Annotated in this window: 42 protein-coding genes and 3 pseudogenes (1 of these 45 running past the window's edge); 27 read left to right on the top strand and 18 right to left on the bottom strand. The window is 73.0% G+C overall.

The features are described from left to right. The 6 genes and pseudogenes from ACFVYI_RS06065 to ACFVYI_RS06040 form a co-directional block, all read right to left on the bottom strand. On the bottom strand, positions 1-816 hold the 5' portion of the coding sequence (locus ACFVYI_RS06065; RefSeq protein WP_387881932.1) for a methyltransferase domain-containing protein. It extends 318 nt beyond the left edge of the window; only the first 816 of its 1,134 coding nucleotides appear in the window; it begins with the start codon at positions 814-816; its stop codon lies beyond the left edge, outside the window. Between the two features lie 135 nt (positions 817-951). Continuing rightward, positions 952-1,494, bottom strand: coding sequence for an MvdC/MvdD family ATP grasp protein (locus ACFVYI_RS06060; protein ID WP_387881931.1), 543 nt, complete (start codon positions 1,492-1,494; stop codon positions 952-954). 85 nt (positions 1,495-1,579) lie between these two features. Beyond that, positions 1,580-1,867: pseudogene (tgmA, locus tag ACFVYI_RS06055) on the bottom strand (putative ATP-grasp-modified RiPP); the annotation flags it as partial. 67 nt (positions 1,868-1,934) lie between these two features. Beyond that, positions 1,935-2,195 carry a hypothetical protein gene (locus tag ACFVYI_RS06050; protein ID WP_387881930.1) on the bottom strand — a complete coding sequence of 87 codons (261 nt, stop codon included), beginning with the start codon at positions 2,193-2,195 and terminating at the stop codon, positions 1,935-1,937. Positions 2,196-2,300: 105 nt separating this feature from the next. Next, complete coding sequence (locus ACFVYI_RS06045) at positions 2,301-2,633, bottom strand: hypothetical protein (RefSeq protein WP_387881929.1); 333 nt, start codon at positions 2,631-2,633, stop codon at positions 2,301-2,303. Beyond that, the gene (locus tag ACFVYI_RS06040; RefSeq protein ID WP_387881928.1) at positions 2,630-2,869 is read right to left on the bottom strand and encodes a hypothetical protein; all 240 of its coding nucleotides are present in this window, start codon (positions 2,867-2,869) and stop codon (positions 2,630-2,632) included. Before ACFVYI_RS06040 ends, ACFVYI_RS06045 begins: the two co-directional genes overlap by 4 nt. A gap of 189 nt (positions 2,870-3,058) precedes the next feature. Between ACFVYI_RS06040 and ACFVYI_RS06035 the strand changes: the two are divergent. The 6 genes and pseudogenes from ACFVYI_RS06035 to ACFVYI_RS06010 form a co-directional block, all read left to right on the top strand. Continuing rightward, positions 3,059-3,139, top strand: a pseudogene (locus tag ACFVYI_RS06035) (hypothetical protein); the annotation flags it as partial. Then, positions 3,140-3,586, top strand: coding sequence for a hypothetical protein (locus tag ACFVYI_RS06030; RefSeq protein ID WP_387882037.1), 447 nt, complete (start codon positions 3,140-3,142; stop codon positions 3,584-3,586). A gap of 43 nt (positions 3,587-3,629) precedes the next feature. Continuing rightward, on the top strand, positions 3,630-4,283 hold the full coding sequence (locus ACFVYI_RS06025) for a hypothetical protein (RefSeq protein ID WP_387881927.1): 654 nt from the start codon (positions 3,630-3,632) through the stop codon (positions 4,281-4,283). A gap of 679 nt (positions 4,284-4,962) precedes the next feature. Next, positions 4,963-5,487, top strand: coding sequence for an AAA family ATPase (locus ACFVYI_RS06020; RefSeq protein ID WP_376165021.1), 525 nt, complete (start codon positions 4,963-4,965; stop codon positions 5,485-5,487). A gap of 154 nt (positions 5,488-5,641) precedes the next feature. Then, positions 5,642-6,169: a hypothetical protein gene (locus ACFVYI_RS06015; protein ID WP_387881926.1), complete on the top strand. Its 528-nt coding sequence runs from the start codon at positions 5,642-5,644 to the stop codon at positions 6,167-6,169. 479 nt (positions 6,170-6,648) lie between these two features. Then, on the top strand, positions 6,649-7,170 hold the full coding sequence (locus ACFVYI_RS06010; RefSeq protein WP_387881925.1) for a hypothetical protein: 522 nt from the start codon (positions 6,649-6,651) through the stop codon (positions 7,168-7,170). Between the two features lie 4 nt (positions 7,171-7,174). Here ACFVYI_RS06010 and ACFVYI_RS06005 read toward each other — a convergent pair whose 3' ends face one another. The 4 genes and pseudogenes from ACFVYI_RS06005 to ACFVYI_RS05990 form a co-directional block, all read right to left on the bottom strand. After that, entirely contained in the window at positions 7,175-8,407 is a 1,233-nt protein-coding gene (locus ACFVYI_RS06005; protein WP_387881924.1) for an IS110 family transposase, read from the bottom strand. A gap of 860 nt (positions 8,408-9,267) precedes the next feature. After that, a pseudogene (locus ACFVYI_RS06000) lies at positions 9,268-10,420 on the bottom strand (CobW family GTP-binding protein). A 17-nt stretch (positions 10,421-10,437) separates the two neighbouring features. After that, positions 10,438-10,743 carry a 30S ribosomal protein S14 gene (gene rpsN, locus ACFVYI_RS05995; RefSeq protein ID WP_387881923.1) on the bottom strand — a complete coding sequence of 102 codons (306 nt, stop codon included), beginning with the start codon at positions 10,741-10,743 and terminating at the stop codon, positions 10,438-10,440. Positions 10,744-11,012: 269 nt separating this feature from the next. Beyond that, the gene (locus tag ACFVYI_RS05990; protein WP_387881922.1) at positions 11,013-11,924 is read right to left on the bottom strand and encodes a LysR family transcriptional regulator; all 912 of its coding nucleotides are present in this window, start codon (positions 11,922-11,924) and stop codon (positions 11,013-11,015) included. An 83-nt stretch (positions 11,925-12,007) separates the two neighbouring features. Between ACFVYI_RS05990 and ACFVYI_RS05985 the strand changes: the two genes are divergently transcribed. After that, a complete protein-coding gene (locus ACFVYI_RS05985; protein WP_387881921.1) occupies positions 12,008-12,925 on the top strand; it encodes a DMT family transporter in 918 nt (305 codons plus the stop codon). Positions 12,926-13,201: 276 nt separating this feature from the next. Beyond that, entirely contained in the window at positions 13,202-13,780 is a 579-nt protein-coding gene (locus ACFVYI_RS05980; protein ID WP_387881920.1) for a hypothetical protein, read from the top strand. 296 nt (positions 13,781-14,076) lie between these two features. Here the strand turns inward: ACFVYI_RS05980 and ACFVYI_RS05975 are convergent, their stop codons facing one another. Next, on the bottom strand, positions 14,077-14,721 hold the full coding sequence (locus tag ACFVYI_RS05975) for a GntR family transcriptional regulator (RefSeq protein ID WP_387881919.1): 645 nt from the start codon (positions 14,719-14,721) through the stop codon (positions 14,077-14,079). A gap of 106 nt (positions 14,722-14,827) precedes the next feature. Here ACFVYI_RS05975 and ACFVYI_RS05970 point away from each other — a divergent pair, with 106 nt between their 5' ends. From ACFVYI_RS05970 to ACFVYI_RS05930, 9 genes are read left to right on the top strand one after another with little or no spacing between them, the layout of a single operon-like run. Next, positions 14,828-16,807, top strand: coding sequence for a beta-galactosidase (locus ACFVYI_RS05970; RefSeq protein ID WP_387881918.1), 1,980 nt, complete (start codon positions 14,828-14,830; stop codon positions 16,805-16,807). Between the two features lie 9 nt (positions 16,808-16,816). Further along, positions 16,817-18,154 (top strand): aminomethyl-transferring glycine dehydrogenase subunit GcvPA, encoded by a 1,338-nt coding sequence (gene gcvPA / locus ACFVYI_RS05965; protein ID WP_387881917.1) that lies wholly within the window; start codon positions 16,817-16,819, stop codon positions 18,152-18,154. Further along, a complete protein-coding gene (gene gcvPB / locus ACFVYI_RS05960) occupies positions 18,151-19,707 on the top strand; it encodes an aminomethyl-transferring glycine dehydrogenase subunit GcvPB (protein ID WP_387881916.1) in 1,557 nt (518 codons plus the stop codon). Before gcvPA ends, gcvPB begins: the two co-directional genes overlap by 4 nt. After that, positions 19,704-20,816 carry an ATP-NAD kinase family protein gene (locus ACFVYI_RS05955; protein ID WP_387881915.1) on the top strand — a complete coding sequence of 371 codons (1,113 nt, stop codon included), beginning with the start codon at positions 19,704-19,706 and terminating at the stop codon, positions 20,814-20,816. The genes gcvPB and ACFVYI_RS05955 overlap by 4 nt, the downstream gene beginning before the upstream one ends. Continuing rightward, complete coding sequence (locus ACFVYI_RS05950) at positions 20,813-21,562, top strand: SDR family NAD(P)-dependent oxidoreductase (protein ID WP_387881914.1); 750 nt, start codon at positions 20,813-20,815, stop codon at positions 21,560-21,562. The genes ACFVYI_RS05955 and ACFVYI_RS05950 overlap by 4 nt, the downstream gene beginning before the upstream one ends. Before the next feature lie 49 nt (positions 21,563-21,611). Then, complete coding sequence (locus ACFVYI_RS05945; RefSeq protein ID WP_387881913.1) at positions 21,612-22,916, top strand: ABC transporter substrate-binding protein; 1,305 nt, start codon at positions 21,612-21,614, stop codon at positions 22,914-22,916. Continuing rightward, complete coding sequence (locus ACFVYI_RS05940) at positions 22,913-23,857, top strand: carbohydrate ABC transporter permease (protein ID WP_387881912.1); 945 nt, start codon at positions 22,913-22,915, stop codon at positions 23,855-23,857. Before ACFVYI_RS05945 ends, ACFVYI_RS05940 begins: the two co-directional genes overlap by 4 nt. Positions 23,858-23,864: 7 nt before the next feature. Further along, positions 23,865-24,689, top strand: coding sequence for a carbohydrate ABC transporter permease (locus tag ACFVYI_RS05935; RefSeq protein ID WP_387881911.1), 825 nt, complete (start codon positions 23,865-23,867; stop codon positions 24,687-24,689). Further along, a complete protein-coding gene (locus ACFVYI_RS05930; protein WP_387881910.1) occupies positions 24,689-26,299 on the top strand; it encodes an amylo-alpha-1,6-glucosidase in 1,611 nt (536 codons plus the stop codon). The genes ACFVYI_RS05935 and ACFVYI_RS05930 overlap by 1 nt, the downstream gene beginning before the upstream one ends. A gap of 78 nt (positions 26,300-26,377) precedes the next feature. Here the strand turns inward: ACFVYI_RS05930 and ACFVYI_RS05925 are convergent, their stop codons facing one another. Further along, positions 26,378-28,264, bottom strand: coding sequence for a CocE/NonD family hydrolase (locus tag ACFVYI_RS05925; protein ID WP_387881909.1), 1,887 nt, complete (start codon positions 28,262-28,264; stop codon positions 26,378-26,380). A 308-nt stretch (positions 28,265-28,572) separates the two neighbouring features. On the opposite strand from ACFVYI_RS05925, the gene ACFVYI_RS05920 reads away from it, so the two are divergent. After that, on the top strand, positions 28,573-28,812 hold the full coding sequence (locus ACFVYI_RS05920) for a hypothetical protein (RefSeq protein WP_387881908.1): 240 nt from the start codon (positions 28,573-28,575) through the stop codon (positions 28,810-28,812). A gap of 132 nt (positions 28,813-28,944) precedes the next feature. Here ACFVYI_RS05920 and ACFVYI_RS05915 read toward each other — a convergent pair whose 3' ends face one another. From ACFVYI_RS05915 to ACFVYI_RS05900, 4 genes are all read right to left on the bottom strand, one after another. Continuing rightward, positions 28,945-29,631, bottom strand: coding sequence for a LuxR C-terminal-related transcriptional regulator (locus tag ACFVYI_RS05915; protein WP_387882036.1), 687 nt, complete (start codon positions 29,629-29,631; stop codon positions 28,945-28,947). 380 nt (positions 29,632-30,011) lie between these two features. Further along, entirely contained in the window at positions 30,012-32,828 is a 2,817-nt protein-coding gene (locus ACFVYI_RS05910; protein WP_387881907.1) for an ATP-binding protein, read from the bottom strand. A gap of 4 nt (positions 32,829-32,832) precedes the next feature. After that, positions 32,833-35,694: an AAA family ATPase gene (locus ACFVYI_RS05905; protein ID WP_387881906.1), complete on the bottom strand. Its 2,862-nt coding sequence runs from the start codon at positions 35,692-35,694 to the stop codon at positions 32,833-32,835. Positions 35,695-35,758: 64 nt separating this feature from the next. Further along, on the bottom strand, positions 35,759-38,548 hold the full coding sequence (locus tag ACFVYI_RS05900; protein ID WP_387881905.1) for an AAA family ATPase: 2,790 nt from the start codon (positions 38,546-38,548) through the stop codon (positions 35,759-35,761). 339 nt (positions 38,549-38,887) lie between these two features. Between ACFVYI_RS05900 and ACFVYI_RS05895 the strand changes: the two genes are divergently transcribed. From ACFVYI_RS05895 to ACFVYI_RS05855, 9 genes are all read left to right on the top strand, one after another. Then, positions 38,888-40,309 carry a glycosyltransferase gene (locus ACFVYI_RS05895; RefSeq protein ID WP_387881904.1) on the top strand — a complete coding sequence of 474 codons (1,422 nt, stop codon included), beginning with the start codon at positions 38,888-38,890 and terminating at the stop codon, positions 40,307-40,309. 24 nt (positions 40,310-40,333) lie between these two features. Next, positions 40,334-41,395: a DegT/DnrJ/EryC1/StrS family aminotransferase gene (locus tag ACFVYI_RS05890; protein ID WP_387881903.1), complete on the top strand. Its 1,062-nt coding sequence runs from the start codon at positions 40,334-40,336 to the stop codon at positions 41,393-41,395. Further along, positions 41,392-42,570 carry a cytochrome P450 gene (locus ACFVYI_RS05885; protein WP_387881902.1) on the top strand — a complete coding sequence of 393 codons (1,179 nt, stop codon included), beginning with the start codon at positions 41,392-41,394 and terminating at the stop codon, positions 42,568-42,570. Before ACFVYI_RS05890 ends, ACFVYI_RS05885 begins: the two co-directional genes overlap by 4 nt. Before the next feature lie 24 nt (positions 42,571-42,594). Continuing rightward, positions 42,595-42,789: a ferredoxin gene (locus tag ACFVYI_RS05880; protein ID WP_387881901.1), complete on the top strand. Its 195-nt coding sequence runs from the start codon at positions 42,595-42,597 to the stop codon at positions 42,787-42,789. 32 nt (positions 42,790-42,821) lie between these two features. Then, a complete protein-coding gene (locus ACFVYI_RS05875; protein ID WP_387881900.1) occupies positions 42,822-43,577 on the top strand; it encodes a thioesterase II family protein in 756 nt (251 codons plus the stop codon). 61 nt (positions 43,578-43,638) lie between these two features. After that, complete coding sequence (pabB, locus tag ACFVYI_RS05870) at positions 43,639-45,786, top strand: aminodeoxychorismate synthase component I (protein ID WP_387881899.1); 2,148 nt, start codon at positions 43,639-43,641, stop codon at positions 45,784-45,786. A 70-nt stretch (positions 45,787-45,856) separates the two neighbouring features. Next, positions 45,857-51,133 (top strand): beta-ketoacyl synthase N-terminal-like domain-containing protein, encoded by a 5,277-nt coding sequence (locus ACFVYI_RS05865; RefSeq protein WP_387881898.1) that lies wholly within the window; start codon positions 45,857-45,859, stop codon positions 51,131-51,133. A 168-nt stretch (positions 51,134-51,301) separates the two neighbouring features. Beyond that, a complete protein-coding gene (locus ACFVYI_RS05860; RefSeq protein WP_387881897.1) occupies positions 51,302-52,300 on the top strand; it encodes an ATP-binding cassette domain-containing protein in 999 nt (332 codons plus the stop codon). Then, positions 52,297-53,136 carry an ABC transporter permease gene (locus ACFVYI_RS05855; RefSeq protein WP_387881896.1) on the top strand — a complete coding sequence of 280 codons (840 nt, stop codon included), beginning with the start codon at positions 52,297-52,299 and terminating at the stop codon, positions 53,134-53,136. Before ACFVYI_RS05860 ends, ACFVYI_RS05855 begins: the two co-directional genes overlap by 4 nt. An 87-nt stretch (positions 53,137-53,223) precedes the next feature. Here ACFVYI_RS05855 and ACFVYI_RS05850 read toward each other — a convergent pair whose 3' ends face one another. Both ACFVYI_RS05850 and ACFVYI_RS05845 read right to left on the bottom strand, forming a co-directional pair. Next, positions 53,224-53,871 (bottom strand): MOSC domain-containing protein, encoded by a 648-nt coding sequence (locus ACFVYI_RS05850; RefSeq protein WP_387881895.1) that lies wholly within the window; start codon positions 53,869-53,871, stop codon positions 53,224-53,226. Between the two features lie 77 nt (positions 53,872-53,948). Then, positions 53,949-57,671, bottom strand: a 3,723-nt coding sequence (locus ACFVYI_RS05845) for an SDR family NAD(P)-dependent oxidoreductase (protein WP_387881894.1), incomplete at its 5' end; no start/stop codon positions are given.

Raw genomic sequence — 57,671 nt, 5'->3', positions numbered from 1 at the left:
GACGTTGATCGCGGGGAACGGTGATTCGGTGATCTCGTCGCCGTCCTGTTCTCGCACCTTGGTGAACAGGTCGTCCAGCAGGCTCGGATAGTCGTCGCCTGTCCGGGTGGTCATGAGCGCAGCGCGCTCCCACTCCACCCGGCCCAGCGCCGAGCCGTCCGGCTGCTTGTCGGCGGTGACGATCAGTCCGGTATCCGCGATGGTGGTCACCAGCCGTCCGCCAGGCCGCAGAGCAGCGAGCCACGATGCGGGGATGTGCCGCACCGACACCATGGACACGATCCTGTCGAACTCGCCGGGAAGGTCCGCGGTGGCGTCGCCAGCGATCACCTGCGGGCGCAGCCCGATCGATTCGAGACGAGCACGAGCCGCGTCACACAGGTAGCCGTCCACGTCGATGCTGGTGACGTTCTGGTCGCCGAACCGGTGGGCCGCGTGTGCGGCGGAGTACCCGGACCCGGTGGCCACGTCCAGCACCCGTGCGCCAGTGGTCAGTTGCCCGTGCCGCAGCATCTGCACGACGAGCGACGGGTGAGTGGACGATGATGTCGGCCGCCCGGTCGTCGTCGCTCCGGCCTTGACGTGATCGGCGTGCAGCGACCCGACGCGGGTCACCAGCGTCTGATCGGCGTAAGCGTTGGCGAACCACTGCTCAGGGTTGGACGGCCCCTCGGCCACGGTCCAGCCGGCGGGGCCGGAGGTGAACCAGTTCGGGACGAACAGGTGCCGGGGCACCATGGCCACATGTCGGTGCCAGCCCGAGGCGGGGTGCGCGACGGTGCGCGCGAGTTCGGTGGCCGGCTGCTGCCAGTCCATCACGGCTCCACTCCTTCAAGGTCGTCGGCCAGGGCTTGAGTGATCGGAAGTCCCGTCGCGCCCTGTATCCAGTCCCACTGTCCGCAAGGGTTCACCTCCAGGAAAACCCACTCCCCGGCAGGGGTGACCACGAAGTCAGCGGCACCGTAGCGCAGTCCCAGCGTCTTCATCATGCGGTGCGCGCTGTCGGCCACAGGGCCGGGCACTTCGGTGACCGTGTAGGTGAGCGAGCCGTATGGTGATCAGTGTTGGCGGAATGGACAGGCCGGCGTTTCGAGCGGCTGCGAGCTGGACGGGCTTGTACTCGGCGCGCGCCATAGCCGTGGGGTGGTTGACCCACCGACAGGTGAGGGCCGAGAGAACGCCACCGAGTCCGGCCCGGGCCTGGGCAGAGGCAAATCGCTGCTCAGGCCCGGACATGCCGTCGGGCAGTTGGAACGCCCCAGGGGCGCGGAAGTACACCGCGCCGACCTGGGACAGCTCCACCGCTCGCCACTCGGTGATGAGTTCGCCCGCCCATCCTTGCGCCTGGTCGATCCGGGCCGCCATGCCGAGCGTCTGCGGGAAGTCGGCGGTGTCCATGCGGAACACCTCTGCTCCCCGTCTGGTCAGCTCGGCTACGACTCGGTCGGTCGGCCAGTCGTCGCCAGCGGCAACGACCAGGATGGGCGCGCGCATCAGTCCTTCGGCCCCTCGTCCAGCGCGGCGGGTTGGTGATCGACCCGTCCGGGATCGTCGGGGTGTGGGTGTTGGCCATGCAGGTCAACAGGCCACCGTCGTTGGAGACGTTCACCTGCTGCTCGGGGTCGTAGAACGACTGCGGGATGGTGACGGCCCCGGTGGAGTCGGGGACCCGCGCGAACCGCAGGGCCCACGGCCGCGTGCTGGCGTCGCTCGGCTGCTCGGCGCTGTGCGGGAGCCGGCCGCCGGACGCCGTGAGCGGGAACGCCTCACGGGGATGTACGACTGTTGTCAACTGTCTCTCCGTTCTCAATCGTTGAGCACCAGTTGTGCTCCGCCCCAGTCGTCCGGGCCGTCCATTTCCCGTCACCGGGGCGGAGGTTGTGCAGCCCGGCGCAGCGCAGGCAGCACCGGGAGTTCGGGGGGCGGACAGGCTGTCAGGCCGCCCGGTTGATGCCGGTCTGGTGCGCGTCCGTACGGGCGAAGCGCGCCCGGACGGCCGCCGCGTCAACGCCGTGGTAGCGCATCACGCCGTCGTGCACCTCCCGCATCCGGTCAAGCGTGGCGTCCAGCTCGGCCGTGGTCGCGCCGGTCTGCCCGGTCACCTGGTTGTCGAGCAAGCGCCCGAGGGTGCGCAGCGCGTCGAATGCCTGGTCCAGGTCGAGCGGCTTCCGGATGGGGGCGGGCGTGCCGGTCATTTGCGGTGTTCCTTCCGGTTCGTAGGAGGCGAGTTGGTACGCCCCCGGCAGCGTGCTTCGGGCCCGGCGACGCAGGGGCGATCAGCAGGCTGGGACTGTCTTGCGCTAGGAACGGAGCCGGGTGGTCCAGGTCGACCGGGGCCGGGCGTGACGAGCGCGGTGGGCGGGCTCGGTCCTCTGGCTGTCTCGTTTGGCCATCGCGGCAACTGCCTTGCCGTGCAGGGTCGATATGCAGTCGGCGCAGGCGAGCAGCCCGGCCGTGACTCCGCCGGCTGCGGTCACCGGGCCGAGCCAGAGCACGCGAACCGAGGTGCGCCCGCAGTAGAGCCAGCAGTCCCCGGCCGCCCACGGGTTCCCGTCGTCGGCCTCGGGCGGCTCTGGCAACCGTCCCGCGCCGATCGCGGCCAGCGCGGGCAGCACCTCGGCGGCGAGGGTCACGGCGGGTCTCCGGGACGAACGGGGCGGACCGTGACCCGCAACCGGGACTGCCGGGCAGCACGTCTTCGGCGCCACCAGGTTTCCCAGTCCCCGCCGTAGACGATGCCGAGCATGGCGACCGCCAAGGCGAGGAACCACCAGACCCAGCGGCGGGCGGTCTGCGGGTCGAGCCGGGCGAGGGCGAGCACCAGAGCGGCAGGGCCGAGTGCGACCGCCACGGCCAGGGCACCAGTCACGATCCTTGGGCGATTCACTACCGTCCCTCCGATCAACTCAGCGCCGGACTGTGTGATTCACCAGTACAGGGCTGCCGTTCACGCCAGGACAGAGCAGCGGTGACGCATCTGTGTGGCATCCATGTCTCAGAGTCTCCGCATCGTGTGCCCTGACCTGCTAGAACGGGTAGTCAGAGACCGGGAGGCGGCATGGCAGAGCGGCGCAGGGCCCTTGTCGAAAGGCGAAAGGCCCTTGGATTCACTCAGGAGTCCTTGGCCCGGGATCTTGGTGTGGATCGCTCGACCGTGGCGCGATGGGAGAGCGGGAACGTAGACCCCCAGGGCTGGCAGCGCCCAACCCTGGCCAAGGTCTTGCGAGTCACACTAATTGAGCTTGACCATCTCCTGCACGCCAAAGCGACCCCGACGCCCTCACGAGACGAAAATTTCCCCGTCATTACGCTGGAATATGATGACGAGATCGAAGCTTTGGAGCTTGCACGCAGGGTCTCCGCCAGTGATGTAGGCAAGGAAACGCTTGAACGGCTTGAGCTGACTTTTCACGATCTGGCAACCAAATATCCGACCGTGGCCCCCCGGGAACTCTTGGGGCAGGTGCGGAAATATGCACTTTATGTAGCCAGGCTCATGGCTGCAAAAAAAGACTCTCGCCGAACATCGACAGCTGCTCGTGATAGGTGGCTGGTTCTCTCTCCTCGGCGCAACGCTGCACATTGACCTTAATCAGCAAGACGCAGCAACGGCGAGGCTGCGAACGGCGATGACTTTGGCGCAGCATGCCGATAATTCAGAAATTCAGGCTTGGTGTTTTGAAACTGACGCCTGGCGGGTTCTCACTGACGGCGACTACTCCAGGGCGGTGGAGCTCAGCGCGACCTCGCATCAGTTGGCTCCTACCGGAAGCTCGGTCGAAATCCAGTCCCTGGCACAGCAGGGGCGAGCGTTTGCACGCCTGGGATATTCCACCGAGACCTACGCCGCAATAGATCGAGTGCAAGAACTTTCCGCTGCGATGGGCACTCCGAATCGGCCAGAACATCATTTCCAATACGATCCAGCCAAGTCACTTGCGTACGCGGCGACCACGCTTGCATGGCTCGGCGATCCGGCAGCCGAAGCATACGCGCGAGAAGTAATTTCGCGACTCTCGCCCTCGGAGGACGTGAGCAAATGGCCTCGCCGGGTGGCATCAGCCAATATCGACCTGGCACTCTCGTTGGTGGCCACCAATCGATTGGACGAAGCATGTGATTCGGCGCAGCGCGCCATGCTATCTGGTCGAGTCGCGCCGTCTAACCATTGGCGCGCCCTCGAAGTCGTCAAAGCAGTAGAGGTGCGAAAGATTTCCGATGCGCGGGACCTCAGGGAAGTCTATGAGGGAATGCGCCTGCAGATAGCGCCGTCGAGCGACTGACGACGCGAAGAAAGGCCCCGCCCTGTCCCGCTGAAGGGAACAGGGCGGGGCCTTTGTGATTTGGAACGATTGACCGGGAGTTGCCTTCCCTGATCACCTGTAGCGCGGCGGCTTGCGCCTGGTCGGATCGGCCATGATCCCCCCTCTTGATCTGCAACTCTCCGCGCAAACGGGTCCAGTTGCGGCGAGAGTCTTTCCTCCCTTCCGCGCCTTATGGCACCGGGAGGGAGTCACCCCCCTGAGGTGTCACCGCAGACACCTCACGGCGCCAAGCCGTCAAGCCGGTGGCTGGGTGGAGCGTGGGGCGGTCGAACAGAGCTGATCCTCGTACGCCAGAATCGCGGCATGGCGATGGCACGGCACTGGTACTCCTCGGCTCCCGTTGTGGACGGCCTCCCGCTGCTGGACGGGCCCGGATTTTGGGCCGCGCACCTGGTCGACCTGTGCGAGGGCGAGTCGGCCCTTATCTGGGGCTCCTAGGCAGTTTGAGCATGTCAGCGTGCATCTGGAGTTGTCAGGGATGTAAGGCACGTAGTCGAGGCTCCGATGCGACGTGTCCTGTGCCGCCTACGTTCTCCACGCACTGTCACCGTGGCCTTCACCCGCCTGTGGCTCGCCCATGATCGGCGGGCGGATAAAGCGGTGGTCGTCTGATTGGCTTCCCTGCCACGATCTGGGTGTGACTACGTTGTTCCTGATGGTCGGCCTGCCAGGGGCCGGAAAGACCACGCGGGCTCGGCAGCTCGCCGCGGAGTACGGCGCGCTGCGTCTGACGCCCGACGACTGGATGATTCCCCTGTTCGGCGAGGCGGAGGCAGACGGGAAGCGCGACGTGCTGGAGGGGCGCATGCTCTGGCTCGCCTTGGAGGCGGTCAAACTGGGCACCAACGTCGTCGTGGACTACGGCTGCTGGTCGCGGGACGAACGGTCTGCCATCCGCTGGCTGGTGGAGGCCGAGGAGGCGTGCTTCCGCATGGTCTACCTGCCGGTGGACGATGAGACCCAGCGCGCGCGTATTGCCCATCGCTGGGCGACTGCCCCCGAGGAGACGTTGCCGATGTCCGAGGCCGACATCCTGCACGGGCGGGCGCATTTCGAGGAGCCCGACGCGGCGGAGCTGGAGGGCCGCGGGACCGCTGGCCCGCCGCCCGGCTGGGTGGGCTGGCGGGAGTGGGCCGCCGCCAGGTGGCCGTCGTTCGCGTGACTGCTGCGACCCACGACAGCGCAGCCGTAGCGAGCGTGCCCTCACCAGGCCGAAATGTTCCCCACTGGACGAGAATTGACGTTCATTCCGTTGGCTTCGTCCAGCGCGGGGCTGCCGATGGGCGCCCCGCTCATCCATCGTGAGGAGACCTGGCTTGACCGTCTCATGGGATCTGCTGATATCCACCGCAGGTGGTGTCACCGCAACGGTCGTGGGCGTCATCGCCGGCGGTGTCATCGGACGCCGCGGCCAGCACCAGCAATGGCTGCAGGGGACGCAGACCGCCGCCTACGAGAAGTTCCTGCAGGCGTTCGGGGCCGTGGAGGCGGAGCTGCGCGAGGCATTCCTCGACGAGCGCAGGCCCGCCGTCGACTGGGTGCCGTTCGTGGCCGCCCAGCACTCGGTCAGCCTCGTTGCCGACCCGGCGACCAGTGCAGCAGCCGAGCGGGTCTGCGAGATCCTGGAGGACTTCACCATCCTCTTCCATGGGCGTCAGCCGACCGACATCGAAGAACTGCGGCCGATTCATACCGCGCTGGGTGAGGCTCACCTGAGCTTCGTCAATGCGGCCCGCTGTTCCCTTGCCCCGTCCCAACGGCGCCTGGACCGATCACTGGGCGGCCCCTCACCCTGGCGGGGCGTCGAGTCCTTCTACACCCGACCTGACAGAAGCCTCGACTGAGCCTTGGCAGGGTGTCCGACTGGGAGGACGTTCTGGGCCGCTCTGCCCGATTGTCGGCGGACTGGCGGAATCGTTGAGGGGGTGACGGTCAGGTCGAGCCGCGCGGAGCAGTAGCCGTCGAGCGCGGTGGCTCGCTCGTCGCATCGGTGACGACGCTGTGAAATCCAGCGTCACTCCAGGTCCTTGAGCATCAGCGTGCACGTCGCCGTCGCGGCCGGCACCGCAGTGCCGTCCGGCAACTCCCGCTCCGGCAACGGCGCACCCACTTCCTGACCAGGGCGCCGAGCATGCCCGCCGCTGACGTGCCGTACGTGCCTGACGAACCCCTGGATATCTGTAAGGCACGGACTGATCAGGGCCACTTGCCGTACTTGTCTTACGGCCCCTGAGCACCCCAGATAACGCCGGAGGCCTTCGGCGCGGACGCTGGTGATGCCGGCGCCACGCTGGAACGCCTGCACGACAGGTCGGCCTGGCCGATGTTCACGGTCCCGCAGGGAGGCGGGTTCTCGATCGTCGTGCACTACAACAGCGGCGAGGAGTGCACCAGCACGGACTACTTCCTGGTCCACCCGGGCAGCTCTGATGCGGTCCTGGTCGGCACGGATCAGGACCGCATTGGTCCGGGCCTGTGCTGGCCGGAGCTCGCCGCGATCCTCCCCGCCCCGGAGGGAGCGGTCGGGGTGACCGATCCGCATGCCCGTCTGCTGTTGCTCCTGCCGGTGCTGGGCGACTCCGCAGCTCCTGCCGAGGCCGTGGACGCCGTCGTTGATGCGCTGATCGCCCACGGCGCCCCCGAGGGGAGCGAGCCGCTTGCTCGGCGCCTGCTCGGAGGCCACCCGATGTGGGGTGCCCAGCCGTGGTGGTTCGACCCCGACGAGCGGAGCTGGATCTGCGACGGCGAACACAGCCCGCGGCAGACCCCACTCGGCGATCACCTGTCCCAGCGCGGGCGCGCCGCACTGGAGGCCTGCCTCAGCGTGACGGAACCGGACTCCTGAGCCGCTAGGCGGCAACCGCGATCGGTGGGGCCGGGAAGGCTGTCTGTTCGTCGAAGAGGCGGCGGGTCTTGAGGCAGTGGTAGAGCTGGCCGAGCATGCGGTTGAACAGGTTGCGCTGGCCGGCGGCGTGCCAGTCGCCGTGGTCGTCGCGGCGGCGGCGGTAGTGGGCTTTCGCGCCGGGTGAGGCGGTGATGGCGGAGAAGGCCCAGAGGTAGCCGGCGTGGTTGAGCCGGTCGTTCTTCACCCAGCGGCGGGTGATGCTGGACTTCTTGCCAGAGGCCCGGGTGACTGGGGACGCACCGGCGTGGGCCTTGAGACCGCGGGCGTCGGCGAACCGTTCGCGGTCGTCGCCGATCTCGGCCAGGACCCGGGCACCGAGCTGCGTGCCGAGTCCGGGAAAGCTGCAGATGATCTCGGCGTCCGGGTGCTGCGGGAACACCTCCTCGACGGCCTGGGCGAGGTCGTCGGCGGCGGTGCAGGCAGCCGCGAGCTGGCCCAGGAGAGCGAGCGTCTGCTGGCCGAGCGCGTCCTCGACCAGCGGGGGCTGGTGGGCCCGGTCGGCGCGAAAGACCTCGCGCAGTCGCTCGACCTCGGCCTCGATGCCGCGCTTGCGGCCGGCCCTCTTGAGGGCGGCGGCGAGCTGCGTGCGGGTCAGCCGCGCGGCCTTTGCCGGGGTGGGGGCTGTCTTGAGGATCTCGCGGGCTTCGGGGCGGCACAGGCCGTTCTTCCACGGCTCGAAGGCGGCCAACGCCGCCGGGTAGTACTCGCGTAGCAGTGAGCGGAGCTGGTTGGCCATCTGCTGTTTGTTCCAGACGGCGTCCTGCTGGGCGCGGGCGAGGACGGCGACGGCGCGGGCCAGGTCGCTGTCGTCGGGAAGAGGCCGGTGGGCGTGCATGTCGGTGCGCAGGATGTTGGCCAGGACCAGGGCGTCGCCGGGGTCGGACTTCTTGCGGGAGACGGCGTGGCGGTCGCGGTAGCGGGCGGCGGCCATCGGGTTGATCGCGAAGACCTTCCGAGTGCCGGTCCGCAGGACCGCGACCAGCAGGCCACGGGAGGTCTCGATCGCGATAGGGATCGGGGCATCCTCGGTGTCCCCGTACTCGGCGAGCAGGTCCAGCAGCAGCTTGTAGCCGGCCGCATCGTCGGTGATGTGCCGCTTGGCCAGCAGCTGGCCGGTGTCGTCGACCAGGGCGACGTCGTGCGTCCGCTCGGCCCAGTCGATGCCACAGTAGATCAAGTTGTTCCCTCCCAGGGCGCGATGTTTGCGCTGGTCACGAGCGCATGCGGGCCACGCAGCGACCTAATTCCAGGACTCGGCCATCCAGCCGGTCCGCCACCTCACTAGCCGTTCGTGGCACCAGCGCACCCCACGGGCCTCGGTCTCCTGCGGGAGCTCGGGCGACTCGGGCAAAACGAGAGGTCACCATGCGGTGGGCTCCACCACCAACACCAACGAGTGATCAAGAGTGTGGTGTTGACGGTGGTGACGGCCGCGAAGGCGCCGGACGCCGCCGCTCTGTTCAAAGGCATCGACGCCTGGCATCAACAAGGCTTTCCTCCGGCGCCCACGCGGCCGCCACCACCACGAATGCCGGGGCCGCGCGCCGATCTATCCGAAGGCCTCAGCGACCCGGGTGGCGCGAGGCGTCACGACCTCGGCATTCGAACGGACCGGGATCGAACATGGGGGGCGTGGTCTGCGGGCATGCGAATTCCTCGTGGTCAGTGGCCCAATTGCGCAGTTCCGACTGTTCGAATTCGCAGCAAGAAACACCCCGCCATTCGGCGTACTCCATGGCGCGCGGGTTTGCAAATCGGGGGGTAGTTCGCTCCAATGGAGTAGCGGAATTCGCGGCAACCGCACACCCCTCGTAGTCATCTGGACTGGAGTAGCCATGCCCACACGGACCCCCAGACCCGCCGTCGAACTTCGGGTCGGCGGGCTACACCTGACGATTCAGCGCATACCGCGATGGGTGTTGGCGGTCGGTCCGACGGTGGGTGGCGGCGTTCTCGCGGCGCTGCTCAGCCGACGGTGAACTCCCGTGCGGTCTTCCCTCGGTGGCACTCACGGCACAACGGCTCCGTTCGGTTCGGTCAGGACACGGGTTCCAGGAGGTCCTGGAACGCGTCGGGGAAGGACTTCCACCGCTGCTCCCCCGCCATCAACTCGGCGTCGGTGAGCAGGCAGGAGTCGAGCAGATCGACGATCCCGTCAACGTCCAACCCTTCGGCGGTGAAGGTGAGTTGCTGCACTCGATCGCCGTGCGCCGGGTGTCAGTCCAGGGCTGCGGCAGCCCGACGGGCGGGCGGGTACAGCTCCCAGGCCGCATCCGACAGCGACGCCAGCCACGGCCCGCACTCCTCGACGGCGAGGTTGGCCCCGGCGGCGTCCCAGGCCAGCATCAGCTCGGGCCGGTTGGCCAGCCAGAACCGGCCCCGGCTGCGCTGGGCGGCCGGGACGAGCAGCTCCAGCGCCGCGTACAGCCGACCCGGGTGCAGCGGCCGGCGGCGCTCCCAGACCATGGTGGCCACGCCCGCCTCGTCGTGCTCCTGCGGCAGCAGGGCCATCGCCGGGTTGACCCGGTCCCGGGCCGCGGCCACGTCGAAGCCGCCGAGCGCGGTTCCGTACCAGCGTGCCGGTGCCGAGCAGCACCCGCCGGCCGGTCGGGTGGAGTTGGCGCAGCATCGCCAGCCCCGCCGCGCCGCCGCGCGCCACGGCGATCGTCGTCGCGTACTCGATCTGGTGGGCCAGCGCCTCGGCGCGGGTACGGGTGTCGTCCGGTGAGGTGTGCTCGCCGTGTTCGGCGAGGCCGTCGGAGACGGACAGTTCGCCGATCAGCCGGTCCGGGTCGACCGCGACGACCACGACGGCGAGTTCGACGGCCTCCTCCACCGGGCGGCCGTCCACCTCGCCGCCGGCGATCACCTCGACCACCGGATGCGGGTCGCTGCCGCCCCACAGCTCGACGACCGCCAGGCCGTGCTGCCCGGCCTCGGCGATCCCGACCAACTCGGGCAACAGGTCCTCGCGCACCGTGCAGCAGGCGCGGTCGTTGACCAACGGGAGCTCGGCCGTGTCGTACGCGCCACCGGCGTCGCGCAGCTCGCGGTGGACGGTCCTCCGGCCGGCGTCCCGCAGGTCGTGGCGCAGGACCACGGCGTCCACGCAACTGTCCAGCAGCTCCTGGACGGCCCGTCGTCGTTCGGCGCGGTGCAGACCGGCCACCACGACGACCGGGAGCTTCACCTGGTCGGGCACCGCGCTCACCAGCTCGACTTGCGCACGCCGGGCAGCTGTCCGGCGTGGGCCATCGCCCGGAGGTTGATCCGTGAGAGGCCGAAGGCCCGCTGGTAGCCGCGCGGGCGGCCGTCGACGCTGTCACGGTTGCGCACCCGGGTGGCACTGGCGTCGCGGGGCCGGCGGGCGAGTTCGGCCCGCGCGCCGACGCGGTCCTCGGGGGCGGTACCAGGGTGGGCGATGATCCTCTTGAGTTCGGCGCGGCGCTCGGCGAAGCGGGTGACGATCGCGCGGCGCCGCTCGTTCTTGGCGATCTTGCTCTGCTTGGCCATCAGACCTTCTCCCCACGGGCGCGGATCCGGGTGACGGCGACCTCGATCCCGATCACGTCGACGGTCTTGAGGCCGGGCCGGTCCGCCCGCAGGTGAGAGGCTCGAAGAACATCCATCCACATGCGTCGCTGCGGCGGGTCTTCAACCGAGTTAGCGCCTTCCGAAGGTATTCGCGACTGAACCGGAGGCACCAGGAGGGCGGCCCTGGCCGGACACGGGCCCTCGTACCCTGGATGCCGCTGCCATCCGCTGCGCCGGGCGGACTGCAGTCAGCGGGTACAGATCAGGGCGGCGACGGCGGCGATCGGGGGCCAGGTCCACTGGCCGGCGCGGGCGACCAGGAAGCTGCGGCGGGTGCCGGCCAGCGGGTCGAGACGGCGGAAGGCCACATCCGTACGGTCGCGCTCGATGCCGGACTCGGCCAGCACCGCCACCCCCAGCCCCGCGCCGACCAGGCTGTTCACGAGGTGCAGGCTGTCCATCCGGTGCGGAATCCGGGGGACGAAACCGGCCATCGCGCACACCCGGTGCACCAGCTCGTCGTCGTCCGTGCCACGGGAGTTGGTGATCCAGCCGCCCTCGGCGAAGGCGGCGAGGTCCGACAGCGCGATCGGCCGCTGCGAGTCCGGGTGGCTGCCCGGTACAGCCAAGTACAGCGGCTGCGCCTCGAACCTCCGGGCGCTCAGCTCCGACGGCCACGAGTGCGGCACCAGGCTGTAGTCGTACACCACCCCGAGGTCGACCTCGCCGGACCGCAGCAGCTCCACCGTGCGCTCCGGCTCGTGCTCGGACACCTCCACTTCCACCTGCGGATGGAGCCGCCGCATCCGGACCACCGCCGGCAGGACCACCGGCTCCACCGCCGTGTAGAAGCTGGCCAGTCGCACCCGGCCAGCCGGCTCCGCGCCGCCGCGCAGCTCGGCCGTCGCTTCCTCCATCGCCGCCAGGATCCCCACCGCGCGCTCCACCAGCCGCGAACCCGCGGGCGTCAGCCGCACCCGGCGGCCGACCGGCCGCAGCAGCGGCACGCCGACCTCCTGCTCCAGCACCGCCAGGTGCTTGGAGATCGCCGACGTGCCATACCCCGTATGGTCGGCCACGGCCGCCATCGTGCCAAGCCGGTCCAGCTCGACCAGCAGGCGCAGCCGGGTGAGGTCGGGCAGCCGACCGAAGGGTTCCATACCGGCATTGTCCACTGATGGTAGATGATCGCTCCACCAATAGACCGTGGACGGAAACAGCCAGCTGGCGATCAAATGACTGCGTGACCGCAACAACCTCCACCGCTGCCGACGACGCGCGGCAGACGGCTGTCAAGTGTTTCCCGCCGGGCACCCGGCGGCGGGTGCCCGGCGCCGTACTCGTGCTCGCCGCGATGGCCGTACTGCACACCGGCAGCGCGCTCGCCACCGAACTCTTCGACTCCATCGGCCCGGCCGGCACCACCTGGCTGCGGATCGCGTTCGCCGCCGTCATCCTGCTCGCCTGCACCGGCCGCTCGCTCGGGCCCGCGCTGCGGGCCGCGTCCCGGCGCGACCTCATCGCCACCGCGCTGCTCGGCGCCGTCAGCGCCGCACTGATGCTGCTGTTCTCCGAGGCGACCGCACGAGTGCCGCTCGGTACCGCCACCGCGCTCGAGTTCCTCGGCCCGCTCGCCGTCGCCGTCGCCGCATCCAAGCGCCGCTCCGAACTCGGCTGGCTCGCGCTCGCCGCGGTCGGCGTCCTACTGCTCACCTCGCCGTGGACCGGCGCGATCAGCGGCGCCGGGGTCCTGTTCGGACTGGCCTCGGCAGTCTGCTGGGCGCTGTACGTGATAGGTACCGCACACGTTGGCAGCCGCTTCACCGCCCAGCACGGCCTGGCCGTCTCGCTCACCGTCGCCGCTGCGGTCAGCGCGCCGTTCGGCGCACCTGCAGCCGCCGCCAACCTCGACTGGGGCGTGGTCGCCGCAGCGGCGGGCATCGCGGTCCTGATGCCGCTGCTGCCCTTCCTGCTGGAGATGACGGCCCTTCAGCGGATCGGCAAGACCACCTACGGCACCCTGGTCGGCCTCGAACCGGCCATCAGCCTGCTTGCCGGGCTCATCCTCATCTCCCAGACACCGACCGCCGTCCAGGCCGGCGGCACCGCACTGGTGGTTGCCGCCGGCATCGGCGCGGCCCGCAGGGAGCAACGCAGCTGACGAGGGCACCTGTCGGCCCTGTCGCCACCTGGACGGGTGGGAGCCCCGACCGGTCGGAGGCCTGTCGATGGAAGAGAGCGGCGCGGGAGCCAAGGATCTCGTCGGCGGTCTTGGTCCAGATCCGACCGAGCCGCCACACTCGAACCCGTGCTCGTCAAGATCGACAGAGTAGTTGGCTTCCGAACAGCTAAAATGGAGCCGCACGCCCATCGATCAGGCCCAGCTGTGCCCTCAGTCAGGTCTTGATCTCGGTCACCCGGCTGCGAAGGGCACCTCATGACGTCGCAGACCTCCTCGGTCGCGCAATCCGGGCCGGACTGGGTGGTCATCGCCAGCTTCGACACCCACCAGCACGCCGAACGCATGCTGGCGTCGCTCGGGCGAGGCTTCCGCAAAGTGGCCGGCAGGGTGGGCACGACCGCCGTGGTCATCAGCGGGAACGCCGACGGCTCGCTGAGGCTGAATCAGTCTCGCGTGCTGACGGCCAGCGGTCTCGCGGACGCCCTGTTCCGCCTCTCCCTGTCGTGGATGGTCGGGTTCATGGGCCTGGGTTCCACGCTGAAGGGCGCGAAGGTCGGGGCCCACGCGGCCGAAGTGCACAAAGGACACGTCAGTTCCGACGCGCAGCAGGTCCACAGGATCCTCGTGGAAGCCGGCCCCCGCGCCGCCATCGCGCTGGTGCGCTGCAAGGACGCGGACACGCAGCGCCTGGTGGCCGCAGCGGCCGCCGAACGTGCGAAGGACAGCTGGGACGGATCGCTCGCGGAGTTTCTCGCCACCCTCGACCCCGGTAGCACTCACGATTGGGTGCGCGCCGCTGTCGGTGAGGCCTCGAAGACACACCGCGACCGGTGACTGTCGGCGTCGCCCCGGGCCGGACACCGGCGGGTGGCCCTGCCTGACCAGCGGGGGCATCCGGGCCATCCGGATTCCGGCGAGCCGGATGGGGGGAGGTGCAGCTCGCCAAGATCGTCGTACGGGTCGGCAAGAGGTTCCACGCCCCCTCCCTACCCCGACCCCAATCGCCGACCTCCCGCAGCGATCGCCCGTTCGGGTGAACTGCGCGATGCTCCGGCACTCATGATCGAAATCAGGGGACGATCGACGCGTCCCCGCCACGCCGGGGCTACGCCCGGACGACGCCCGGCGGGTCAGTCCGCCGGGATGTGGGCGAGCATCCGCTCCATGCCGCCCACCCAGTTGGCCCTGAGCGCCTCGATGGCCCCGGTGAGGTCGTCCTCCAGCAGCCGGCGGGCGATCTCGCAGTGTTCCTCGGACTCGCGGGCCACCGGTTCGTCCTCGGCGACGACCAGGTTCTCGTAGCGCCGCATCCCGGCCTTGACGCCGGCCAGCAGGTCGAGCAGGCGCTCGTTCGGGCAGCCGCTGAGCAGCAGGCCGTGCCACTCGTCGTCGCGCCGGTCGACCGTCGCGTGCTCGGCCACCGCGTCGGGGAACCCCTGGGCCAGTCGCAGCAGTTCCGGGGCGGTCTTCCGCAGGTGCACCGGGTCGGAGGACTCCAGTGCCAGGGACTCCAGCGCCGCGACGATCGCGACCAGCTCGCGGAACTCCTTGCGGCTGACGGGCGCGAAGCGGAAGCCGCGGCCCTGGTTGCTCTCCAGGACGCCTTCGCCCGTGAGCGTGATCAGTGCCTCGCGCAGCGGGGTGCGGCTGACGCCCAGCTCAGCCGCCAGAACCGCCTCGTTGACGTCGGTGCCCGCGGCGAACTCACCGCGGGTGAGCCGCTCCATCAGCTCGTCGCGGATCTGCTCGCGCAACGGACGGCGCTCGATCGCCATCGCACTCCCCCAGCTCTGAATCTCCGACACAACCCTTGACCACGGACAGAGTACTGCACTATGCATTCTGAATACAAAATGCCAACTGGTTGGAGAGGGGGCGGACATGGGCCTGACGCGGGTACCGGGGCTGCTGTTCGGCGGCGACTACAACCCCGAGCAGTGGTCCGAGGAGGTGTGGAACCAGGACGTCCGGCTGATGGCCGAGGCGGGCGTGAACGCGGTGACCGTCGCGGTCTTCTCCTGGTCCCGACTGGAGACCGCGCCCGGCGTCTTCGACTTCGGCTGGCTCGACCGGATCCTCGACCTGCTGCACGCGCACGGGATCGCCGTCGACCTCGCGACGGCGACGGCGACGCCACCGCCCTGGCTCGTCCGGCGCCACCCCGAGCTGCAGCCCGTCGACGCCGCCGGCACCCGGCTGGAGTTCGGGTCGCGCCAGGGGTACTGCCCCTCCTCCCCCGTGTTCCGCGAGGCCACCGTCCGGCTGGCGCGCGCCATGGCCGAGCACTACCGGGACCACCCCGCGCTGGTCATGTGGCACATCGGCAACGAGTACGGCGACCACACGGTCGAGTGCTTCTGCGAGGAGTCGGCCCGGGACTTCCGCCGCTGGCTCCAGGCCCGGTACGGCACCCTCGAAGGGCTCAACTCCGCCTGGGGGACGTCCTGCTGGGGCCAGCACTACACCGAGTGGACGCAGCTCGCCCCGCCCCGCAAGGCCCCCGGCCCGGTCAACCCCGCCCAGGTCCTGGACTGGCGCCGGTTCTCCAGCGACGCGCTGCTCGCCTGCTTCGAGGCCGAGCGCGAGGTGCTCAAGGAGGTCACCCCGGACATCCCGGTGACCACCAACTTCATGAGCCTCCTGCACCACCTCGACTACTGGAAGTGGGCCGCCGCCGAGGACTTCGTCAGCGACGACGCCTACCCCGACCCCGCCGACCCGCAGGCCCCGGTGAAGGCCGCGCTCAGCTACGACCTGATGCGCTCCCTGAAGCAGCAGCCCTGGCTGCTCCTGGAGTCGGCGCCGAGCGCGGTGAGCTGGCGCGCGGTGAACGTCCCGAAGGAACCGGGCGTCATGCGCCTGCACAGCCTGCAGGCCGTGGCCCACGGCTCGGACGGCGTCATGTTCTTCCAGTGGCGCCAGGCCCGCTACGGCCCGGAGAAGTTCCACTCGGCGATGCTGCCGCACGGCGGGACGGACACCCGGCAGTGGCGCGAGACGCTCGCCCTCGGCGCGGACGTGCGACGGCTGGCCGAGGTCGCGGGGAGCACGACGCGGGCCGAGGTCGCCCTGCTGCTGGACTGGGAGAGCTGGTGGGGGCTCGAAGCGCCGGAGTCGCTGCCGTCCGACCGGCTCCGGCTGCACGGCCTCCTGCTCTCCTGGTACGCCCCGCTGCACGGCCGCGGCATCGCCGTCGACCTGGCGCCGCCCGACCGCGACCTCTCCGGCTACAAGGTGGTCATCGCACCGAACCTCTACCTGTGCACCGCCGAACAGGCCGCCAACCTGGCCGCCTTCCCGGGCCGGCTGGTCGTCGGCCCGTTCAGCGGGGTGGTGGACGCCGCCGACCAGGTCCACGAGGGTGGGGCGCCCGGGCCGCTGCGGGAACTGCTCGGGCTGCGCGTCGAGGAGTTCTGGCCGATCCCCGACGGCCGGACCCAGGACGTGCTGGCCCAAGACGACCCGGCCCGGAACAGCACCCGGCTGACCGCCCGGACCTGGAGCGAGTGGCTGGAGCTCGACGACGCGCACGTCCTGGCGCGCTACCGCGGCGGCCCGCTGGACGGCCGGCCGGCCGTCACCCGCCGCGGCACCGTCACCTACCTCGGCTGCCTGCTCGACGACCTGACGCCGGTGCTCGACGAGGTGCTCGACGCGGCCGGCGTCACCGGCGTCACCGGGGCGAAGCTGCCGCCCGGCGTCGAGGCCTGCCGGCGCGGCGACCACCTCTTCCTGCTCAACCACGGGGCCGCCGCGGCCACCGTTCCCCTGCCCGCCTCCGGGACCGACCTGCTGACCGGTCGCCGCCTGCACGGCTCGGTGGTCATCGCACCGCGCGACGCCGTGGTCCTGAAGCACTGAGGAGTACCCGTGACCCATCCCTACATCCCCAACGCGGGGCCCGACGCCCGGGCGGCGATGCTCGCCGAGATCGGTGCGTCGAGCGTCGCCGAGTTCTACGCGGACATCCCCGCCGACCTCCGGCCGGCCCGTCCGCTCGACCTGCCCGCCCCCTTCACCGACGAACAGGGCCTCGTCCGGCACCTGCGCGGCCTGCTGGCCCGCAACACCGACACCACCGAGGCGCTGAGCTTCCTCGGCCACGGCTGCTACCCGCACCACGTCCCGGCGGTGTGCGACGAGGTCAACGGCCGCGGCGAGTTCCTGACCGCCTACGCGGGCGAGCCCTACGAGGACCACGGCCGCTTCCAGGCGCTCTTCGAGTACGTCTCGATGATGGCCGAGCTCCTGGAGATGGACGTCGTCAACGTGCCCACCTACGACGGCTTCCAGGCCGCCGGAACGGCCCTGCGGATGGCCGCGCGCCGCACCGGCCGCAGCCGGGTGCTCCTCGGCAGCGCGATCGCCGCCGACAAGCTGAGCAAGATCCGCGACTACCTCACCCCGGACATCGAGGTCGTGCTCGCCCCGGCCGGCGCACCGGAGCTCCCGCTGGACGACACCTTCGCCGCGCTCTACCTGGAGACGCCCGACGTGCACGGCGTCATCGAGACGCGCGGACGCGAACTGGCCGACCTGGCGCACGGCGTCGGCGCGCTGCTGGTCGTGTCGACGGACCCGATCTCGCTCGGTGTGCTCGCGCCGCCCGCGTCCTACGGCGCCGACCTCGTCTGCGGGGACATCCAGTCGCTCGGCATGCACCAGCAGTACGGCGGCGGCCAGGCCGGCTTCATCGCGAGCCATGACGACGAGCGGCTGGTCGCCGAGTTCCCGTCCCGGCTGTTCGGCATCGCCCCGACCGCCGTCGCGGGCGAGTACGGCTTCGGCGACGTCTTCTACGACCGGACGTCCTTCGCGCTGCGCGAGGAGGGCAAGGAGTGGGTCGGCACCGCGGCCGCCCTGTGGGGCATCACCGCCGGCGTCTACCTCGCGCTGATGGGCCCGCAGGGCATGCGCGAGATCGGCGAGACGATCCTCGCCCGCACCAGGTACGCCATGCGGGCCCTCGCCTCGGCCGGCGCCCTGGTCCGCGAGCAGGACGCCCTCCACTTCCGTGAGTTCGCCGTCGAGGTGCCGGACGCCGACGCCCTGCTCGCGGCGCTGCGGACCGGGAACATCTTCGGCGGCGTGCGCCTCGGGCCCCGGGTGGTCCTGGTCTGCGTCACCGAACGGCACTCGATCGCCGACATCGACACCCTCGCGGCGGCCGTCAAGGACGCCCTCTCGGCCACCGGAGGCACCAAGTGAGTTCGCAGGAAGAATCGTTCGCGCAGCTGCCGGTCGCCGCCAAACCGGCCCTGCGCCGCTACCACCAGGCACGCTGGGACGAGGAGATCCTCTTCGAGCTCTCCCGGCCCGGCCGGCGCGGCGTGGGCGTCCCGGCCCCGGACGCACCGCTGGTCGAGCTGCCCGAGGGCGTCGGCCGCGCCACCCCGCCCGCGCTGCCCGAGCTGTCGCAGAACCAGGTGGTCCGGCACTACCTGCGGCTCTCGCAGGAGACCCTCGGCGCCGATCTGAACATCGACGTCGGTCAGGGCACCTGCACGATGAAGTACAGCCCGAAGGTCAACGACACCTTCGTGCGGGACCCGAGGATCGCCGAGCTGCACCCGCTGCAGCCCGAGGACTCCGTGCAGGGCGTGCTGGAGATCTACTGGCGCCTGGAACAGATCCTCCGGGAGATCTCCGGCATGGCCCGGGTCTCCCTGCAGCCCGGCGCGGGCTCGGCGGCGATCTACGCCAACATCGCCATGATCCGCGCCTACCACGCCTCCCGGGGCGAGGGCGAACAGCGCGACCAGGTCATCACCACGATGTTCTCGCACCCCTCGAACGCGGCCTGCGCGAAGGTCGCCGGGTACGAGGTCATCACGCTGATGCCGGACGCCGAGGGCTGCCCCGACATCGAGGCGCTGCGGGCCGCCGTCGGACCGCGCACCGCCGCACTGATGATCACCAACCCGGAGGACACCGGGATCTTCAACCCGAGGATCCGCGAGTTCGTCGAACTCGTCCACCAGGCCGGCGGGTTGGCCTGCTACGACCAGGCCAACGCCAACGGCATCCTCGGCATCACCCGGGCCCGGGACGCCGGCTTCGACCAGTGCCACTTCAACCTGCACAAGACCTTCTCGACGCCGCACGCCTGCGGCGGGCCGGCGGCGGGCGCGTGCGGCGTCTCCGAGGCGCTCGTCCCCTTCCTGCCCGGCCCGGTCGTCGACCGCGACGGCGAGTCGTACACCCTTGCCCCGCCGGCCCGTTCGGTCGGGAAGATCCGGCCGTTCCTCGGGGTCACGCCCAACGTCGTGCGTGCCTACGCCTGGGTGATGGCGCTCGGCGCGGAGGGCCTGCGGGAGGTCGCGGAGACGGCCGTGCTCAACAACAACTACCTGATGCACAAGGTCCTGCGGATCCCGGGCGCCTCCGTGCCCTGGGCGGACCGGCGGCGCGTGGAGCAGGTCCGGTACTCCTGGCAGGAGCTCACCGAGGAGACCGGCGTGCACTCTGAGGAGATCGGCGTGCGCGCAGCCGACTTCGGGGTGCACTACTGGACCAGCCACCACCCCTACGTGGTCCCGGAACCCTTCACCCTGGAGCCGACCGAGTCCTACTCCCGCGAGGACCTGGACGAGTACGCCGCGATCCTCGCCCAGGTCGCCTCCGAGGCCCGGGAGGACCCGGCGTTCGTCAAGAACGCCCCCTACCACCAGAGCGTCCACAGGATCGACACCACCTCCCTGGACGACCCGGCCCAGTGGTCCCCCACCTGGCGCGCCTACTGCCGGAAGCACCGTCGGTGATCGTCGGCCTGATCGTGAACCCCGTGGCGGGCCTCGGCGGCCCCGCCGCCCTCAAGGGCAGCGACGGCCCGGACATCCAGGCCAGGGCGCTCGCCCTGGGCTCGGTGCCACGGGCCGCCGCCCGCGCGGCCACCGCCCTCACGGCGCTCCACGGCCGGCGCCCCGGCATCCGGCTGCGCACCGCCGCGGGCCCGATGGGCGGGGACAGCGCCGTCGCGGCCGGCGTTCCCCACGAGGTCGTCTACCGTCCCCGGCCCGGGGCCGGCGGCTCCGACGCGGCGGACACCCGGGCGGCCGTGCGGGCGCTCGCCGGGGTGGACCTGTTGCTGTTCGCCGGCGGGGACGGCACGGCCCGCGACGTCCTGGACGCCGGTCCGACCGGCCCGGTGCTCGGGATCCCGGCCGGGGTGAAGGTCTACTCCGGGTGCTTCGCGGTCAGCCCCCTGGCCTCGGCGACGACCGCCGCCGGGTTCGACGGGGCGACGCTCGACGCGGAGGTCGTCGACCTGGACGAGGAGGCCCACCGCGCGGGCGGCCGGGTCGGGGTCCGGCTGTACGGGACCCTCCGGGTGCCAGCGGCCCGGGCGCGGCTCAGCGGGCGCAAGACCGGTTCGTCGGCGGAGCTGCCGGGATCGGCGGAGTCGATCGCGCGTGCGGTGGTGGCGTCCATGCGGCCCGGCGCGGCCTACGCGCTGGGGCCCGGGGCGACCACGCTCGCGGTGGGGCGTGCGCTCGGCCTGGAGCTGACGCCGCTGGGGGTGGACGTCGTCCGGGACGGCACCCTGCTCGCCTCCGACGTCACCGAGCACACGCTGCTCACCCTTGCCATGTCACAGGTCACGTACGGCGTGCTGTCCGTCATCGGCGGGCAGGGCTTCGTGATCGGCCGGGGCAACCAGCAGTTCAGCCCGCGCGTACTGAACCGGCTCGCCGGGATCGTCGTGCTCGCCACCCCCCAGAAACTCGCCGCGCTCGGCGGCCGGCCCCTGCTGGTGGACAGCGGGGACGCCGAGGCCGACGCCGCGTTCAACGGACACGCCCGGGTCGTCACCGGGCACCGCGCCTCCGTGATGTACCGCATCCAGTCAGCGAGCGAGGATCTTCCATGAACGTCCTGCAGAACAAGGTCGCCATCGTCACCGGCGGTGCCTCGGGCATCGGCCGGGCCACCGCGCGGCGGTTCGCCGCCGAGGGCGCGGCCGTGGTCGTCGCCGACCTGGCGGACGCCACCGACCTCGTCCGCGAGATCGAGGCCGACGGCGGCCGCGCCACGGCCCTGCGGGCCGACGTCTCCTCCGAGACCGACTGCGAGCGGATCGTGAACACCGCCGTGCAGACCTTCGGCGGGCTGCACGTCCTGTTCAACAACGCCGGAATCATCCGTCGCCAGACCGCCCTGGAGATCTCCGCCGACGACTGGGACCACGTGATGGCCGTCAACGTCAGGTCGGTCTACCTGATGTGCCGCTTCGCCATCCCCGCGATGACGGAGGGCGGCTCCATCGTCAACACCGGCTCCGGCTGGGGGCTGAAGGGCGGCGGCAACGCGCTGTCCTACTGCGCCTCCAAGGCCGCGGTCGTCAACATGACCCGCGCGCTGGCCATCGACCACGCCGCCGCCGGCATCCGCGTCAACTCGGTCAACCCCGGCGACACCATGACGCCGATGCTCCGCGACGAGGCACGCCAACTCCAGGCGGACTGGGCGGCCTTCGAGAAGGACGCCGCCGACCGGCCGATGGGCCGCGCGGGCTCGCCCGAGGAGATCGCCGCCGCGGTGCTGTTCCTGGCCGGCGACGCGAGCAGCTACGTCACCGGCACGGCCCTCGTCGTCGACGGCGGCGGCCTCGCCTGACCCCGCCCCGCCCCACCCCCACCCTCACGAACTCTCCCGGAGGCACCCGATGTCCGCTGTGAAGAGCAGAGCAATCCTGGTCGCCGTGGCGATCGCGCTGTCCGCGTCCGCGTGCAGCGGCACCAACGGCGCCGGCGTGGCCGGCGGCGCCAAGGACGGCAAGGTCACCCTGCGCTGGTCCACCTGGGGCTCGGCCGAGGACATGGAGGTCTTCAAGGCCTTCACCGAGGACTTCACCAAGAGGCACCCGAACATCGCGCTGAAGCTCGAACCCGTCGCCTCCTACGAGGACTACCACCCCAAGCTGCTCACCCAGCTCACCTCGAAGACCGCGCCCGACGTCTTCTACGTCGGCGACGACTACATCGGCAAGCTCGTCGCCGACGGCGTGCTCTCCCCGCTCGACGAGCAGCTCGCCGGGCCGAGCAGCAGGAGCAGGCCCGCGGACTTCTTCGAAGGCATCTACGGCGGCGCGAAGAAGGGCGGCGTCACCTTCGGCGTCCCGAACGACACCAACCCCGAGGTCCTCTGGTACGACAAGAAGGCCCTGGCCGCCGCCGGGATCACCGAGGACCCGGCCGCGCTGAACGAGGCCGGCCGGTGGACCATGGCCACCTACCTGGAGATGAACGCCAAGCTCAAGGCCGCGGACAAGTACGGCTCCGTCTTCTGGAACTGGTACGGCGCCAACTACAGCCTGGTCAACGGCTTCGGCGGCAAGGTCTGGGACGGCGGCAGGTTCGTCGCGCCGTCCGACCCGAAGGCCCGGCAGGCCCTCAGGACGCTCTTCGACGGCTACCGGGACAAGACCTTCGCCTCCGCCGACCTGCTGCCCGAGGGCAACAGCGCGGCCACCCAGTTCGTCAAGCACAAGGTCGGCTTCTACGCCGGCGGCCGCTGGGTCATCGAGAGCATCGACAAGGGCGGCGACCGCCAGAACTACGACATCGTGCCGTTCCCGTCGGAGTCCGGGCAGCCGATCCCGGGCGCGGTCGCGGCCTCCTACCTGACCATCAACAAGGACACCAAGCACCGGGATGAGGCCTTCACGTTCCTGAGCGAGTTCGTCAGCAAGGAGGGCCAGCAGCTTCGGCTCAAGGGCGGCAGCGCCGTGCCGTCGATCAAGGGCGCCGAGAGCCTGGTGACCGGCGACCACTACCCGGCGCACGCCCAGACCTTCCTCGACGTGCGGGACAAGGGCTTCGCCAACTACCCCGACGAGGTGGCCGTCCCCGGGCTGACCAAGGCCATCAACGACCACCTCATGAAGATCTGGGAGGGCAAGCTCGGGTTCGACGAGGGCATGACCCAGCTCCAGAAGCTGGTCGACGACCTGAAGGGCCAGAAGGGTTGAGCGCCGTCAGCCAGGCCCCGGCGCGCCGGTGGGCCCGCCCCGCCCGGACCGGCCGCGAGCCGCTCTGGCGGCGGCGGGAGCGCTGGTGGGCCGTGGTCTTCCTGGCCCCCCAGCTGCTCGGCCTGCTGGCCTTCCTGGTCGGCCCGCTCGGCTTCGCGATCGTCCTGTCCTTCATGCGGTGGGACGGGCTCGGCGACGCGACCTGGGTCGGGCTGGACAACTTCGAGGCCCAGCTGACCGACCCGTCCTTCGGCCGCGCGGTGTGGAACACCCTCAAGATCGGCCTGATCACCGTGCCGGGCGGGCTCGTGCTGGCCCTGCTGCTGGCGCTCGCCCTGCACGGCGTGCGGGGCCGGACCGCCTACCGGGTGATCTACTTCCTGCCGGTGGTGACCAGCTCGGTCGCGGTGTCGGTGATCTGGCAGATGATCCTCGGCGGCGGCACCGACGGCATCCTGAACGGCACGGTCCAGGACCTCTTCGGCGTCACGCTGCCGAACTGGCTCGCGGATCCGGACTGGGTGGTCCCCGCCATCGCGGTGGTGACGATCTGGTCGTCGCTCGGGCTGAACGTGGTGATCTTCCTGGCCGGACTGGCCACGATCCCGCCGAGCCTGCTGGAGGCCGCGCGCATCGACGGCGCCGGGCCGTGGCAGACGCTGCGCTCCGTCATCCTGCCGATGCTCTCGCCGACCGTCTTCTTCACCCTGGTGGTGTCGGTGATCAGCTCGTTCCAGGCCTTCGACCTGATCTACGTGCTGGTCAATCCCGACCACAACGAAGGCGCCCAGACCATCGTCTACAAGGTCTACCAACAGGGCTTCCGCGAGTTCCAGTTCGGCCTGTCGAGCGCCGCCGCGCTGATCCTCCTGCTGCTGACGCTCGTCGTCACGGCGGTCCAGTTCAAGGCGCAGAAGCGCTTCGTCCACTACGAGTCGTGAGGCCGGCATGACCAACCGGAAGCAGCTCCTCCTGCACGCCGTCCTCGCCCTCGGCGGCCTGCTCATGCTCTTTCCGTTCATCTGGATGATCCTGACCTCCTTCAAGGGCGTCAACCAGATGATCAACGAGCCGCTGGCCTGGCTGCCCGGGCCGTGGCGCGCGCGGAACTACCCGGACGTCCTCCGCCAGGTGCCGATCGGACGGGCCTACTGGAACAGCATGTACATCGCGGCGATCACCGTCGCGGCCACCCTGTTCACCGGCGCCATGGCCGCCTACGCCTTCGCCCGGATACCGTTCCGCGGCTCGGGGCCGATGTTCGGCCTCTTCCTGGCGACCCAGATGGTCCCGGCACAGGTCACCATCGTGCCGCTCTACATCATGCTGGCCAGGCTCCACCTCATCGACTCGCACCTGGCGCTGATCCTGCCGGCCGTCGCCAACCCGTTCGCGGTGTTCCTGCTGCGCCAGTTCATCCGGGCCGTCCCGGTCGAACTGGAGGACGCGGCACGGATCGACGGGGCGAGCCGCTGGACCATCTTCTGGCGGATCATCCTGCCCAACATCCGGCCGGGCCTGTGGACGCTCGGCATCATCGTCTTCCTCGCGAGCTGGAACAGCTACTTCTTCCCGCTGGTGTTCCTGAACACCCCGGACCTCTTCACCATCCCGCTGCTGCTCGACTCCTTCAACGCCCAGCGCGGCGGCATCGACTACGGGCTGACCGCCGCCCTGTCCGCGATGACGGTGGTGCCGATGCTGATCGCCTTCCTCGTCGGGCAGCGCAAGATCCTCAACAGCATGGCCTCCTCGGGCCTGGGAGGGCGCTGATGTTCACGCTGGACCTCGTGGAGCGGCCGTTCACCGAGCGCGGCTCGCGCCTGCTGGTGACGGCCCACCCGGACGGACTCCGGGTGGCCCGGGCCGAGTACGAGACACCACTCACGGAGACAGTGGAACTGAGCGGCCTGGTCGTGCGCGACCGCGCCGGACGCGTGCTGCCCGTCGTCTCGGCGACACCCACCGAAGTGGCCTTCGCCGGCGGGGTGTCCCTGCTGTTCGCCGACACCTCGACCCTGGTGATCGCCGGCCACCGCGCACAGGCCTTCTGGCGCCGGCCCGACGGCGCGGACCAGGCCCTCGCGCTCACCGGCTGCCACGTGCTGACCGGCCCGGCGGGGACCTGGTCGGAGCCGGCCGTGCGCGCCGCGGCCGAGGCCCGCTGGGACGCCTGGTTCGCCCGCATGCCACCGGTCCGGGCGGACCTCGCCGAGCGGGCCCGGATGGCCTGGTGGACGCTGGCCGTCAACCTGCTGCCGATCGGCGGCCGCGAGGGGCTCGTCCCCTCCAAGTACGGCTACGTCGGCGTCTGGAACTGGGACGCGCTCTTCCACGCCGTGGCCCTGCGGCACGCCTCGCCCGCGCTCGCCCGCGACCAGATCCGGCTGCTCCTCGACCACCAGCTCCCCGACGGCCGGCTCCCCGACGTCGTCCACGACCACGGCGTGCTCGCCGAGACCACCGACCTCCCCCGCTCGGACCACGCCCGGCTGAGCGAACACGTCGGCCGGGCGAACGGCACCGCGCCCTCCCCCGACCCGGTGCCGGTCACCAAACCACCGCTGGCCGCCTGGGCCGTCTGGAAGATCCACCAGAGCGCCCCGGACCTCCCGTTCCTCGCCTCGGTCTACCCCGCGCTGGTCCGCGCGCACGACTGGTGGTTCGCCGCCTCCGACCCGGACGGCGACGGCCTCCCCGCCTATCTGCACCCCTACTCGTCCGGCCTGGACGACAGCCCCGTCTGGGACTACGGCCCCCGGGCCGAACCCCCCGACCTCAACTCCTACCTGATCCACCAGGCCGACCGCCTGGCCGACATCGCGGACGCCCTGGGCCTGCCGGCGGACGCCGCCCGATGGCGCTCGCGCGCCGCCGCCCACGCCGAGCTGCTGGTCGCCGAACGCTGGGACGGCACCCGCTTCGTCACGCTGGCGGACGACGCGCCGGTGCCCGTCCGGACGGTGCTGGAGCTGATGCCGCTGTTCACCGGACGCCTGCCCGCCGAGGTGGCCGCCGCCCTGGAGCGGACCCTCCGCTCCGGCTCCTTCTGGGGCGAACACCCCGTCCCCACCGTCGCGTTCGACGACCCCGCCTTCGACCCGGACACGATGTGGCGCGGCCCCGTCTGGCTCAACGTCAACTACCTGCTCGTCGACGGCCTGCGCCGCTCCGGCTTCACCGCCACCGCGGACGAGCTCCACCGCCGCTCCCTGGCCATGGTGCGCGACGCCGGCGGCCTCTACGAGTACTGGAACCCGCTGACCGGCGCCCGCGCACCCCGGGCGGCCTCCGGCTTCGGCTGGTCCGCCGCCCTGTTCATCGACCTCGCGACCGACCCGTCCCACCGGCCCGGCCCCACGGCTCCCGCCGGGAGTGACTGACCGGGCGCGGCGCGGCATGCCCGGCTCACGGCGCCGCGCCGCGTGCCGGGGCCGTGCGGGCCGCCCGGCCGGGAGCCGTCAGCCGACCACCGGAAGGTCGACGTAGGAGGGCCGCACGGCGCCGTGGCCGATGGTGTAGGCGGCCCTGCCGTCGGCGGGCAGGAGCTGGAAGGAGTCGGGGTTGGCGGCCGCGACGGTGAGCCGGATCCGGTCACCGGCCCGGAACAGGACCGAGGTCGGCTGGAGGTCCAGGGTCACCTGCTGGGGCGTGCCCTGCGGGAACGGCGTGGCGTCGGCGGCCGCGTAGCTGCGCGGGGTGCGCAGCCGGCGCCAGTCGGGGTTGCTCCACCGGGGGGCCACCGCCCGGTCGGTGAGGGCGAGTTGGCCCTCGGTGATGTAGGTGACCCGGCCGTCCGGGGCGACGTCCTCCAGGTAGACGTGCAGGGCGCCGTCGCTCGCGCCGCTGACGCCCGTCACGTCGAGGGTCACCCGGCCCGGGCCGGTCACCCTGGTGTCCTCGTGGACGGGCGGGCTGGTGTAGCTGAGCAGCCTCCTGTCGACGGCGGCGCGGTCGGGGTAACTGACCGGATCGGCCGTGAGGTTGGTGTTCCAGCGGTCCAGCGGGCCGGTGCCGGCCGCGGGGTCGAGGACCAGCGGGTCGCTGTCGGACCGCCCGGGGGCCGGTGCCGGCCGCTGCCGTCCGAGGGTGTTCCCGTCGCCCAGGTAGAGCCGCCGGGTGCTCGTCCCGGGGACCGGCCAGCGGTCGGTGGTCCGCCAGCGGCCCTCGTTCAGGGTGTAGTAGTGCACGCGGCGCTTCCCGTCGGGGTGTTCGCCGTCCTTGACGTAGCGGTCGAAGAACGCGAAGGTCCGCTCCCCGATCTCCTGGCGTTCGGCGCCGGTGAGCTGCCGGCTGGGCAGGAACGGGTCGGCCAGGTACCCCTGGCCGTGGTTCCAGGGGCCGATCCAGCTCTCCTGCGTGTTGGACAGGCCGGTGAACTGGGACAGCACGCCGTTGGGGGTGCCGGCGTCCAGCCACCCGGCGTCGGTGTGCACCGGGACGCCGCCCGCCTCGATGGCGGCGGAGCGTTGCGCCACGCCGGTGACCGCCCAGCTCTGCGGGCCGTCGGTGTAGTCGCGGTGCACCCCGGTGCGGGCGAGGTCGACGAGGTTGGCGTTCGCGGCGTGCTCGGCGCGCGCGGCGGCGCGCAGCGCCGGTCCGTCCGGCCCGTCGACGGGTTTCGGCGCGGCGCCGGTCAGCCCGTACTCCTCGCAGAGCCGCTCGGTCTCGGCGCTGGTCGCGCAGGTGGTGCCGTCGGCCCGGTCGAGGATCCGCAGCAGCAGGGAGTAGACGGCGACCCGGGGCTCGATCAGCAGCCCACCGGGGCGGATCAGGTCCTCGTAGGGGTCGAAGTCGTAGGAGTTCGGCGCGGCGGCGGTGATGTGGTGGTTGCGCAGGCCGAGGGCGAGGATCGCGGTGTCGCCGCCGTAGGAGACGCCGGTCGTGCCGACCCGGCCGTTGGACCAGGGCTGGGCGGCGATCCAGTCGCCGAGCGCGCCGCTGTCGGCGATCAGGGCCCGGCCGAGCTCGGCGTCGAGCGTGCCGAACGAGGCGCCGGTGCCGCGCAGATCGGCCACCACGAAGGCGTAGCCGCGTTCGTTCCAGCGGCCCGCGACACCGGCCCTGGGGTCGTTCTCGGGCCCGCCGGTGTGCTCCCGGGAGCGCCAGTACCGTTCGGTCTGCAGGACGGTCGGCAGCCGCCGGCCGACGGTGGTGCCCGGCGGCAGCCAGACGTCGACGGCGAGCCGGACGCCGTCCGGCATCGCCACGTAGAGCGAGCGGAGCCGGGGGAGTTCGGCGCCGCTGCCGGCGGAGGCGGCGGCCGCCGGGGCGATCGGGAACGCGAGCGCGGCGAGCACGGCCAGCAGCGCGATCAGCGGACGGCGGACGGAGCGGGGTGGTGGCACGGGCGTCCTCGTTTCGGTCGTGGCGACCGTGCCGCGCGCCTGTTCCACGCCCGGGACGGCACGCCGGCGCGCCGCAGGGCCGGCCGGCCTTGCCAACGCGCCATCCACGGGACTGAGTTGATGTCCCGCCAGGGCAACGTCGGGCACCCCCGCATTGCTCCCGGCCGCCGTGCGCGGCCACCGCGCGCCGGCGCCGGCTCTGCGAATTTCCCCAGTGCGGTCTCCGTACGATCGGAGTCGTGCCACCCGCCGGTCGGTGAATCGAATCGACCGGTGCCGCCCATCACTCCTGCGGAAACGGGGGAATCGTGCCAGTCGACACCGTTGTCGACGTTGTCGACCGAGACGTTCAGGGGCCGGTCCTGCGCATCCTGCGCGGCCGGGTGAGCGGTGAGGAACTCGCCGCGATCACCGTGGCGCTGTTGCGGCACTGCCGGGAGGGCGCGGTGGCGGCCGAGGCCTCCCGCACGGCACCGGTCGCGGCGCCGCGCCGGGCCTGCTGGAGGTTCGTGCCGTACCGGGCGCCGAGCGCCTGGGCGGCGGCGTGATCCCGCGCGCCACCGGACCGGGAACGCCAGGCGCTCACCGGCCCGGCCGGGGCAGGCTCGCCGAGGTCAGGACCTCGGCCCGGCAGCGCGCGGACGGCACCGGGCGGACGGCCCGGTGCCGGCCGCGCGGCCTCACTTGATGAAGTCCTGGACGACCTTGGGCGGCCAGATTCCCACCTTGAGGACGCCCATGGAGTACGCGCGGGACACCAGGGCGGCCCGGTTGGGCACCCTGAGCTTCCGCAGCAGGCAGGTCACGTGGTACTCGACGCCCTGGCGGCTCAGGTAGAGCCGCGCGGCCAGCGGGACGGTGGAGACGCCGGCCGCGATGCCTTCGAGGATCCGGGCGTCGATCTCGCTCAGGATCTTCTTGCGACTGCTGGCGACCTCCGGGTCGGCGGCCTCCCGGCGCGCCGACATCATCACCAGGATGGAGGAGAGTTCGGGGGTCCCGCTCTGGACGGCGACGGCCGTGAGCGGGACGGTGAACGCGTCACCTCCGGCGCCCACCGCGATGACCTCGGTGGCGAAGCGGTCACGGCGGCCCTCGACGAGGCCGGCGAACTGCCGCAGCAGCGGCTGGTGGACGCTGGGGTGGACCAGATCGCAGAAGGTGCGGCCGCACAGGCCGGCGGCGGAGTTCCCGAACTGCCGGAAGAACTCCTGGGTGGCCTCCTGGATCGTGAGGGTCCGATCGAGACAGGCCATGTTCAGACCCGGCTGGTCGAGCAGCGGATGGAGCTGGGCCGACCCGGCGCGGTCGGACTCGACATCCGGCGCCACGGTCGGCGCCGAGTCCTCCAGGACGGGAGCGGAAATAGCCAAGGAACTCATTTCCCTTCACGAACTCGAAAGCACGGGAGCCGAAAAGGCCCGGGAGCAGGTACCCGCCGCACCGCTGGCATTTCCACGGCCAACACGATGGGGTACGAAAGAGAGCCTAGATTTGCGCGGCGATTCCGGTCAATGCGCCCAGGCATGTTCACCGCCAACCCCGTGGTCGATCACCGGTACGGTTCGGTCCGCATCCACACCTTCGGGGGTTCGGTACGGTGCGGTGCCCGGCGCACCGCCGGTCACCGCGCTGACCAGCGATGGCACCGGGAATGCCGGACCGCCCGTCCGGCCCCGCCACCGGGGGGCCGAACGGGCGGTCACCGAACCACCGTACGAGGACCGCGGGAATCCCCCGGCCCCGCTCACCGACAGGCGGCGGCCGGCGCCCCGCCGAGGAGCGCGGTCAGCTCGCGCCGGCCCGTTATCCCGAGCTTCCGGTAGGAGTTCGTCAGATGTTTCTCCACCGCGCGGGAACTCACCCCCAGGGACTCGGCGATCTCCTGATTGGTCAGCCCGCCGCCCACGAGTGCACCCACCCGGCGCTCGGCGGGGGTCAGCACCGCCCCGGCCGGCGCGCCGATCGCGGCGCCGCTGTCCGGACCGGGCCACGGGGTGCCGCAGGCGGCCGCGAGCTCGGCGGCTCCGCGCAGCATCGCCTCCGCCTCCGCGCCCCGCCCCAGCCGGCTCCCCAAGGAGCGCATCGCACGGGCGAGTTCGAGCTCGTTGGCGGAGCCGCGCAGGATCTCGACGGCCTCGCGCAGCAGCTCGGTACCCGCGCTGCCGTCCTGCAGTCGCCCCTTCAGCCGCAGCGCGCGGCCGACCCCGACCGGCGCCCCCCAGGAGAGCGCCTCGGCGTACTCCTGCTCGGCGAGCGCCTGTGCCGTGTAGGAGTCGCCGAGCAGATGCGACAAGGTGATCGCCCAGGGCCGCCACGGAAACAGCACCGGATTGCGCCAGCCCGCCGCCATCAGCTCCCGGCCGCACGCCAGCGCCGTCTCCAGGGCCTGCTCCCGCCGGCCGCGCTGTGCCTCGACCGACACCTGGAGGAAGCGGAGCATCGCCGTCTCGAACAGGCCCGCCGGTGGTCGGCGGGCCGCCTCGGCCAGCACCCGTTCGGTCAGCACGCCGTCCCGCCCCTCCAGGGCGACCGCGGCGAGCGCGGCCGTGGCGAGCGCACCGCTGCGCTGCCAGTCGGACGCGGCCAGGTCGAACGCCCGCTCACCGTGCTCCCGCGCCAGGGCCAGGCGCCCGCAACCGAGTTGGACCAGCGCGTGCTCGGCGTGGCCTAGCGCGTCCGCGGCCGCGCCGCTCTCCCGCCTGGTCCGCTCCCGCGCCGCCAGCCAGGCCTGGACGGAGCGCGTCGAGTCCGCGCCGACCAGGGCGCACACGACGAGCGGCAGGACGGAGTGCGTCGGCACCGCGGTGGCCGGCTCGCGCTCCAGGATCCGGTGGGCGTGGCGGGCGACCTCGGCGGCCGGCAGGCTGCGGCCGAGCGTCGCCGCGTCCAACAGGACGGCCAGCAACTCGCGCTCGGCACCCGAGCAGACCGCCGGCTCCTCGCCGAGCCCGCACAACCGCGCTACTGCGGCGGCGAGTTCGGCACCGTCCTCGCGCGCGCAGTACCGCAGCCGCGCCTCCATCCGCAGGGCGACCGCACGCGCGGAGCCCCGCAGCAGGTCGGCGGGGCCCAGCTCCACGGCGGTCTGCCGCAGCACGACCAGCGACGACCGGCCGACCGCACCCACCACACCGGGCGCGAGGCGCAGCGCCGCGGCCGCCCGGTCGGTGGCGGTGGCCAGCAGCGGGATCGCCTGGGCGACGTGCCGCTCCCCCGCCACCGGGTCGAACGCGTGCTCGGCGGCGGCCAGTTCGATCAGCAGGCGGGCCCGGTCCTCGTTCTGCTCGGGGCTGTCCAGCAGCGCGCGCAGCAGGTAGCGGGCGGCCGTCTCGGGAGCGCCGCGACGCAGCGCGCTCTGCGCCGCGGTGCGGAGCACCGTGACCACCCAGGCGTGGCCGGCCGCCGGAACGGCCACCAGCTGTGCGGCGACCTGCTCGGCCGGGCGCCCGCTGCGGTACAGCAGCTCCGCCGCCGATTCCTGCCGGCCGGTCCGCTCCGCCATGGTCATCGTGGACTCGATCGCGTCCTGGACCACCCGGTGGACGAAGCGCGGCGCCTCCCCGCCGACCAGCAGACCCAGCCTGCGCAGCGCCCGCGCCGCCGCGGCGCAGCCGCTCCGGTCGAGCCCGGCGAGCGCCGCGACCAGCCCGGGGTCGTTCTCCTCGCCGAGCGTCGCCATCGCCGCGGCCAGGTCCCGGACCGGCTGCGGCTGGGTGCGCAGGCAGCCCGCCAGCCGGTCCCGGAGCCGGGCCGGGCGCAACCGGCGTGCCGTGTGGGCGTGTTCGGCGTTCGGCCGGGCGCCGCGGGCCACCAGACCCGCCAGCAGCGAGGTCAGGAACAGCGGACTGCCCGCGGCGCTCTCGTGGCAGGCCCGGACGAACTCCTCGTCGCCCGGCTCACCGAAGTGACGTTCGACCAACCGTCGGGTGGCGGCGGGTGACAGCGGACCGGGGACCGGCAGGCGGCGCATCCCGCTCGTCGCCTCGCGCACCGGCGGGTCGGCGGAAGCCGGGTCGCCGCCCCGCAGCGCGCAGACCAGGACGGCCCGCAGGCCGCGCAGTCGCACGGTGAGGTGGGCGAGCCAGCGCAGCGACGCCTCGTCGGCGCACTGCAGGTCGTCGATCAGGAGCAGCAGCGGGGTCTGCGCTCCGATGGCGCCCAGGAGTGCCAGCAGGCCGTCCTGCACGGCGTCGGCACCGTCGTGGGCACCGGCGCCGGGGGCGGCGTCCGCTCCCCCGGCGGGCTGGACGCCGTCGCCGATCACCTGCCGGGCGTCGCCCGCCTCGCGCAGGCGGCGCTCGCGCTCCGACCGGGGCGGCACGGCAAGCAGGCTGTCGAGCAGCTGGCGCACCACGCCCAGGGTGAAGTCCCGCTCCATCGGTGCCGCGTTGGCGCGCAGGACCCGCACGCCCTGCGCCTCGGCGCGGGTGGCCAGTTCGGTCAGCAGTGCCGACCGGCCGCTGCCGAGCGGGCCGGTCACCAGCAGGGCGGACCCGCCGCGCTCGCAGTCGCGGAGCGCCTCCCGTACGAGGGCCAGCTGGGAGTCCCGTTCGAGCAGCATCCGTTCAGCGTCCTTCCATCGCGCGCAGGAACGAGCACAGCTCCTGGCGGCCAGTGATTCCGAGCTTGAGGTAGGTGCGGCTCAGCCGGAGTTCGACCGTGCGGGTGGACACCGCGAGGACGCCGGCCGCGGAGCGGTTGGTGTGCCCGCGCCCGACGAGCCGGGCCGTGCGGCGCTCGGCCGGGGTGAGAGCGTCCCAGAGGGCGTGCGCCCCGCCGCACGACCGGGCGGACCGCGCCAGCTCCTGCGCGAGGTGGCGGGCCCGCGTCGCCACCGGGCCGGCCGGACGGGTCGCGTCCTCGAACGTCGAGAGTTCCGCGAGCGCCGCCGCGGCGGCGCGGCGGCCGCCCTGCGCCAGTTCGGCCGCGCACTGCTCGGCCAGCGCCCGGGTGTGGGCAGGCCCGCCCGGTCCGGCCGGCCCGCTGCCCGCCGTGCGCACGATCCGGCGCAGGGCGGCCGGCCGGTCGGACCCTTCGGTCGACCCGGCGCACAGCTCGACGCACAGCTCGGCCCAGGCGAGCGCGCTCGGTGTCCCCCACCGCCGGGCGAGCAGCAGCTCCGCGCGGTTCAGGCGGCGCGCCTCCTGCTCGTCCCCGAGCGCCCGGCAGGCCCGTGCGGCGAGCGAACGCCACGGCAGCAGCGCCGGGTTGACGCGGTGGCGGTTCAGCAGCCGCCGGCCGGCCTCCAGCAGGAGTTCCCTGGCCTCCTGCGGCCGCGCCCCGGCCGATGCCACCAGTGCCCGTGCGAACAGCAGCCCGGGCCAGTGTTCGCCGGCCTGCGCGGCATCGGGCAGCGGCGCCGCGGCCAGCGCTCCGGCCGTGTCCGGTCGGCCCGACTCCAGCTCGACGACGATCCGGACCGCCCTCAGGTGCGCCAGGGTGACGGCGTACCGGCCGACCGGTCGCAGGGCCCGCTCGGCGGCGCCGAGGTCCCGTTCCGCGGCGGCCGGCCTGCCCCGGCGCAGCCGCAGCTCGGCCCGGGCGGCGAGCACCGGGGCAAGCCCCACCAGGAGGTGATCATCCGTCAGTTCGGACAGCAGGGAGGTCAGTCCGGCTTCGGCCTCGTCGTGGTCGTCGGCCAGCATGAGGGCCTTGCAGGCGGCCAGGCGCGGTTGGAACAGCCCGCCGCCGACAGCCTCCCGGCCGGCCAGCGCGGCGCGGGCGAGCTCCCTGACCCGCTCCGGGCCGTCACCGGCCAGGGCGAGGTGCCACGCGCGGACCCCGGCCTGCGCGGGCGAGGCCGGCGGGTCGGGCAGCGCGGGCACCTCGGGCGGGAACGACGCGGAGCCGTCCGGTGGGGTGGCGTCGGCGGACCAGAACAGGGCGATCAGATCGTCCCGCTCCAGCCCCCGGGTCGCCGGCAGCACCTCGGCCACGGCCCGGCGCATCGCGTCGGCGTCGCCCCAGCCCAGTCCGAGGTCGGCCGCGCGGACCCGCAGTGCGGCGGGTGAAGCCGCGCTGCGGACGATGCCGCCGAGCCGGCGGTCCCCCGCCTCCGGCGTGCTCAGCAGCTCCGCGACGGCCAGCTCCAGGTCCAGCCGGCCGCGGGTCCGCGGGTCGCCCTCCTGCTCCAGCGCACGGGCCAGCAGCCCGGTCGCGCGATCGGGCTCCCCGTGCCGCAGGGCGGTCAGGCCGCCGCGGCGCAGCACGGCCGCCGCCCAGGGCGCCCCGGTCGCCCGCGCGCCCAGCAGCAGGGCGGCGACGTCCTGGTCGTCCGCCGCCGCCCGGTGGGCGAGTTCGGCGGCCCCGGTGTGCAGGTCGGCCCGGTCGCCGACGGTCATCTCCTCCAGCACCCGGGCCCGCACCGCCGGCTCCAGGTACGGCCGGCCGCTCGACGGGCGGACGAAGCCGGTCGCCGCCAGTGCCGCCCGTAGCCGGTCCTCGCCCGGCGCGCTCACCCGGGCGAGCCGGCACACGGCGTCGAAGTCCAGCAGCTCGCCGCAGACGGCCAGCGCCCGCACGACGGCGGCCACCTCGGCGCCGAGCCCGCTCAGCACCCGGGCGACGTGGTCCCCCAGGACGCCGCCGCCGATCGTCCTCAGCTCGGGCGCCCGCGCCGCGACCGGCTGGTGTCCGAGTGCGGCGAACTGCCGAAGCGACTCCCGGAGCAGCGCGGGGTGGCCGGCGGCGATCTCGTGCAGGACCGCCGTGAAGTGCCGGTCGCCGGCCCGGCCGCAGAAGCGCGCCACCTCGGCGGCCGCGGCAGCGGCGTCCAGCGGCGCCGGGGTGAGTTCGCACACCACGACCTGGTCCGGTGCGCCGGCGGGCAGGCTCAGCCAGTCGGGCCCCTCGGCCGTGACACCGCTGCCGCTCGCCAGTACGGCCACCGGCAGCTCCACCGACCGCCGGACCAGGGCGGACAGCCAGTGCAGCGACGCGGCGTCGAGCCAGTGGGCGTCCTCCACCGCCAGCAGGGTGGGCCACCGCCGTGCGGTGGCGGCCAGTTCGGCCGGCCCCGGGAGCTCCCGCGGCTCCGGCGACTCTCCCGGCTCCGGCGGCCCCGGCGGTGCGCCCGGCCCGGCCCGTCGACCGCCGGTGTGTCCCGTGCGACCGGCCGCGCCGTCGAGCGGCGCGAGCAGCCGGGCCAGGGCGCCGTGGCGCACCTCGCGCTCGAACCGGGCCGCCCGGACGTGCAGGACCCGTAACCCGTCCCGCTCCGCCCGGTGGGCCGCCCAGCGCACCAGCCCGTTCTGGCCGAAACCGGGCGGGCCGGCCACCGTGACGACGGCGGGCCGGCCGGACCGCAGGCCGGCGAGCAGCGCCGTCAGGGTTCGCCGTTCGGTCTCCCGGTGGATCGGCTCCGGGTCCGCCGGAGGGGCTCCCGGGGCGGTGGCGCCGGAGCGGGGCAGGGCAGGTGGCAGATCCATGGTCAGTCCCAGGTCTTCGGACGATCGTGCGGTTCTTCCGGACCGGTGCGGCCGCCGCCCCCGGTCAGCGGCGGCCGTCCGGCACCACGACGGCCCGGGCGGGCAGCGCCGAGGCCAGCGCCGCGCGGTGACCGACCCCGAGCTTGCGGTAGACGTTCGTCAGGTGCGTCTCCACGGTGCGCACCGTGACGAAGAGGGTCTGCGCGATCTGGCGGTTGCTGGCCCCGCTCACCACCAGGCCGGCCACCTTGCATTCCGCGCCGGTCAGCATGTCGACCCGCGAGGTGGTGATCTCGCGCATCCGGCCACCGGCGCTGATCAGCAGCCGGCGGGCCGCTCTGGCGAGGGCCAGCGCCCCGCAGCACCGGGCGCGGTCGGCGGCCGCACGCAGGTGTTCCCGCGCCCCGGCCTGGTCACCGATCGTCAGCAGGGCCCGGCCGAGCGCGTACTCCGCCCGGGCGTGCTCGGCCGCGGCGGGCGAGCAGGAAAGCCGCGCGACCGCCTCGGCGAGCAGTTCGACCCCGGGACGCCCCCCGGTGATCACGCCGCGGGCGAGCGCGGCGAGCCCGAGCCCCCGCGCCGTCCCCCAGCGCCGCGCCGACTCGGCGCCGTGTTCCGCGTACTCCCGCGCCGCGTCGGGGCGGCCGAGCGAGGCGAGGACCTCGCAGGCCAGCGACCACCACGGGGCGAACACCGGGTTCACCAGGCCCGCCTCGCGCTGGGCCCGGCCGCTCTCGACCAGCAGGCGCAGCGCCCCCTCGCCGTCGCCGACGGCCCACCGCACCCGCGCACGCGCCATCAGGTACGGGTGGTAGTCCAGGACCGAGCCCCGGGGCTGCGGGCGGGCGATCCCGGCCAGCAGGTCTGCGGCGGGCCCGGTCTCGCCCCGGTCGAGCAGTGCCGAGGCCAGCACCACCCGCGGCAGGGCCAGCCGTGCGCCGCAGCTCTCCTCGCCGACGGTCTCGATGACGGTCCGGGCGTCGGCCATCGCCTCGGGGATCGCGCCGATCGCGTAGCGGACCAGGGCCCGGCCGGACAGCGCGAGCGCGCGGGTCCACGCCGTGTGCTCCCCCTGCCCGTACCGCAGCGCGCGTTCCAGCACGGTGAGCGCGTCCTGGGTCTCGTCGGCCAGGCCGAGCGCCACCGCGGAGGTGATCAGCGGCCAGTTCTGCCCGACCGGGCCCGCCGCGTTCACCACCTGCCGGGCGTGGTCGACCGTCACCTCCCTGGAGCTGCCGTACAACGCGGACAGCAGCGCGCTGAGTGCGTGCCGCTGCTGCGCGGCGGCGCCGTCGGCGTCCGGCCCGGCCGGCTGCTCGACGCGTCGGCGCAGCGGGGCGACCGTGCTGCGGTCGGCCGAGCCGGTGATCAGCAGGACCGACTCGACGGCCGTGCGCAGCTCGTCCTCGGGCCCGAGCTGCGCCCGCAGGGCGCGCAGGATCGCGGCGAGTTCCCCGGCGGCGGCCGGCGCCTGGTGGGCGGCCAGGCAGGTCATCCCGTACTGGACCGCGATCCTGGCCCTGGCCCGCACGTCGGCGGCCCGCGCGAGGGCCTCGCGCAGCAGCGGCACGGCCTCGATCGGGTCGGCCTGGGCCAGGGCGTCGGCCAGCCGCAGGCGCACCGCGTCGTCCTGCGGCTCGGCCTCCAGCACCCGGTGCAGGTACCCGGCCGCGCTGCCGGGCGCGCTGCGGGCCTCGGCCAGTGCGGCCGCCTCGCGGAGCACCGTCACCATCCACGGCTCGGGGGTGCCCGGGAGCTGGAGCAGGTACCCGGCGACCTGTTCGGCCGGGCGTCCGGCATCGCTGAGCAGAAGGGCCGCCCTGGTGCGGAGGCGGGCGAGTTCGCCGCCGCCGAGCGGGTCGAGGACGGCGCGGCGCACCGCCTCGTCCATCCGGGCCGGGTGCCGCGCGGCGACGAGTTCGCAGCGGCGCAGCAGCCCCAGGGCGTCCTGGACCAGGGCGCCGGGGATGCCGGCCAGGGCGGCGACGAGGTCCGGCGAGTCCTCGCCGAGCACCGCGGTGGCGGTGGCCACCTCGCGGACCCAGGCGGGCATCCGGGCGAGCCGGCCGTGCACGGACAGCACGACCAGCCGGCCGCCGAGTTCGGCGGCCCGGTGCGCACCGCGGGCGTCCGGCCGTACGCCCTCCGCGCAGAGCGCGCGCAGCAGCCGGGTGGCCCGGCGGGGATTGCCGCCGGAGCAGGCGAGGACACGTTCGGCGAACGACGGCTCGACCGGTGCGCGGAAGACCTGCCGGGCCAGGGCGCCGATCTGGGCCAGGCCGAGCGGACCGAGCCGCACCGTGGAGTACGCGGGCTGCGCGACGAGGTCGGCCCAGGCCTGCGGGGCGGCCGGCTCGCCCTCGGTGCGCCGGGCGAGGACCACCAGCAGCGGCAGGCCCTGGGCCCGGCGGAGCGTGAAGTCCAGCCAGCGCAGGGACTGTTCGTCGCAGGCGTGGGCGTCGTCCAGCACCAGGACCAGCGGGCGGTCCGCCGTCAGCCCGGCCACGAGCGTGTGCAGGCGGTGCAGCACCTGGTAGTGCGAGGCGGCCCGGGGCCGGTCGGCCACGTCCTGGCCGGTGAGGCCGAACCGGCCGAGGAGGGCCAGCGCGGCGGCGTAGCCCGGCCCGACCGCGGTCCGCCCGCAGGCGCCGTGCGAGACCGTGACGTCCCGGTCGGCCGCGCTCTCCAGAAAGGCCCGCAGCAGCCGGGTCTTGCCCATTCCGGTGGTCCCGGATATCACCACCAGGCCGGCCCGGCCGCGGCGGGCGGCGTCGAGCCGCGTCTCCAGGACTTTCAGCTCGCCGGTACGGCCGGCTATCGGGGTGGGCAGCACCGGAGTGGTCGCGTGATTCATGAAAGCAATCCCCCCGTCACCCTGGCGAAACAGTCCGGGTCTCGATATTCCCGGGAACATTTAGAGCGCTGCACCACAAAGGTGCGCGCCCTGCGTCAGGCTACCCTCCGTCGACGATCCGAACCATATGAGAAGTATCAAGAATGACTGTCGGTGGCGAGCCGTGGCAACCCCGCCACCGTACCGACAATCCGGGCATACCGGACGCTCGAACCCCCTCCGCGCCGGTGCCGCCCCGGGCGTGCGCCGCCCGAGTCTAAGGATTTCCCGGCGCCGGCCGTGAGACCAAGTTCTGGTGCAGCCACCACGCCCCGCCCCGGCCATGCCCCAGGGAGTCCGATGACCACCGCACCACGGCCGATCCTCTTCGTCAGCCTGCCGGAGAGCGGCCTGCTCAACCCGATGCTGGTCCTGGCCCGCGAGCTCGCGCAGCGCGGCACGCCCGACCTGTGGTTCGCCACCGACGAGCCCCGGCGTGCGGACGTGCAGGGGTCGGCGGGGCGTACGCCGGTGGAGTTCGCCTCCCTCGGCGAGGTCTTCTCCGAGCTGTCGGCCGTCAGCTGGAGCGACGAGGTCTACCGCGAGGTCACCCAGACCTCGCGCTTCAAGGCGCACCGCGCGGTCATCCGCCAGTCGTACCGGCCGGATCTCCAGGCCGAGAAGTACCGCCGCCTGGAATCCCTGGTGGCGAAGATCGACCCGGCGCTCATGGTGATCGAATCCATGAGCTCGTTCGCCGTCGATCTGGCACTGACCAGGAACATCCCCTTCGTCCTGAGCGTGCCGTTCCTGCCCAGCAATGTGCTGACGTCGCACAATCCGTTCGGCAGCTCCTACACCCCGAAGGACTTTCCCGTCCCGCACTCCGGACTTCCGTTCCCGATGACGTTCGCACAGCGTCTGGGCAATCGATTCTTCAAGCTCCGGACACTGGCCCTGTTCTTCACCCCGAGCATGAGCAAGGTCCTCTCCGCGGACAACCGGATCCGCAGGGAACTGGGCCTGCCGGCGCCCAGTCCGATGACCCGGATCGACCGGGCCGAAATGGTCCTGTGCAATTCCGTTCCGGAGCTGGACTACCCCTTCGACATTCCGGAGAAGATGAAGCTGGTCGGCGCGGTGATGCCACCGCTGCCGGAAGCCTCCGGCACCGGGGCGGACGACGGCCTCGGCGCCTGGCTCGACGCCCGGTCGTCCGTCGTCTACATGGGGTTCGGCACCATCACCCGGCTGACCCGCGACCAGGTCGGGGCCCTGGTGGAGGTCGCCCGCCGGCTCGACGGCAGGCACGACGTGCTGTGGAAGCTGCCCGAGGAGCAGCAGCGCCTGCTGCCCGCGCGGGAGTCGCTCCCGGGCAACCTGCGCATCGAGAGCTGGCTGCCCTCACAACTCGACGTCCTCGCCCACCCGGCGGTCGCCGTGTTCTTCACCCACGGCGGCGGCAACGGCTTCCACGAGGGCGTGTACTTCGGCAAGCCCCTGGTGGTGCGCCCGCTCTGGGTGGACTGCTTCGACCAGGCGGTGCGGGGCCGGGACTTCGGCATCAGCCTCACCCTCGACCGGCCGCAGACCGTCGACCCCGACGACGTCGTCGACAAGCTCACCCGGGTGCTGGACGATCCGTCGTTCCGCAGCCGCGCCGAACGACTGGGGGGGCTGCAGCGGGCGGCCGGCGGCCGCGTCCGGGCCGCCGACCTCATCCTCGGCCTCCCCGCGCTGAGCCGCCCGGGCAGCGGCGACCGCACCCGCGTCCAGAAGTGACGGAGCACCAGGAGTGAGGACCACATGACGTTCAGGTACCCCGTGTCACGGCCCGGTCTCGACGGCCGGGAACTCGAATACGTCACCGCCACGATCAACGACGGCTGGATCTCCTCGCAGGGGCCCTACGTCCGGCGCTTCGAGCAGGCCTTCGCCGACTACAACTCGATCGCGCACGGCGTCGCCTGCTCGTCCGGGACGACGGCGCTCACCCTGGCACTGCGAGCGCTCGGCATCGGCCCCGGCGACGAGGTGATCGTCCCCGAATTCACCATGATCGCCACCGCCTGGGCCGTCAGCTACACCGGCGCGACCCCGGTCTTCGTCGACTGCGGCGACGACCTGAACATCGACCCGGCGCGGATCGAGGAGCGGATCACGCCGCGGACGAAGGCCGTCATGCCCGTCCACGTCTACGGCCGGCGGTGCGACATGGACGCGATCATGGACATCGCGTTCCAGTACAACCTCAGGGTCGTCGAGGACTCCGCCGAGGCGCACGGCATCCGCCCGGTGGGCGACATCGCGTGCTACTCGCTCTTCGCCAACAAGATCATCACGGCCGGCGAGGGCGGGATCTGCCTCACCGACGACCCGCGCCTGGCCGGCCAGCTCGCGCACCTGCGCGCCATGGCCTTCACCACGGACCACAGCTTCCTGCACAAGAAACTCGCCTACAACTTCCGGATGACGGCGCTCCAGGCGGCGGTCGCGCTCGCCCAGGTGGAGCGCCTGCCGGAGATCCTCGCCACCCGCCGCGAGATCGAACACCGCTACGACCAGGGCCTCAAGGACATCCCGGGCCTCACCCTGATGCCCGCGCGCGACGTGCTGTGGATGTACGACCTGCGCACCGAACGCCGCGACGAACTGCGCGCCTTCCTGGCTGGCGAGGGCATCGAGACCAGGCTCTTCTTCAAGCCGATGAGCCGCCAGCCGGGCTACCTCGCCCCGCACTGGCCCACGCTCAACGCCAACCGGTTCGCCGAGGACGGCCTCTACCTGCCGACCTACAACGCGCTGACCGCGGCCGACCAGGAGTACATCACCGGGAAGATCCGCGCCTTCCACGCGAGCGCCTCATGACCGGCGTCGAGCCCACCGTGGTGGACTTCCCGCTGCGCAGGCCCGGCGAGCCCTTCCCGCCGCCGCGCTACGAGGAGTACCGCCGCCGGCAGGGGCTGGTGCTGTCCTACCTGCCCAACGGGAACAAGTGCTGGCTGGTGACCCGCCACCAGGACGTGCGCGAGGTGCTGACCAGCCGCAGCATCAGCTCCAACCCCGACCATCCGGGCTTCCCGAACATCAGCGCCACCATGGGAGTGCCCCGGCAGGAGCAGATCCCCGGCTGGTTCGTGGGCCTGGACTCGCCCGAGCACGACCGGTTCCGCAAGGCGCTGATCCCCGAGTTCACCGTCCGGCGGGTCCGCGAGATGCGCCCCGCCATCGAACGCATCGTCGACGAGCGCCTCGACGCACTGCTCGCCGGAGGGAACGAGGCGGACCTGGTCGCCGGGTTCGCGCTCCCCGTGCCGTCGCTGGTGATCTCGACCCTGCTCGGGGTGCCGCCGGTCGACCGGGACTTCTTCGAGTCCCGCACCCGGACGCTGATCACCATCCGGGCCTCGACCGACCAGCAGCGCGACACCGCCACCAGGGAACTGCTGCGCTACATCAACAGGCTCGTCGCCATCAAGGAGAAGTGGCCCGGCGACGACCTGATCAGCAGGCTGCTGGCCACCGGCGCGATCCGGACGCAGGAGCTCTCCGGAGTCCTGCTGCTGCTCCTGATCGCCGGCCACGAGACCACCGCGAACAACATCGCCCTGGGGGTGGTGACCCTGCTCGCCAACCCGGAGTGGAAGGGCGACGACCGCGCGGTCGAGGAGACCCTGCGCCTCCACTCGGTGGCCGACCTGGTGTCGCTGCGGGTGGCCGTGGAGGACGTGGAGATCGCCGGGCACCTCATCAGGGCGGGCGAGGGCATCGTGCCGCTGGTCGGCGCGGCCAACCACGACGCCGAGGTCTTCGCCTGCCCGCACGCCTTCGACCCGGCCCGGACCGAACGCCACCACGTCGCCTTCGGCTACGGCGTGCACCAGTGCCTCGGACAGAACCTGGTCCGGGTCGAACTGGAGATCGCCTACCGCCGGCTCTTCGAGCGCGTTCCGACCCTGGAACTCGCCGTACCGATCGAGGAACTGCCCTTCAAGTACGACGGCGTGCTGTGCGGGCTGCACGAGCTGCCCGTCCGCTGGTAGGCACCGACCACCGGGAGGACCCTCATGCACATCACCGTCGACACCACCCGCTGTATCGGCGCCGGCCAGTGCGTCCTGAACGCGCCCGAGGTCTTCGACCAGGACGAGGACGGCCTGGTCACCGTCGTCACCCGGCGGCCCGCCGCCGCGGAGTGGCCGGACGTGCGCCGGGCGGGCGGTCTCTGCCCGTCCCGGGCGATCACCGTCCACGAGGCCTGACCCCACCCGTCCGATCGAAAGGAACGGCCCCCGTGAACGGCACGGACACCTCCACGGCGCTGTGGCTGCGGCGCTTCCACCCGGCCCCGGACAGTCCCGTGCGGCTGGTCTGCTTCCCGCACGCCGGCGGCTCCGCCGGCTTCTACCGCCCGGTCGCCACCCGGTTCTCCCCGGGCGTCGACGTGATCGCCCTGCAGTACCCGGGACGGCAGGACCGGCGCCGCGAACCCTGCGTCGGGGACATCGGCACGCTGGCCGACCTGATCACCGACCAGCTCCTCACGCTGGACGAGCGGCCCACCGTCCTGTTCGGCCACAGCATGGGCGCGGTGCTGGCCTTCGAAACGGCCTGGCGCCTCGAACAGCAGGGGGCGCACGCACCGAAGGCCGTCATCGCCTCCGGCCGCCGGGGGCCCTCCACCACCCGCACCGAGACGGTGCACCGGCTCGGCGACGACGGGATCCTCGCCGAGATCCGGCTGCTCGACGGCACCCAGGCCCAGCTCCTGGGCGACGACGAGATCCTGCGCATGGCACTGCCCGCGCTGCGCGCCGACTACCGCGCGATCGAGACGTACCGCTGCCCGCCGGACCGCCGGCTGCGCTGCCCGCTCACCGTGCTGACCGGGCAGGACGACCCGCGCACCTCGCTCGCCGAGGCGCGGGCCTGGCAGCACCACAGCACCGGACCGTTCCGGCTCCGGGTCTTCCCCGGCGGTCACTTCTTCCTCACCGACCGCCAGACGGCGGTCAACGACGAGATAGCGCGCGAGCTCGACCGGCCCTGACGTGCCACCGCCGCCTCGTCGAGCCTTCCGTCCAGGGCACGTGCCGAACAAGGACCCTCTGATGCGCACACTTCTCGTCGACAACTACGACTCCTTCACGTACAACCTCTTCCACTACCTCGCCGAGGTGAACGGGCGGGAGCCCGAGGTGATCCGCAACGACGACCCGGCCTGGCGGCCGGAGCTGCTCGACGGGTTCGACAACGTCGTCCTGTCGCCCGGGCCGGGCACCCCGCACCGCCCCGCCGACTTCGGCCTCTGCGCGCGGATCGCCGAGGAGGGGCGGCTCCCGGTCCTCGGGGTCTGCCTGGGGCACCAGGGCATGGCCCTGGCCCACGGCGGCCGGGTGGAACGCGCGCCCGAGCCCCGGCACGGGCGCACCTCACGCGTCCGGCACGACGGCAGCGGCCTCTTCGACGGGCTGCCGCAACCGCTGGAGGTGGTCCGCTACCACTCGCTCGCCGTCACCGACCTGGCCGCCGACCTGGAACCGACCGCCTGGGCCCAGGACGACGGCGTGGTCATGGCGCTGCGGCACCGGGCGCTGCCACTGTGGGGCGTGCAGTTCCACCCCGAGTCCATCGGCACCGAGGGCGGCCACCGGCTGCTGAAGAACTTCCGGCGGCTGACCCGGCTGCACGGCCGCCGCCGACCCGCTCGGACCGCGACCCCTGCCCCGAGGTCCGCGCCGAGGACCGCGCCGATGACCGGGCCGAGGACCGCGCCGCACGCGAATTCCGGCACCGGCGACGGTCCACCGGTCCGGCGGCTGCGCGTCCTGGCTGAGCGGCTGACCACCGAGTGGGACGCCGAGGTGGTCTTCGACCGCCTGTTCCGCTCCGGCGACCGGCCGTTCTGGCTGGACAGCAGCCGCCCCGGCGGCGCCCTGGGACAGGTCTCCGTCCTGGGCGACGCCTCCGGCCCGCTCGCGCGGGTGGTCACCGCCGACGTGTTCGCCGGCACCGTGACCGTGACGCGCGCCGACGCGACCCAGATCGTCCACAGCGCCTTCCTCGACTGGCTGGAGCGCGACCTGCAGGCCCTGCGGGTCGACCTGCCCGACCTGCCCTTCGACTTCGCGCTCGGCTGGGTCGGCTGCCTGGGCTACGAGCTGAAGGCCGAGTGCGACGGCGAGCGGACACACCGCTCCGCCGACCCCGACGCGGCCATGGTCTTCGCGGACCGGGCGGTCGTGCTCGACCACCGCTCCGGCACCAGCCACCTGCTGGCCCTCGCCGAGGACGGCCGGGAGGACGCCGCCCGGGCCTGGCTGGCCTCGGCGGCGGCGCAGCTCGCGGCTTGCGCCGACCAGCCGCCCGCACCGTGCGGACCACCCGCGCAGTGCCAGGGCGCGAACCTGCAGCTGCGGCACGACCGCGAGGCCTACCTCGGCCTGATCGAGCGCTGCCGGGAGGAGATCAGGGCCGGTGAGACGTACGAGGTCTGCCTGACCAACATGATCGAGGCGCCGGCCGACCTCGACCCGTGGCAGGCCTACCGCTTCCTGCGCCGGGCCAGCCCCGCGCCGTTCGGCGCCTTCCTCGACTTCCCCGGCCTTTCCGTGCTGAGCACCTCCCCGGAGCGCTTCCTGCGGGTCGACCGGCAGGGGTTCATGGAGTCCAAGCCGATCAAGGGGACCCGGCCGAGGGGAGCGACACCGACCGAGGACGCGCTGCTGGTCGCCGATCTGACGACCAGTGAGAAGGACCGGGCCGAGAACCTGATGATCGTCGACCTGGTCCGGCACGACCTCGGGCGCTGCGCCGAGGTCGGCACGGTGGTGGCCGACCCGGTCTTCCAGGTGGAGACGTACGCCACCGTGCACCAGCTGGTCAGCACCGTGCGGGCGAGGCTGCGCGCCGACACCACGGCGGTCGCGGCGGTCCGCTCCGCGTTCCCCGGCGGCTCGATGACCGGAGCCCCGAAGATCCGGACCATGCAGATCATCGACCGGCTCGAAGGCGGACCGCGCGGCCTCTACTCCGGCGCCATCGGGTACTTCTCGCTGAACGGGGCCGCCGACCTGAGCATCGTCATCCGCACCCTGGTGCTGAGCGGCGGGCGGCTGCGGTACGGCGTCGGCGGCGCGATCATCGCCCTGTCGGACCCGGCGGCGGAGTTCGACGAGACCGTGGTCAAGGCGGCGCCGCTGCGGATGCTGCTCGACACCGCCGTCCCCGGCCAGCGAGTCCCCTCCGGGCACCTCTAGGGCTTTCCCGGTGCTCCCCGGTCGAGCATGGAACAGCAGACCGTACCGTGGCCGGCTTCTCCGGGGAGTGATGGTGCCCGTCCGTATCGACGACTACGCGATTGATCCGGCCGCCGACGAGAGCCGGCCGGGCCCTTCGGACGACCCGTCCGGCGGGGCCCTGCGCGGCCTCACGCTGCCGGCGGTCTTCGCCGCCGCCGTGCGCGCGGCCCCGGACGCGGTGGCGCTCACCGACGGGGACCGGTCACGGACCTGGTGCCAGTGGAGCACCGAGGTCGACGCGCTCGCCCGCGGTCTTCAGGAACTGGGCGTCGGCAGCGGCGACGTGGTCGCGCTGCAACTGCCCAACTGCTGGGAGTACGTGACGCTGCACCTGGCCGCCGCGGCCGTCGGCGCCGTGATGCTGCCGGTGCACCAGGGCAACGGCCCGGCCGAGGTGCGCGCGCTGCTGGAGCGGGTGGACCCGGCGGTCCTCGTGCTGCCGGCCGACCCGCCCGGGGCCGGTGACGGCCCCGGGGCGCTGCTGGCCGCGGTGCCCTCGCTGCGTGCGGTGCTGGTGGCCGGGGGAACCGCCGGGGGCGTCACCGGACCAGCCGATCCCCGGGTGCTCACGGTGGACCGGCTGCTGGCCGACTGGCTGGGCGGTGCCCCGCACCCGGTGGAGGTGCGCCCGGAGCAGCCGCTCGTCCTCGTCCCCTCCTCCGGCACGACCTCCGCCCGGCCCAAGCTCTGCCTCCACAGCCACGACGGCCTGCTCTCGAACACCGCGCCGGTGGCCGAGGCGGCCGCGGCGGCGTTCGGCAGCGCGGTCATCACCGCCTGCCCGCTCACGCACCTGTTCGGCCTGCAGTCGCTGCACACGGCGCTGTTCACCGCCTGCCGGCAGGTCCTGCTGCGCGGCTGGGACCCGGACCGGTTCCTGGAGCTGGCCCGGCGGACCGACCCGAGCGTGGTCTTCGCGGTGCCGGCCCAGCTGCACGACATCGTCACGCGCCTCGCGCAGGACGACGGACCGGTCGGCTTCCGCCCGCGCGAGGTACGGACGGCCGGCGCGGCCGTCGCGGGCGCGCTGGTCGCCGAGGTGCGGGCCGCGCTGGACACCAGCCTGGTGGTGGTCTGGGGGATGTCCGAGCTCGGCACCGGCACCTGCACCCGCCCCGACGACCCCGCCGAGGTGGCCGCCCACAGCGTCGGCCGGCCGACCGCCGGCGCGCGGGTGAGCGTCGTCCGCGAGGACGGCGAGCCGTGCCCGCCGGGCGAGGTCGGCGAGCTGCGCTACCGCAGCCCAGGCATGTTCCGGGGGTACTTCGGCGATCCGGAGCTGACCCGGGCGGCGGTCACCGCGGACGGCTGGCTGCGCACCGGCGACCTGGCGAGCGTCGACGCGTCGGGCCTGGTGCGCTTCCACGGGCGGGCGGCCGAGCTGATCAACGTCGGCGGCCGGAAGTTCAACGCCACCGAGGTCCAGGGCCTGCTGGCGGACCTGCCGCGGATCGGTCCGCTGGCCGTGGTCGCCCGGCCCGATCCCCGGCTCGGCGAGTACCCCTGTCTGGTCCTCACCGCTCGCGCGGCCGCCGTCACCGGCCTCGCCGAGGTGACGGCGTTCCTCCGCGAGCGCGGCGTGGCCGAGTACAAGATCCCGCTGGAGCTGGTGACCGTCGACGACCTGCCCCGCACCCCCGCGGGCAAGCTCCACCGCCGGGCGCTGGAGCAACTGCTCGCCGACGGCGGATTCTCGCCCGCCCCGGCCCCGTCGTCGGCATCGGCACCGCGCAGCCTCGCGGACGCCCTCGACCTGGTCCGGCGCTGCGTCACTTCGGTGCTCGGCCCGGACGCCGACGGGCCGCCGGCCGAACCCGACGCCACCTTCCGAGCCCAGGGGCTGGACTCGGTCCGCGCCGTGCGGCTGCGCAACCTGCTGGTCGAGGAGACCGGTCTGGCGCTCCCGGTCGCCCTGGCCTTCGACTTCCCCACCCCGGCGGCCGTCGCCGAACGGCTGGTCGACGGGGCCCGGCCGAGCGGTGCGGACGCGCCCGCTCAGCCCCGGAGCGGCCGGGACGACGAACCGATCGCCATCGTCGGGATGGCCTGCCGGCTGCCCGGCCGGGTGGCCTCGCCGGACGACCTGTGGACCCTGGTCGCGGACGGCGCCGACGCCGTCTCCGGCTTCCCCGTCGACCGCGGCTGGGACCTGGCCCGCCTGTTCGACGACGACCCGGACCACGCCGGCACCTCGTACGCCCGGGCCGGCGGGTTCCTGCACGACGCGGGCCACTTCGACGCGGAGTTCTTCGGGCTCTCGCAGCGGGAGGCACTGGCCACCGACCCGCAGCAGCGGCTCCTGCTGGAGACCGCCTGGGAGGCCCTGGAGCAGGCCCGGATCGACCCGACGACACTGCGCGGGAGCCGGACCGGTGTCTTCGCCGGGGCGATGTACCACGACTACGCGGCGCACCTGGCCAACGGCGGGGCCGGCGAGTTGGAGGGACTGCTCGGCATCGGCACGGCCGCGAGCGCCCTGGCCGGCCGGATCTCCTTCACCCTGGGCCTCGAAGGTCCGGCCCTGACCGTCGACACGGCCTGCTCCTCCTCGCTCGTCGCGCTCCACCTGGCCTGCCGGTCCCTGCGCTCGGGCGAGTCCTCCCTCGCCCTGGCCGGCGGCGTGGCCGTGATGGCGACGCCGACCTCCTTCGTCGAGTTCTCCCGGCTGCGCGCGCTCTCCCCCGACGGCCGGTGCAAGTCGTTCGCCCAGGCCGCCGACGGCGCCGGCTGGTCGGAGGGGGTGGGCCTGCTCGTCCTGGAGCGGCTCGACGACGCCCGCCGCCACGGACACCGGGTGCTCGCGCTGGTGCGCGGCTCCGCGGTGAACCAGGACGGTGCCTCGAACGGCCTCACCGCACCGAACGGGCCCGCGCAGCAGCAGGTCGTCCGACGGGCGCTGGCGGACGCGCGGCTGGCCCCGGCCGACGTCGACGCCGTCGAGGCGCACGGCACCGGCACCACGCTGGGCGACCCGATCGAGGCCGAGGCGCTGCTCGCGACCTACGGCCGGGCGCACACCGAGGACCGGCCGCTCTGGCTGGGGTCGGTGAAGTCGAACATCGGACACGCCCAGGCCGCCGCCGGCGCGGCCGGGGTGATCAAGATGGTGCAGGCCCTGCGGCACGGGGTGCTGCCCAGGACCCTGCACGTGGACGAGCCCGCCGCCCAGGTGGACTGGTCCTCGGGGGCGGTACGGCTGCTGACGGAGCCGCAGCCGTGGCCGGCGGAGCCCGGCCGGACGCGGCGGGCGGGCGTGTCCTCGTTCGGGATCAGCGGCACCAACGCCCATCTGATCCTGGAGGAGCCCGGGCCCGAGGCCCGCGAGACCGACCCGCCGCATGCCCAGGTCGTCGAGACCGACCCGCCGCTGCCCCGGCCCGGCGCCGCCGTGCCGTGGGTGCTCTCCGCCCGCAGCGAGCCCGCGCTGCGGGCCCGCGCACGGCAGCTCGCCGAGCACGTCGCGGCCCACCCCGAACAGTCCCCCCGCGACATCGCCTTCTCGCTCGCCACCACCCGGGCCCTGCACGGCGACCATCGGGCCCTGCTGGTCGGAGCGGATCCGGACCGGCTGCGGTCGACGGCGGCCGCACTGGCCGCCGGCTCCTCGTCCACGGGCACCGTGCCCGGGCGCCGGAACCGCGGCGGCCTCGCCTTCGCCTTCACCGGGCAGGGCAGCCAGCGGCTCGGCATGGGCCGGGCTCTCGCACGCGCGTTCCCCGCCTTCGACGCCGCCCTGCGGGAGATCTGCTCGCTGCTCGACCCGCTGCTGGAACGACCGCTCCTCCCGGTGATGTGGGCCGGGAGCGAGGACGCCGACCAGGCGGCGCGAAGCCGCGCACTGCTCGACCGCACGGGCTGGGCCCAGCCGGCGATCTTCGCCCACGAGGTGGCGCTGTACCGCCTCTTCGAGTCCTGGGGCGTGGTCCCGGACCGGTTGGTCGGCCACTCGATCGGCGAGATCGCCGCCGCCCACGTGGCCGGTGTCCTCTCGCCGGCCGACGCCTGCGTCCTGGTGGCGGCCCGCGGCCGGTTGATGGACGCCCTGCCGGCCGGCGGCGGCATGCTGGCCGTGCGGCTTCCGGAGCACGAACTCGTCCCATGGCTGGGCGACTTCACCGGTGCGGTGGCGGTCGCGGCGGTGAACGGTCCGCACTCGGTCGTGCTGTCGGGGGCTTCCGGTCCGCTGGCCGAGCTGGCCGCCCGGCTCGCCGCCGCCGGGCACCGGACCAAGCCGCTGGCGGTCAGCCACGCCTTCCACTCGCCCCTGATGGCGCCCGTGCTGGCCGACTTCCGGGACGCGATCGACGCGCTCACCCCGGCCGCCCCCGCCGTCCCGCTGGTCTCCGCGCTCACCGGCCGCGTGCTGACCGAGCAGGAGGCCCGGGACCGGGACCACTGGGTCCGGCACCTCGTCGAGCCGGTCCGCTTCCTCGACGCCGTCCGGTTCCTGCACGGCGAGCGGACCGACCGGTTCCTGGAGCTTGGCCCCGCCGCAGCGCTCACCCCGATGATCGACGAGTGCCTCGCCGGCTCCGGCGCCCTCCCGGGGGCGGCAACCGTCGTACCGACCGCTCCGAACGGCGGCCACGACGAGGAGCAGGCCGTTCTCGCCGCCGTCGCCCGGTTGCACCTCGACGGAGTCCCGGTGGACTGGGCCGCCGTGCTCCCGGGCGCCCGCTCCGTACCGCTGCCCACCTACCCCTTCCAGCGCCGGCGGTACTGGATCGAGGCACCGCAGAGGGCGACCTCCGCCACTCCCGTCGCCCCCGTCGCACCCGGACCGGCCGAGCTGTCGACCGACCGACCGGCCGAGCGGCTGGCCGACCGACTCGCCGGACTCGACGAGGACGCACAGGACGAGCTGCTGCTGCGCCTGGTCCTGACCGAGACCGAGGCGGTGCTCGGCGGCGACGCCCTGGACTCCGGCCTCGCCGCGCAGCCCTTCTCGGAGCTGGGCGTCAACTCGGTGAACGCGATCGAGCTGCGCAACCGGATCATCGCGGCCACCGGTGCCCACCTCCCCGCCACCCTGGTCTTCGACCACCCCACCCCGGCCGCGATCGCCGGGCTCGTCCGCGCGGAACTCGTCCGGCCCACGACGTCCTGGGGCTCGGCCGCCGCCGTCACCGACGCGCTGGAGCACCTGTTCGAGGCCGGCGCCGAACTCGACGCCGGCACGGCCGCGCGGCTCCGGGAACTCGTCCACCGCTGGGGCCCGGCCCCGGCGGGCGGCAACGGCCGACCCGACATCCGCTCCGCCACGGACGAGGAGCTCTTCCGGCTCCTGGACGGTGCCGGCGGTTAGGACCTCGCCGACCGGTCCTGCCGTTTCGCCCACCCCTCCTACCTCCCTGCCGACCTGCCCGAACCACGGACACCACCAGCCCAGCCGACCGGCGACCGATCGCCGGTCGGCTTTCCTCGCTCCACCTGTCACCCCCTCAACCGACCGTCCAACCGCGGGAGACCACCCATGACCGGGCCCACCCCTCCGCCGCCCCTCCCCCGCGCGCCCGGGGAGGTCATGATCGAGGCGCACGACCTGAGCAAGGTGTTCGGCAGCGTCCGGGCGCTCGACTCCGTGACCGTCTCCGCGCGCCGCGGAACCGTCCTCGCCCTGCTCGGGCACAACGGAGCGGGCAAGACCACCCTCGTCAACATCCTCACCGCGTCCCTGCCCCCCACCTCGGGCCGGGCCGCGGTCGCCGGCTTCGACGTCGTGCGCCAGCCCCGTGAGATCCGCCGGCGCATCGGCCTCACCGGCCAGTTCGCCTCGGTCGACGGCCACCTCGGCGGGCGCGACAACCTCGTCCTGCTCGCCCGGCTGCTGGGGGCCGACCGCCGGGCGGCCCGCGCACGGGCCGACGAGCTGCTGGACCTCTTCGCGCTGCGCGAGGTCGCGACCCGTCGGGCCGGCACCTACTCCGGGGGGCTGCGCCGGCGCCTCGACCTCGCCGCCTGCCTGGTCGGCCGACCGGAGGTGATCTTCCTGGACGAGCCGACCACCGGCCTGGACCCGTCGAGCAGGCTGCGCCTCTGGGAGATCGTGGAGGGCCTCGTCGCCGAGGGCACCACGGTCGTGCTCACCACGCAGTACCTGGACGAGGCCGACCGGCTGGCGGACTCGATCGTGGTGCTCGCCGCCGGGGCGGTGATCGCGAGCGGGACCGCGGCCGAACTCAAGGCCAGGGTCGGCCGACGCACCGTCACCGTCGCGCTGGAGGACTCGGACGATCCGCGGATCGCCGTCATGGCCCTGCGGGAGGCCGGACTGGAGCCGGTGAACAGTCCCACCGACGCCTCGATCGTGGTCCCCGTCCAGGCGTCGAGGGAGATGGCACGCGTGGTCCGGGCCCTCGACCGGGTCGGCATCGAGGCGGCCGAGCTGGCCTTCGCCGAACCGAGCCTCGACGACGTCTACCTCACCCTCGCGGCCCAGCCCGCGCCGTCCCCGGGAGGACCGATCGCATGACTACCAGCACGCGCACCGTGGTGCGAACCGGCGCGGTGGCCGCACCGCCCGCGCGATGGGCCGGCAGTTCGATGCTCCTGCAGATCCGGGTGCTCACCGGGCGGTCCCTGCGTGCCCTGGTGACCGACCCCGGTGTGGTGCTGTTCGGGCTGCTGCAACCGGTCGTCATCCTCTTCGTGCTCACCCAGGTCTTCAGCAAGATGGGGGCCCCGCCGCACTTCCCCGAGGGAGTCAGCTACCTCGACTTCGTCCTGTCGGCCGTCCTGGTCGACAACGCCGTGCAGTCGGCCGTGCAGTCCGGGGTCGGGCTGGTGGACGACATGAAGAACGGCATCGTGGCGCGGCTGCGCTCGCTGCCGATCCGCCCGAGCTCGCTGCTGGTCGCCCGCAGCCTCGCGAACCTGGTCCGCAGCGCGGTCCAGGCGGTCATCATCCTCCTGCTGGCCGTCACGCTGCTGGGCTACTCGCCGCGCGGCGGGGTCGCCGAGATCGCCGCCTCGGTCGGGCTGACCCTCTTCATCAGCTGGGCCCTGGGGTGGGCGTTCATCGCCGCGGGCGCCTGGCTGCGCCGCGCCGAACCGATGCAGAACCTCGCGATCATCGCCGTGCTGCCGATGATGTTCGCCTCCAGCGCCTACATCCCGGTCGCCGACCTGCCGGCCTGGCTGGGCGCGGTCGCCCGGGTCAACCCCCTGACCTACGCGATCGACGCCACCCGCGCCCTCGCCCTCGGCATCCCCGGTGCCGATGCCATCGTGCCCGCCCTGCTGTTCAGCGGTGCCATCGCGGCGATCGGCGCCGCCTGCGCGGTGCTCGGCTTCCGCCGTCCGATGTAGGCGGAACGGACGAGACAGTCCTCGGGCCCGGTCCTTCGCGAAGGACCGGGCCCCAGGACTGTCCGCCGGCGGTGACGGCCCGACCCTCTACGCGGAGCGCCTGCGGGCCAGTTCCTTCGCTTCCGACGGCAGTGCCTCGGCGGCAAGCAGTCGCGGCAGCAGTTCTGGTTCCAGGGTCATCGCACGGAAGACGAGCGCGACGGTCACATCGTGGTCGGGCCGGTGCACGATCTCGACCGGGTCGGCGGCACGGATGTCGCCGGGCTCGATCACGCGCAGATACGCTCCCGGCCGTGCGGCCTGCGTGAACCGCTTGATCCAGCCGTCACGCTCCAGCCAGCCCTGGAAGGTCGCACACGGGATCCGCGCGCACGACACCTCCAGGACGACGTCCGGCCCGATCCGCCAACGCTCGCCGATCAGGGCACCGTTGACGTCCAGGCCCAGGCTCGTGAGGTTCTCCCCGAAGGCGCCGTTCTTGAACGGCCTGCCCAACTCGGCCTCCCAGCCGTCGAGATCCTCTCGGGCGTAGGCGTAGACGGCCTGGTCGACACCGCCGTGGTGCTTGACGTCGTACACCCGGTCGCCGACAAGGCCGACCTCACCGGTGCCCTTGGGGCCGGGGGAGCTGACGGCGACCGGGCCGTGGACGGGCCGCTTGTCGATGCCTGTCGCCTCCAAACCCTTCCACGGGTTGGGCCGGGGCCTGCCGACATTGACGGAAAGCAACCTCATGAGGTGTGACGGTACGGCCTCGTCCACACTCCGGCGACCCATTTCCTCCGCACCTCCTGGAATCGATCGTCCAGCCGTCACGACAGGCCCAACTCCTTGTCCAGCAGGTCGAAGACGTCCTCGTCGGAGGCCGTGTCGAAGTCGAAGGCGGTGCCGGGGGCGCCGTCGCCGCGCAGGGCGGCCCACCTCGCCCTGATCACCTCCAGCCGGCCCGCGACCTGCTCGTGGAACTCCTCGCCGACCTCCAGGCCGGCGAACGCCCGCTCCAGCTTCTCCAGGTCGGCCAGGAGGGCCCCCGGCCCGGCCTCCGCGTCCGGAGCGAGCTCCAACAGCGCGAACAGGTGGTCCGTCAGCTCCAGCGTCGTCGGGTGGTCGAAGACCAGGGTGGCCGGCAACCGGACCCCGGCCAGGGCGCCCAGCCGATTCCGCAGCTCGACCGCCGTGAGCGAGTCGAACCCGAGCTCCTGGAAGGCCCGCTCCGGATCGACCTCCGTCCCGCCGGTGTGCCCGAGGACGGCGGCGACCTGGCCGCGCACCTCGTCCAGCAGGGCCCCGTGACGCTCGGTCCCGGCCAGCGCGGACAGCCGACGGACCACGTCGGCGGCGCCGGGGGCGCCCGTGACCGCGGTCCGCCGCAGGGGCGTGCGGACCAGCCCGCGCAGCAGCGCCGGCACCTCGCCCCGCGCCCGCAGCGCCGCCAGGTCCAGCCGGACCGGCACCACGGTCGGCTCCACACCGGCCACCGCGCTGTCGAACAGCGCCAGTCCGTCCGCCGCAGCCAGCGGCGGCATTCCGGCCCGTGCCATCCGCTGTGCGTCCGCCTCGCCGAGCCCGCCGGTCATCCCGCCGGTGCGGGCCCACGGGCCCCAGGCGAGGGACACCCCCGGCCGCTGCTGCGCCCGCCGGTGGCAGGCGAGGGCGTCCAGGAAGGCGTTGGCGGCGGCGTAGTTGCCCTGTCCCGGATTGCCGAGGGTGCCCGCCGCCGAGGAGAAGGTGACGAAGGCCGCGAGGTCGAGCGCCTCGGTCGCCTCGTGCAGGTTCCACGCGGCGTCCACCTTCGGCCGCAGCACCGCCGCCAGCCGCTCGGGCGTCAGCGAGCCGATCACTCCGTCGTCCAGGACGCCCGCCGCGTGCACCACCGCGCGGACCGGGTGACGCGCCAGCAGGTCGGCCACCGCGACACGGTCCGCGACATCACACGCCTCGACCGTCGCCTCCGCCCCCGACTCCGCCAGCTCGGCGACGAGTTCGACCACACCCTCGGCCTCCGCACCCCGGCGGCCCACCAGCAGCAGGCGCCGCACCCCGTGTGCGGCCGCCAGGTGACGGGCCACGAGCCGGCCGAGGCCGCCCGTCCCCCCGGTGACCAGCACCGTCCCGGCACCGGCCCACCCGGGGGCGGCCGCCGCATCCGGCTCCGGCACCCGGGCCAGCCGCGCCGCCAGCACCTCGCCGCCGCGCACGAGCACCTGCGGCTCGTCCAGCGCGGCGACCCACGCCGGCACGGTGTCCTCGGCGCCGGCCAGGTCCACCAGGCCGAACCGGCCCGGGTGCTCCGCGATCGCCGACCGCACCAGGCCCCAGACCGCCGCGCCGGCCAGGTCCGCGCCCGAGGTCGCACCACGCGTCACGAACAGCAGCCGCGAGGCCGCGAACCGTTCGTCGGCCGACCACGACTGCAACAGGCCCAGCACGCGCGCGGTCAGTGCGTGCACGGCCTCCGGCGTCCGGGCCGAGGCCACGCCGGACACCGGAACGAGCACCGCCGCCGGGACCTCCGGCAACGACGCCGGATCCGCGTCCGGCTCCAGGGTCACCTGCGGAACGGGGTCGGTGTCCGGCACCGGTACCGGCACCCAGTCGACGCGGAACATCGCGTCCCGGGCGACACTCCCCGACCCGCCCAGCTGCTCCGCGCTGATCGGCCTGACGACGAGCGACTCCGCCGAGGCCACCGGCGCACCGCTGACGTCCGCGACCGCCAGCGACAGACCGCCGGCAGCCGTGCGCGACAACCGCACCCGCACCGCCGAGGCACCGACCGCGTGCAGCGACACCCCGGACCACGAGAACGGCACCCCGCCCGAGGGCCCGCCCTCCCCAGCACCCGCCGCCACCGCGTGCAGGCTCGCGTCGAACAGTGCGGGGTGCAGGCCGAAGGAGCCGCCGTCCGCGCCCTCGGGCAACGCGACCTCGGCGAACAGGTCGTCGCCGAGGCGCCAGACCGCCCGGAGCCCCTGGAACACCGGCCCGTACGCGAACCCGGCCTCCGCAAGACCCTCGTAGAGGTCGGACACGTCGAGGGGCTCGGCCCCGACCGGCGGCCAGCTCGTCGCCTCGAACTGCGCCGGCACCGCCCCGCTGGTCAGCACGCCGCTCGCGTGCAGCGTCCACGGCTCCTGCGCGGCGTCGCCCCGCCGGGAGTGCACGCTGAGCGTCCGCCGCCCGTCGTCGTCCACACCGCCGACCGTCACCTGGACCTGCGCGCCGCCCTGCTCGGGCAGCACCAGCGGAGCGGCCAGCGTCAGCTCCTCGACCAGATCGCAGCCGACCTCGTCCCCGGCCCGCAGCGCCAGCTCCAGCAGCGCCGTCCCCGGCACCAGCACCGACCCGAGGACCACATGGTCCGCCAGCCACGGCTGGGACTGCACCGACAGCCGACCCGTGAACAGGAACCCCGCCGAGCCCGCAAGCTCCACCGCCCCCGAGAGCAGGGGGTGCTCGGCGGGCCGCAGCCCCAGCACCTCGGCGCCCCGGACGCCGCCGGGCAGAGCGGCGGGCCAGTAGTGCCGGTGCTGGAAGGCGTAGGTGGGCAGCTCGACGCTTCGGGCGCCGGTGCCGGCCAGGAGCGCCTTCCAGTCGACGGTCACACCGTGGACGTGGAGCGCGGCGAGCGCCTGGACCGCCGTCGTCTCCTCGTCCCGGTCCCTGCGCAGGACGGGGACGGTGAGGGCGTCCTCGGTGACGGACTCGCGGACCATCGCGGACAGCACCCCGTCCGGGCCCACCTCCACGAAGCGGGTGACGCCCTGGGCCGCCAGGGTCCGCACGCCGTCGGCGAAGCGGACCGCCTCGCGGACGTGGCGCACCCAGTACTCCGGCTCGCACAGTTCCTCACCCGTGGCGAGTCCGCCGGTGAGGTTGGACACGACGGGGATGGTGGGCGCCTTGAGCCGCAGTCCCGTGACCACCTGGCGGAAGTCTTCGAGTATCGGGTCCATCAGCGGCGAGTGGAAGGCGTGACTCACCCGCAGGCGGCTCGTCCTGCGGCCCTGCTGCTCGAAGTGGCTGCGGATCCGCTCCACCGCCTCCTCCGTGCCGGAGACCACGAGGGACACGGGGCCGTTGACCGCCGCGACCGAGATCAACTCGTCCAGGAGTGGGAGGACTTCGTCCTCGCCCGCCTGGACGGCGAGCATCGCGCCGCCCTCCGGCAGCGCCTGCATCAGCCGGCCACGTGCCGCCACCAGGGTGCAGGCATCGGCCAGCGAGAACACCCCCGCCACGTGGGCCGCGGCGACCTCGCCGATCGAGTGACCGGCCACGAAGTCCGGCCGCACGCCCCAGGACTCCAGCAGCCGGAACAGCGCCACCTCCACCGCGAACAGCGCGGTCTGGGCGTGCACCGTCCGGTTCAGCGCCTCCTCGTTCTCGCCCCACACCACCTCGCGGACCGCTGGCAGCTCCGCGCAGACCGCGTCGAAGGCCTCCGCGAACACCGGGAAGCGGCCGTACAACTCCCGGCCCATGCCGAGGCGTTGTGATCCCTGGCCGGAGAAGAGGAAGGCGCGCTTGCCCGC

The organism is Kitasatospora sp. NPDC058218 (assembly GCF_042882445.1).
In the GTDB taxonomy this organism is placed as follows: Bacteria; Actinomycetota; Actinomycetes; order Streptomycetales; family Streptomycetaceae; genus Kitasatospora.
This window is presented reverse-complemented; position numbering and strand designations above follow the sequence as displayed.

Bases quoted from the DNA above. Each gene is read 5' to 3' on its own strand.
- ACFVYI_RS05855 (WP_387881896.1), top strand. From the start codon at position 52,297: ATGACTACCAGCACGCGCACCGTGGTGCGAACCGGCGCGGTGGCCGCA.
- ACFVYI_RS06050 (WP_387881930.1), bottom strand. From the start codon at position 2,195: ATGACCGGCACGCCCGCCCCCATCCGGAAGCCGCTCGACCTGGACCAG.
- ACFVYI_RS05975 (WP_387881919.1), bottom strand. From the start codon at position 14,721: ATGGCGATCGAGCGCCGTCCGTTGCGCGAGCAGATCCGCGACGAGCTG.
- ACFVYI_RS05980 (WP_387881920.1), top strand. From the start codon at position 13,202: ATGACGTCGCAGACCTCCTCGGTCGCGCAATCCGGGCCGGACTGGGTG.
- ACFVYI_RS05930 (WP_387881910.1), top strand. From the start codon at position 24,689: ATGTTCACGCTGGACCTCGTGGAGCGGCCGTTCACCGAGCGCGGCTCG.
- ACFVYI_RS06060 (WP_387881931.1), bottom strand. From the start codon at position 1,494: ATGCGCGCGCCCATCCTGGTCGTTGCCGCTGGCGACGACTGGCCGACC.
- ACFVYI_RS05910 (WP_387881907.1), bottom strand. From the start codon at position 32,828: ATGCTGCTCGAACGGGACTCCCAGCTGGCCCTCGTACGGGAGGCGCTC.
- ACFVYI_RS05895 (WP_387881904.1), top strand. From the start codon at position 38,888: ATGACCACCGCACCACGGCCGATCCTCTTCGTCAGCCTGCCGGAGAGC.
- ACFVYI_RS05905 (WP_387881906.1), bottom strand. From the start codon at position 35,694: ATGGATCTGCCACCTGCCCTGCCCCGCTCCGGCGCCACCGCCCCGGGA.
- ACFVYI_RS05990 (WP_387881922.1), bottom strand. From the start codon at position 11,924: ATGGAACCCTTCGGTCGGCTGCCCGACCTCACCCGGCTGCGCCTGCTG.
- ACFVYI_RS05970 (WP_387881918.1), top strand. From the start codon at position 14,828: ATGGGCCTGACGCGGGTACCGGGGCTGCTGTTCGGCGGCGACTACAAC.
- ACFVYI_RS05935 (WP_387881911.1), top strand. From the start codon at position 23,865: ATGACCAACCGGAAGCAGCTCCTCCTGCACGCCGTCCTCGCCCTCGGC.
- ACFVYI_RS05890 (WP_387881903.1), top strand. From the start codon at position 40,334: ATGACGTTCAGGTACCCCGTGTCACGGCCCGGTCTCGACGGCCGGGAA.
- ACFVYI_RS05900 (WP_387881905.1), bottom strand. From the start codon at position 38,548: ATGAATCACGCGACCACTCCGGTGCTGCCCACCCCGATAGCCGGCCGT.
- ACFVYI_RS05860 (WP_387881897.1), top strand. From the start codon at position 51,302: ATGACCGGGCCCACCCCTCCGCCGCCCCTCCCCCGCGCGCCCGGGGAG.
- ACFVYI_RS05850 (WP_387881895.1), bottom strand. From the start codon at position 53,871: ATGAGGTTGCTTTCCGTCAATGTCGGCAGGCCCCGGCCCAACCCGTGG.
- rpsN (WP_387881923.1), bottom strand. From the start codon at position 10,743: ATGGCCAAGCAGAGCAAGATCGCCAAGAACGAGCGGCGCCGCGCGATC.
- ACFVYI_RS05865 (WP_387881898.1), top strand. From the start codon at position 45,857: ATGGTGCCCGTCCGTATCGACGACTACGCGATTGATCCGGCCGCCGAC.
- ACFVYI_RS06025 (WP_387881927.1), top strand. From the start codon at position 3,630: ATGACTTTGGCGCAGCATGCCGATAATTCAGAAATTCAGGCTTGGTGT.
- ACFVYI_RS05880 (WP_387881901.1), top strand. From the start codon at position 42,595: ATGCACATCACCGTCGACACCACCCGCTGTATCGGCGCCGGCCAGTGC.
- ACFVYI_RS05945 (WP_387881913.1), top strand. From the start codon at position 21,612: ATGTCCGCTGTGAAGAGCAGAGCAATCCTGGTCGCCGTGGCGATCGCG.
- ACFVYI_RS06010 (WP_387881925.1), top strand. From the start codon at position 6,649: ATGTTCACGGTCCCGCAGGGAGGCGGGTTCTCGATCGTCGTGCACTAC.
- ACFVYI_RS05950 (WP_387881914.1), top strand. From the start codon at position 20,813: ATGAACGTCCTGCAGAACAAGGTCGCCATCGTCACCGGCGGTGCCTCG.
- ACFVYI_RS05885 (WP_387881902.1), top strand. From the start codon at position 41,392: ATGACCGGCGTCGAGCCCACCGTGGTGGACTTCCCGCTGCGCAGGCCC.
- pabB (WP_387881899.1), top strand. From the start codon at position 43,639: ATGCGCACACTTCTCGTCGACAACTACGACTCCTTCACGTACAACCTC.